The sequence below is a fragment of the Methanoculleus nereidis genome, from assembly GCF_032944295.1.
GTDB lineage: Archaea > Halobacteriota > Methanomicrobia > Methanomicrobiales > Methanoculleaceae > Methanoculleus > Methanoculleus nereidis.
This window is the reverse complement of the sequence record NZ_JABFFQ010000001.1, coordinates 111558-164810: the sequence shown is the minus strand read 5'-3', so window position 1 is coordinate 164810 and position 53253 is coordinate 111558. Positions and strand designations below refer to the sequence as shown.

The following is a 53253-nucleotide window of genomic DNA, read 5'->3' as shown; positions in this document are numbered from 1 at the left end:
CTTCCGGGCGTAGCGCGCCAGCATCCTGAAAAGCCCGGTTCCGGCCTCGACCCTTCGGGAGAGGGCGAGGATGACGACGGAGCCCTCTGCCCCTTCCGGGGATGGGAGCGACCACTCGATGGCACGGATGGTGGCGAAGTAGACGCTCCCGGAGACCAAGAGGACGGTGATGCTGTCGTCCGGCAGCCGTCCGGGCGCCGGTTCTTCCCGGAACATCCCCTCCTCGACCGGAACGAGGCGGACCACGGTCGCCTCCCGGGTGGAGGTGACCAGGTAGATGGCAAGCGAGAGGATGACGCCGATGTAGATGCTGTACTGGAGCGGGAGAACCTGGGTTGAGATGAAGGTGGCGAGCATCGCCCAGCGCCCGGGGCGGGAGTATCTCCAGATGCAGGCGATCGTGTGGGGCTGGTTCATGAGTTCGGCCCCGATGAGGATCAGGATCGCGGCGAGGGCCGGGAGCGGGATCTGTTCCGCGAGCGGTCCCGCGATGACGATGACCGCTCCGACGAGGGCGCCCGAGATGAGGTTTGCCGCCCGGGTCTCTGCCCCCGCGGCGACGTTGAGCGCTGTTGCCGAGAGGGAGCCGGCCGACGGGGCGCACTGGAGGAAACTCGTGAGGATGTTCGTGATCCCCTGCCCGGAGAAGTCCCGGTTCACGTCGGCGATGCTGCCGTCCGGCTCCGGGGTCGTCTCGGTGACCCCGACGGCCATCACGATCCCGATGATGGCGAGGGCGAGCGCCGGGACGAGGAGACCGGGCACGAGGGCGATGTCGGGGATGACGGGTGCCGGGAGGCCGGCGGGGATGGCGGCGATGTCGCCGACGAGCGCGACTTCCGGGAACGCGATCCTGACGAGGAAGGCCGCGATGATGACCGGGAGGAGGAGCGAGACGGAGTTGAGGCGCGGCACCCGCTGGAAGACGAGGGCGAGAGCGAGGGTGAGGAGGCCGACGAAGAGCGCCTGCGGCTGGATCTCTCCCGCGGCGAGGAGGAGGTCGGGGATGGCGAGGATCTGGATGGCTTCCCGCGGGAGCTGGTAGCCGGTAAGGTTGCCGAGCTGGCCGAGGACGATGAGGAGTGCCGCACCGGTGACGAACCCGGTGAGGACGGCGTTCGAGACGAACCGGGTCAGGCTGCCTGCTTTGACGAGCCCGAACCCGAGCTGGAAGATTCCGACGAGGAGCGTCAGGACAAAGAGGGTGGCCGGGACGTCGGTTTGCGGCACCGGCGCGAGGACGGAGTAGATCGAGACCGCGAGGACGTTTGAGAGCATCACCTTGAGGTAGGTGGAGCCGGTGAGGAGCGCCCCGATCGCTGTCGAGAATGCGGCGGTGTAGAGACCATAGATGGGGTTGATCCCGGCGACGAGGGCGAACCCCATCCCCTGCGGGATGCCGACGAGCGCGGTGGTCGTCCCGGCGACGAGGTCGGCCGGGAGGCTCCTCCAGTTCGGCTCACCGGCGGGCATGCTCGGTGAGGGTGCGGGGTGCGGGATATAGGTTGCCCTGCCGGGATACTATCCGGGATCTCCGGATAGTTATGGAGGGACGGGTGAACGTCCCCGGGCTCGTGGTCTAGCTGGTTGTGACGCCGCCTTACCAAGGCGGGGATAGGCGAGCCGGACTGCTGGACCAGGAGCCCGGCAAGATCGGCCCGGAACGGCTATTTGGCCAAGAACGTGGCTATTCTGGTATGCGAGCGCAATGGTCTAGCTGGTTATGACGTCGCCGTGGATAGGCGGAGTCGGCCGAACCAACCGTCAGACCGCCGCGGTGCCAAACTGCGGAGGTGCATTTTCGGCACCGGAATGCCAGCGCTCTTGCAGGTCTATCGATCGTGCGGTCCGGGTGACTGCTGTCAACCTGCTACCGTCCTTCAGGAGATCGTCGATCTATCAACTCGTTCCTTTTATTTGACGGTCGGTTGTGCATATCGAAGTTAGCATTTGGAAGTCTTCTCTTCCTCGCTGAGAACAGTTTTCAATCAATTTATTGATACGTAAGAGCAATTGAGAGTCTGGAAGCCCATATGAAAGTTTACCTGGACGTTTGCTGTCTGTGTCGGCCGTTTGATGACCAACGGTCCCATCGCATCCGGATGGAGGCCGAGGCCGTGATTGCGATCCTCAACGGGTGTACGACAGGATGGGAGTTGGTGGAAAGTGAGGTGATAGAATACGAAATCAGCGAGATTCCCGATGAGGAGAAGATGAGGTCCGTTGAGAGTCTTCTGCAGGTTGCACAGGAGCGGGTTCTGATCGATGAGAAGATTGTGGACCGTGCCAGAGCATTCAATTTGATGGGAATCGGTGCATTCGATGCCCTGCACCTCGCGTCTGCCGAGAGTGCCGGAGCTCTACTGCTCACGACCGACGACTCGCTCATCAAAGTTATTAAGAAGCACGCGGATAAGATCCCTATCAAGGTATACAATCCTGTGCAGTGGCTCATGGAGGTGACGGCCGATGGAAGTGAAGACGCTTAATGAGATCAGGGTTCGGGGGTTCGAGGCACTGGTGAGGAGCCTCGGGCCTGCCGATGCGATACGGTTCATCCGGAGTTACTCCCACGGAAGCGGGGACTATACCAAAGAACGTAAGATCTGGCTCGAACAGGATCTCGATACGGTTGTTGCAGGAATTCTGGAGCGCCGGAAGAAGGATAGCCGGGCATGACTGCCGGCAACGGTTCCGCTGTTCCAGACAGACAACTTATTCTCCCTCCGGGCCGGTCAGTATCTCATGGGGCCGCCCCGGAGCCCGACAGCCGGTGGGAACCCGGCCATCACCGTAAAGGGGAACCGGCTCTCCTACGATGCTGGATAAATATGCCCCTGATTCTTGCGCAGTATGTGGAAGAAGCCGAGGAGGATGAGGCCCTCTCGCTCAATGAGGCGCGGCAGTACTATACTATGCGCAGATGAGCGAAGAGTAGTGTTATCCTCCGCCGCTATAAGAGGAGCGAAGGCACTATCTGTACCGGAGACCGATCTCTACTCAGGAGATCGGTAACATGAACGAGAGAGAACCCGGCGAGGGGCGCGGCCGCCGCCAGCGGGGCCGGCCCCGAGTTCGCCGGATGATCGGGGACCAGGGGGCGTTCCGGTGTTTCGGCCCGCTCTGTGGGGGACCCGACGAGTTCGTCGTCGTCCTCCCCGAGGAGGTGGAGGCCCTGCGGCTCGTCGACCTCCAGGGACTTGAGCAGGAGGAGGCCGCCGTCGCCCTCGGTGTCTCCCGAAAGACCCTCTGGCGCGACCTCCACGAGGCGCGGGCAAAGGTTGCCGACGCCCTGGTGCACGGGAAGACGATCCGGATCGTCGGGTGCGATCGCCGGCGGGGGGAGGGGTGTCCGGAGGGCGAGGGCGCTTCCTTCGATCCGTCGCCGAGATGAGGGCATACGCCCTGTACCTTTTTTGGGACGGTTCAAAACTCAATATGCCCGTGGATGACTAGTTCATTCCTATATCACGCAGCCGGTTGGTCTCTTCGTCAAACGACTGGTGGATGGTGGAGTACTGCACCCGCCCGGCTTTGATGCACTCCCTGACGGCACGCTCCCGTTTGCTCAGGTTGGCGGCTTTACCCGTCTTTATCTCGACAAAGACCACGTTCTGCACCTCGTCGGCGTCGGACAACCCGTCGAAGACGATGAGATCGACCGGCGTCCCTAAAAACCGCGCATCTTTCGGATTGTAGGGGAAGTCCGGGAAATACGGGATGAGGCACTCCGTGACCTTCCCCCGGGTCACCGACTGGCTGCGCTTGATGGCATCGGTGCGAATATTTCCCTCTTCGTCCTGCCTCCACGCATCAAAGAGGATCCTTGCTTTCTCATCCGAAAGGCGCTTGAGTTCCTGCTCTTTCCAGTTTTCAAGGTCTTCCCGTTCCCCCCGGCGCCAGGATTCGAATATCTCGCGTGCTTTTCGCTCGACCTGACCCTGGATCCTGGAGTACTTGTAAAATAGAACCAAAACAGCAAGAAACAGCAAAAGGATGACGGCCCATTCGATCATAGTCCCAGGAAACTCTCACGTCCCGATAAATAGGCCTTTCTAACGGGTTTTCGTCCGATGCATTGGATAAGCCCTCATTCGCGGAACTGCTTCGCAGAACCGCTTTGCGGAACCGGCTCTTCACGTAAGCGTTTTCTCACGGAGTACCTGTAAAACATGGGCCCGGAGGGATTCGAACCCACGACCGCCCGGTTATGAGCCGGGCGCTCTGACCGGACTAAGCTACGGGCCCGAGAATTGTGGTGCAGCCGGCCGGATTCGGAAACGGCGCATTCAGTTCAGATCTCCGGGGCATTCCCGGAATCTCACTGCATATAAATATTGTTCTTTGATCATAAAAACATTGTGCGCGTTCTGCAGGGCGCCCGCATACCCGACAGGCGCAACGTCCAGAAATCCGCCGTCCAAACACGTGGACAAACATCCGACGCCTGGAGTATGCGGGACTGCCTGCAAAATGCTCCGGGAAACTCCTTACTGCATCTTCTGGTGCTGCTCTTTCCACCGCATCCAGTTGTTGTAGGCGTCCATATCCTTCTGCTTGAGTACCTCCTGGACACTGTTGTCGATCTCGGTGGTCGTCATCCCGCTGTGCGTGCTCCCCTGGATCTGCTGGGTGATCTCGTCCGCCAGTTGCTGGTTTGCTCCGGCGTTCTGCACTGACCTCCTGATCTTGTCAGGGTTGAACTGCTCCTCCTGGTTGTTGGTCTTCCGGACCATGGTCTGCTGCCAGGGCCGTGACTCCATCTGCTGTCCTGCCATTTTCATCACCACATCAATTACCCGTTCTTTCTTTCCGCTTGAGGCCCGGGTGCCTGTTGCACCCCGGATTACGGTTTCCGGGGGCTTTACCCGGCCCCGATTCGGTTGCAAGCTGCAGCCTGCCGGGCAACAGTGGGACATCGGATACTTATAAGTTGCGGCCGCCGGCCATTTTCGTCTTCCCGTCGAAGCAATGGATTAACGGCCTCTTCCTGTGCGGCTAAGCGTCGAACGGCTCTTTTTCGTGGGGCATGCCGGCGGCGCCGGTGCAGAGGAGGGGGCGTCAGGTGGTGGGTGGGGGCGGCGCTATCCAGACCCGTGGCCGCCCGGGAAGAAACGTCCCGATTCATGGAATCTCAATTTCAGCTTCCGCTTCGTATACGAACTCCCGCACCCACTTGGGGAGATCCTCAAAGCGCTCTGCCTTGTGAAATTCATCTTGGATCTCGAACCGCTTTTCCAGACTGAGATTTGACCGGGCCCGGGTTGAGATACCGAGAGCCCGCCCCAATCTCCGGGACATGTTGGCATTCGCCTGGGTTGGTTTTCTGGTTTTGGGTGTCATATCTCGTCAATCCTCCGTTATCTTAGAGTTTCATGCCCTTATCCTGGATTACTAGCGCTTTCCGGTTCAGGACGATCATATATTTCTGTGTATCTACCTGAACCGTATCATATCCTTTCATTACGGGAACAGCAGCCCGGTTGGAATGCTTTCCACAACCTTCGCGTGAATAGGCAATTTGCACCGTTCCCTGCATTATCCGGCCCTTACGCACCCTCGGCTTCCCGGATGACCGAGAGCACCTCCCGCTTCTTCTCATCCAGGAGGCTCCTCGTATCCGCTTCGATGTTCAGCCGCACCACCGGCTCGGTGTGGGAGCGGCGGATGTTGAACCACCAGTCGGGATAGGTCGCCGTCAGCCCGTCGAGCCGGTCAAGTTCCGCGTCCCGGTAGCGCGCCGCAAGCACCGCGAGCACCGCCGCCGGTTCGCTCACCGCCAGGTTGATCTCCCCGGTCGAGGGGTAGCGGTCGAGGGGCTCAACAAGTTCGGAGAGCGTCCGGCCGCTCGCGGCGAGGATGTTTGCAACCATGACCAGCGTGAGAAGCCCGTTATCGGTAAACCCCATGTCCCGGTAGTAGTAGTGCCCGGAGAGTTCCCCGGCGAAGAGGGCGTCCTCCTCGCGCATCGCGGCCTTGATGAAGGCGTGGCCGACCCTCGAGCGGACGCCCCGGCCCCCGGCCCGCCCGATCGCCTCGCGGACCGCCCGGCTCGACCGGAGATCGTAGAGGATCGTTGCCCCCGGGTTCTCTTCGAGCAGGAACTCCGCGACGAGGCCGGTCACCAGGTCTTCCCGGACGCGCTCGCCCCGCTCGTCGACGAGCCCGCACCGGTCGCCGTCGCCGTCGAACGCCACCCCCATATCCGCGCCCTCGGCCACGACCCGTTCCTGCAGTTCCCGGGTGGTCTCCGGGTCGAGCGGGTTTGCGTGGTGGTGGGGGAACCGGCCGTCGGGCTCGAGGTACATCGGCACAAGCCGCCACGCAGGGACCCGGTCGAAGAGCCGGGGGACTTCCGGCCCGGCCATCCCGTTCCCGGCGTCCACGACGACCGTGAGGGGTTTGGGCGCCCGGACGAACCCGGCCACCGCCCCGATGTAGGCGTCCAGCATCCCGGTCTCGCGGCACGACCCCCCGGCGCGGGCGACCTCCTCCTCCCCAACCCGGTTCTCCAGGAGCGGCAGGTCGCGGTCGCCGGAGAGGGGGATGGCGTTCTCGCGGGCGAGTTTGAACCCGTTCATCTCCCCGGGAAGGTGGGAGGCCGTCACCATCGCCCCGCCGTCGAACTTCCCGGCGGTGACGGCGTAGTTGAGGAGGGGCGTGCTCGCCATCCCGATATCGGCGACCTCCGCCCCGGCTTCGACCGCTCCCGTGATGAACGCCCGGGAGAGCGGTACCGATGAAAGCCGCATGTCTCGCCCGACGACGATCCGCTCCGCCGCAAGAAGGGCTACAAATGCGTTCCCGATTCTCTTCGCCGTCGCCTCATCGAGCTCGTCCGGGTAGCGCCCCCGGATGTCGTAGGCCCGAAAGATCCCGGTCATTCACGCCTCCCCTCGGAGCGGCGAGATAGCCCGCAGCCGCTCGATGATCCCCGGGAGCACTTCAAGGACGTAGTCGACGTCTTCTTCGGTGTTCGCGTACCCGAGGGTGAGCCGGAGCGAGCCGTGGGCGTGCTCCGGCGCCAGACCGCACGAGGTCAGGACGTGCGAGGGCTCAAGCGACGCCGAGGTGCAGGCGCTCCCCGTCGAGGCGGCAATCCCGAGGGCGTCGAGCATGAGAAGGATCGACTCCCCCTCGACGTAGCGGAATGCGACGTTCACGTTGTTTGCCAGCCGTTCGGTCGGGTGGCCGTTTACGCGGGTGTCCGGGATCGCATCCAGGATCCCCCGGATCAACCGGTCCCGCATCGCGGCAAGCCGGGGGGCGTTCCGGGGCATCCCGGCGACTGCGAGTTCGATCGCCCGCCCGAGCCCCACGATCCCGGGAACGTTCTCGGTTCCGGCTCGCTTCCCCCGCTCCTGCGCCCCGCCGTCCATGAACGTCCCGATCCGTGTTCTTTTCCTGACATAGAGCGCTCCCGTTCCCTTCGGGCCGCCGAACTTGTGGGCGGAGAGGGCGAGGAGGTCGGCACCCATCTCGTCCACGTCCACCGGGAAGGCCCCGATCGCCTGGACGGCGTCGGTATGGAACGGGATTTTGTGGTCGTGCGCGACTTCCGCGATCGCTCTGATTGGCTGAATCGTCCCGATCTCGTTGTTCGCGGCCATCACCGAGACGAGGATGGTCGCATCGGTGATCGCCTCCTCGACCGCCACCGGGTCGACCCGCCCAAACTCGTCGACCGGGAGATAGGTGACCCGGTAGCCCTGCTTCTCGAGGCTCTCGCAGGTATGGAGGACGGCGTGGTGCTCGATTGAAGAGGTGACGATATGATCGCCCTTTCCCCGGAGGGCCACCCCCTTGATCGCCCAGTTGTCGGCCTCCGTCCCGCCCGAGGTGAAGAAGACCTCTTCGGGGCTTGCCCCGATCGCCGCCGCCACGCGTCCCCGTGCCTCCTCGACCGCCTCCTTCGCCTCGTGGGCGAGGGCATAGAGCGAAGAGGGGTTCCCGAACCGCTCCGAGAAGTAGGGGAGCATCGCCCGGGCGACCTCCGGCCGCACCGGCGTCGTCGCCGCATGGTCCATGTAGACCGACCGCCTCCGCTCCATTCCGGTCACTTCGCCATCGTCGGCTGGAACCCGCGCATCGTCTCGGCCATCTCCCTCAGGCGCCGGTCCACCAGGTAGTTCACCGTCCCCTCCTCGTAGGTCCCGTCCTCGCGCCGGGTGCCTGCCGGAACACCCGTGAGAACCTCGATCCCCTCGTCGATCGTCCGCACCGGGTAGATCCGGAACTTCCCGGCCTTCGCGGCCTCGACGATCTCCTCTTTCAGCATCAGGTTCTGGACGTTGCTCGCCGGGATAAGCGCCCCCTGGCTCCCGTCGAGCCCTTTGGCCTTGCAGACCTCGAAGAACCCCTCCAGTTTCTCGTTCACCCCGCCGATCGCCTGGACCTCACCCTTCTGGTTCACCGAGCCCGTGACGGCGAGGTACTGCTTCAGCGGAAGCCCCGAGAGCGCTGAGAGGAGGGCGTAGAGCTCGGTGCTCGACGCGGAGTCGCCCTCGATCCCTTCGTAACTCTGCTCGAAGACGAGCCGGGCGGAGAGGGAGAGGGGCTTATCGCGTGCATAGTTGTTGTTGAGGTAACCGTTGATGATCAGGACGCCTTTCGTGTGGATCGGCCCGCCGAGTGCAGCCTCCCGCTCGATGTCCATGATCCCCTCGCGGCCGACCCCGATGCTCGCGGTCACCTTCGAGGGCCGGCCGAAGGCGAAGTCACCGAGCCCGATGACCGAGAGACCGTTTACCTGGCCGACCTTATCGCCCTCGGTATCGATGAGGAAGATCCCCCGCCGGATCGCCTCCTCGATCTTTTTCTGGATCAGGTTCGAGCGGTAGACCTTCTCCTCGATCGCTTTCGTGACGTGTCTTCTCTCGATCTGCTCGGCCCCGTCCTCTGCGGCGTAGAAGTTCGCCTCCCGGATAAGGTCGGCGACCGACGCGAACCGGGTCGAGAGTTTCTCCTTATCCGCAGCGAGTCTCGATCCGTACTCGATCACCCGGGCGATCGCCTCCCGCTCGAGGTGCCGGAGGTTCTCCTCCCGGACGAGGTTGCAGATGAAGTCGGCGTATTTTCCGGCGTTCTCGTCGTCTCGATCCATCACGATGTCGAAGTCGGCCTTGACCTTGAAGAGCTCCTTGAAGTCAGTGTCCATCCGGTAGAGGAGCTGGTAGATCATGGGCGTCCCGATGAGGGCCACCTTGATGTCGAGGGGGATGGGTTCGGGCTTGATCGTCTTTGCCGTGATGAACCCCATCCGTTCTCCCGGCTCCTCGATGACGGCCTCCCCGGTCTTCAGTGCTGTCTTGAGCCCGTCCCAGGAGAGCGGGGCGCGCAGGAGGTCTTCGACGTCGAGGACGAGGTAGCCGCCGTTGGCCCGGTGCAGCGAGCCCGGCCGGATCATCGTGAAGTCGGTCGTGAAGATGCCGAACTGCACCTCTTTCTCGATCTTTCCGAGGAGGTTCTGGTAGGTGGGGTTCTGCTCGAAGACCACCGGCGCGCCTTCTATAGCGGCGTTGTCGACGACGACGTTCACCTCGTACTTTCGAAACGGGATCTCACGCATGAAAGCCTGGAACTGGGGCGGGACGCCCTGCTGCTCGGGAACACCGAGGAATAGCTGAGTGTTCTCGAGGATGTCGTTCTGGACGGCGTCGATATACTCGGGGACTTCCGGGACGCCGGTGTACTTCTCCTTGAGTTCGGCGACGAGGTTGCCTATCGCGTAGAGGGCGATGTCGCGGTTTAAGTCTTTGACCGCCTCGGCCCCCTGCCGCTCGATGTCCTGCACCTGCCGGAGCGTGCTCCGGAGTTCGGCGTTCAAGGCGTCCCGCCGCCGCTGGACCTCCGCCCGCACGTCGTCGGGGAGGGTGATGAACTCCTCCTCGGGGACCGGCCTCCCATTAATGACCGGGATGGTCAGGAGGCCGATGGGGCTCATCTGGATGACGAACCCCGCCTCCTGGGCTTTCTGGTTGATCCGGGCGATGAGGGCCGTCCTGGTCCCCTGGAGCGATTGAAGCGTTTCGTCCCGCCGTTTGGCGTACTCTTCGCTCTGGAATGCCCGGGGAAGCGCCTGCCGCGTCTCCTCGATGAACCGTTTCATCTCCTCCCGAAACGCCGTCCCTCTCCCGGCAGGGAGGGCGATGGCGTTGGGCTCGTACTGGTCCTCGAAGTTATGGACGTAAACCCAGTCGCTCGCCCGGGGCTTGGCTTTCGCGAGTTCATCGAGGAAACTCCGGACGGCTCTCATCCGCCCGGTTCCCTGGGCTCCCGCGGCGTAGACGTTGAACCCGGCTTCGTGGATCTCAAGGCCGAACCGCAGCGCCCGGAGCGCCCGTTCCTGGCCGATGATCTCCTCAAGCGGCCGCATCTCCTCAGTGCTGGCGCACTCCACCTTTCCCGGTTCGTAGACGTTCCGGTACTCTCCGATATCTAAAGGCTGAACCATCAGTCTCACCAAGTCCTGATCGCAGGTACACCGCAGGATGTCGCGTGCCTTAAAAAATGTTCCCGGACTTTTGCTTCTGCCCCCCTGATGGTACGATAGGTGGTTTTACTTTCCTTCGTGCTGAAGTGTAGTACGTTTATGTGCGGCCGGTACGGCGTATAGAGCCGCAAAGCTTGGTGATTTCATGAGAATAGCAATTGCACAGGACGGAAACCGGGTATCCGAACACTTCGGGCACTGCCAGGCATACGCAATATTCGATGTTGAGGAGTCGATCATCTACCGGAGGGACGATCTCCCGAGCCCCGGCCACGAACCCGGGCGACTCCCGGTCTTCCTCGCGGAGCATGGGGTCGACCTGATCATCGCGGGTGGAATGGGGCCGCGGGCCGTTGACCTCTTCCACGAGAATGGTATCAATGTGCTCCTCGGTATCAGTGGAAACGTTGATTATGTCGCACAGGACTATATTGCCGGTCGTCTTTCTCCGGGGAAGAGTTCCTGCCACCACGAAGACGGCGGCGAGTGCGATGGAGCGCACTGAGCATGGTAGCGGTGGTTGACCCGGAGGCATGCACCGGGTGCGAGACATGTGTGGATGCCTGCCCGGCGGCTGCAATCGCCATGGAGGACGGCAGGGCGAAGGTCGACCCCGAGCTCTGTGTGGATTGTGGGACCTGCGTGGACGAGTGCCCGGCTGGGGCCATCTCACTCGAATAATGCGGTAGCACCATCCATAGTATTATGCTCATATGAGCGAAAAAAATCCCTAGAGGAGTGTATCAGAATGATAGTTGGCATCACAGCACGTGCAGCAGGCACGGATGCCCCGGTCGAGCAGCGGTTCGGCCGGGCACCTTACTTCGTCTTCGTCGATACGGAGACGGGGAAAGCGGAATCGATTGAGAACCCCCTCGTCGACGCTGCCGGCGGGGTCGGCCCCCGGGCGGTCCAGATGTTTTCGGAGCACGGCGCGACGGTGGTCATCACCGGTCAGGTCGGCGGGAACGCTGCCCGGGCGCTTGGAATGGGCGGGATCAAGGCCTACGCCTACCGCGGAAGCGGCAGCGTGGCCGAAGCCCTCGCGGAGTATACCGCCGGGAACCTGCAGCCGCTCCCCCTTTGAAGTGGAACCCAGCATGAAAATTGCGATTGCAAGCGGGAAAGGCGGCACCGGGAAGAGCACCGTGGCGGCGAACCTTGCCTGCACGCTCGCCCTCTCCCGCGAGGTGGCGCTCGTCGACTGCGATGTCGAGGAACCGAACCTCCACCTCTTCTTCCCGGACTCTGCCGTGGACGTGCCGGTGACGACCCCGGTCCCGGAGATCGATCCGGCTCTCTGCAATTTCTGCGGTGAGTGCGGGAAGTTCTGCCGATTCGGGGCGCTCTCGGTCCTCAAAGACCGTGTTATCCTCTTCCCGGAGCTCTGCCACTCGTGCGGGGGCTGCTCCCTGGTCTGTCCGCAGGGAGCGATCGAGGAAGTCCCGCGCACCGTCGGCCGGGTCGCGTGCTCCTGCCCTCTCCCGTCCCTCACCTTGGTGAGCGGGGTCTTGAACGAGGGGGAGGTGATGGCTCCGGCGGTCATCCGTGCGGCGAAGATGCTCGCGGAGGGGCATCCCCTCATCCTCTACGATGCCTCTCCCGGGATCGCCTGCCCGGTGATCGAGACCCTGGAGGGGGTCGATGCCTGCATCCTGGTGACGGAGTCGACGCCGTTCGGGCTGCACGATCTCCGCCTTGCGGCCGAGGTGGTGGAGGGGATTGGTATTCCTGCCGGTGTCGTGATCAACCGCAGCGACGGCCAGGACGAGGAGACCCTTGAGTTCTGCCGGGAGCGTGGGCTTCCCGTCCTCATGACCATCCCGTTCTCGCGGGAGATCGCCGCCGTCCAGAACCGTGGGGGGCTTATCTGCCGCGACCTTCCCGGGTGGGAGGAGCGGTTCGCTGATCTCTTTGAAGCGGTCGTGAAGATTGTGGGGGTGAGCCCGTGATCCGGCTTGCGGTCGTGAGCGGCAAGGGCGGCACCGGAAAGACGATGGTGGCGGCGGCGCTTGCGGATATCAGTACTGTGCCACAGGTTCTCGCCGACTGCGACGTGGACGCCGCGAACCTGGAGCTCCTCTTCGATACCCGGCGGCTCACGACGGAGGAGTTCCGGGGGCTCGAGGCGGCCCGGATCGACCTGGAACAGTGCCGCGACTGCGGCATCTGCGCGGACCACTGCCGGTTCGGGGCGATCGTGCGCCGTAACGACGCCTGGGAAGTGGATCCCCTGCACTGCGAGGGTTGCGCTGTCTGCACCTACGTCTGCCCCACGGGGGCGGCCCGGATGGAACCCCGCGTCTGCGGCGAGATCTACACCTCGGCGACCGACCGGGGCAACCTCGCCCATGCCCGGCTCTTCCCGGGCTCGGGGAACTCGGGACTGCTCGTCACCGAGGTGAGAAAGCGGGCGACGAGCCTTGCGGACGGCGCCGATCTGCTGCTCGCCGACGGGCCGCCGGGGATTGGCTGCCCGCTTATTGCGACGATCAGCGGCGTGGATGCGGTTCTCATCGTCACGGAGCCGGGGGTCTCGGCGCTCCACGATCTTGAGCGGCTGGTGACGGTCTGCCGCCGGTTTGACGTCCAGATCTTCGTCGCGATCAACCGGTTTGACCTCGCTGAGGATATCTGCAAGAGGGTCGAGGACTACTGCGAGAAGGAAGGCATCGTGGTGGCAGGTAAGATCCCGTTCGACCCGTCAGTGATCGATGCCGTTCGGAACGGCCGCCCCGTGACCCGGAGCGAGTCCCCGGCGACAGATGCTCTCCGGGCGCTCCGGAAGAGCCTTTTTGCCGAACTCGGGTTCCGGTGAGCCCGCTCTCCCGGGGTTGTCATGGTACCCCGGGACGCTCCGCTCCTGGGGAATTGGGTGTTGCCGGTGACCCGGCAAGAGTGTCTCGTGACTCTCCGGTCTCAACCGGAGACTCACTTTAACTATTCTCGAAAAAGAAGAATGTATTGGTTTAGAACCGGGGTTTTCTGTGCTTCGGGAGGCATTCCTGGCAATACACGGGTCTGCCTTCGGTCGGCTTGAAGGGGACTTCGCACTCCTTCCCACAGTCTGAACAAACGGTCTTCGTCATTTCACGGGGGCCGCCGAAGTTCCTGGGACCGCCGAAATTTCTGTTTCCTCTATTATAATCCATTGGATTGCTCATGCAGATAGAACACTGCTTGTAGAGTTATGATTGGATAGTATATAGTGTAGCTCATCGCCCTCTGAGGGGTGATCAGGATCTTACCCCGGCGACCTGCCGGCCTGCCCGCATGAGATGCAATCCGGGCCCGGAGAGGGTGCAGCAGCATAGTTGCCGGATTGCTCCCCCTTCATACGGGAAGTCCCGGGCTGTGTGGGTGTCGGAACGGGCATGCGCGGTTAGTCTCCGGAAGATTTCTCGCCAGCTGTTGCCGCAAGGAGAGTCTGGAGTTCGGGAATTTGCCGCTTAATGGTAAACCAGACCTGCAATCAGCAGAGCCCCGTCGCGCCTGGACATACACCGCCTCCGCGTCGACAGCCTGCATGAGCCGCGGCCGCCGGGCAACCCCCCAAGAGGGCGAGATCTACGGGGAGACCGAGGATCCTCTCCAGGTCGTCTTTGAGGTCCACGACATCCCAGCCGAGCGGCTCATCGAGCTCGACGGGGATGTCGAGGTCGCTTTCCGTGCCCTGTTCATTCCGAACATACGAGCCGAAGACCCCGATCTCGCGGACGTGATACCGCTCTCGAAGGTAGGGCTTCGCTCTCGAGAGTGCATCGATGATCGACCGCACGGGTCCAGTGGGGGGATATCTTCAGGCCTCTGCGGCACCTCTCCGCCCCTCCTTGAGAGGTATAGGTGAAGGGACTGTTGAACGTTTCTCCGGCCGGTGCCCCCAAGGTTTATGCAGTTGCAGGCGACTCTCTCGTCTGGTGAATGATGATGAATGGTTCGCGGCTGAGGTACAGGGTCGAAGTTTTCGGTGACAACGGCATCGAGCGCTACGGCCCGTTCAACGAGCAGAAGGCGCGGGAGTTCTTCGAGGTCGAGGAGAGCCTCGGCGGGACCGCCCGGATCGCACGGCTAGAAGAGGGGATCCGGGAGACGTGGAAGGTCATCGCCGAATGCGGGGACTGGGACGGCGACGGGCGAGAGTCGTATGGCGTGCAGAGCACAAAGGCGCCGCAGTGAGCGGAAGGCCGCTCACTCCCGCGGCCTCATTCCGGCGGCTGCAAAGACGGTCTCTCTCCCTACGCGTTCCATCATCTCCCCGAACCGCTCGCCCGGCAGTGCGTTCTCCCGGAAGCAGCCGATCAGCCGTCCGACGATCGTGACCGCCTCTTCTTCGGCGACCAGTCTATCAGCCCCGGTGCCGACCCGGAGCACCCTGCCCGACCTCCCGCCGAGGAAGAGGTGCAGTCCCTCCGAAGCGACGCCGATCGCCCCTGTGGGACAGACGGGTATGCAGTCGCCGCACCCGATGCAGATCTCCTCCGAGAAGGTGACCCTGCCGTCGGCGACCCGGACCGCTCCCTCCCGGCAGACCTTTTCGCACGCCCCGCAACCTTCGCATTCGTCGGCAAACACGGGGAATCGCCTCCCCATGATCCCGATATCGTTGAGCTGGACTTTTGCGCAGTTGTTGGGGCATCCCGCAATCGAGATCTTCAGTTTCCGGGGGAGGTCGCACGCCCCGTAACGCTCTTCGATCGCGCGGGCGAGCCCCTGGGTGTCGTAACACCCGTGCCGGCAGACGGTACCCTTGCAGGCGACGACCGACCGGAGGGTCGCCCCGGTGCTCCCGGGCTCTATCCCTGCCGCCCGGAGCCTTACTGCAACCTCCCCCGCGTCCTGCCGGTCGATACCGGGGATCTCCACGTTGAGCCGGGTCGTCAGCCCGACCTTACCGTCACCGAACTCCTCTGCGATCCGGGATATCGCCGCCATCTGCGGCGCGCTCATCACGCCGGCGAGGACCTTTCCCCGGACGGCGACTTTTCCCTTTTCCCGGAGGCGGATGACCCCCGGATTTTTGCTCTTCTTTCCGTCGGTCATGTGGTTCCTGCCTTAGGGTATGGGAAGAATTGGTGTTAAACCACCGGCAGGGATCACAACCCGCATATACCCTCCCCCTGATAACTGGGTGTGGACCTCTTCCTGCAGGCATCCTATCTCCTGCTCTGGGCCGGGCTCCTGAAAGGACTCCAGCTGGCTCTCTGGCCCCGCCTCCGCCCCGCGCTCGGGGACTACGCCTACCCCGTGGCATACCCGGCCTCCCTCCTCCTCTTCGCCTTTGCGACCTGGTACTGCGGCCTCCTCCGCATCCCGGTCGCCCTCGCCCTCCTCATCTTCGTCGCCCTCGGAGCGTGGGGCCTCCGGCGGGGCGACTACCGGCTCGCGGAACTCCGCCGCCTCCTCGCCTGGGACGCGGTCTTCCTGGTCGGGTTTTTATTCGCGCTCTCAGTCCGGTTCGTAAACCCGCCTATCAACTACTTCAGCGAGCAGTACATGAACCATGCCTTCCTCGCAAGCATCATGAGGAACCCCGTCGTCCCACCGCTCGACCCCTGGTTTGCGGGCGGCCACCTCACCGTCTACTACTACCTCGGCCACTGGCTGATGGGCTGCCTCGGGGTCGTCACCGGCGTTCCCTCGGAGGTGGTCTTCAACCTCATCCCGGCCACGGTCTACGGGACGGCGTTCGTGATGCTCTACGCCACAGGAAGCCTGCTCCTCAAACGCTGGAAGTGGATCGTCCTCCCGGTCCTCTTTCTCATCCCGCCGTCGGTCCCCTGGTTCCTCGCCACCGGCTGGGACCTCTACGGGGCGTTCCAGAAGACCAACTGGATCATCCCCGGGGCCAGGTTTGAGTTCCCGCTCTTCTCCCTCTTCCTCGGGAACGCCCACGCGTTCGAGATGGCCGCGTTCAACCAGTTCCTGCTCATCTTCCTCCTCGGGTTTGCGTGGTTGCGGTGGGGCGGGCTTGATGCCCGGGGACGGCGGGGGCTTGCCCTCCTCATCGCGGTGAGCATCGGGTCGATGCCGCCCTTGAGTTCCTGGGACGCCCTCGTCTACGGCCCGGCCGTCGCCGTCTTCCTCCTCCTTCTCTGGGCCAGGGAGCGGGAGAACGTTTCCCGGGCGGCCATAGTAGTGGTCCCTGCGGTCGCCTTCCTCATCTATCTCCCCTACTACCTCCTCCTCGAGCCCGCGGGCGTGGGCGGGATCGGATGGGGGTTCCCTCCCACTGACCCCCTCCTCTTCATCGCGATCTGGGGTGGGTTCCTTGCCCTTCTCTATGTCGCAATCGCCCGGGATATCTGGCGATCCCCGGTCTACCTTGCCGTTGCCCTCCCGTTCATCGCCACCGGCTATGTCGCCCTCGGGATTGTTGCGGTGCCGCTCGCCTACCTCCTCCGGAGGGACCACTCATTCCCGGACCTCCTCTGCATCGCCGGGCTCCTGGTGCTCGCGTTCTGCGACCTCTTCTACCTCCAGGAGATGCTCGGGGGCGACTACAGTCGGTTCAACACCATCTTCAAGTTCTACTTCGACGCCTGGATCCTCCTCGGCACGGGCTCCCTCCTCCTCGCCGGGAAGTGGCTTGCAGGACGGCGGCCGGTCCTCCCGGCGGCGGCACGAAAGGGTGCTGCCGTTGCCGCAGCCGTCGCCCTCATCACCGCCCCGTTCGCTCTCGACGTCGATATCGGCCGGGGCCTCCTTGGGATCGACTACCCACCGGCGGGCTACACCACCCTGGACGGGCTTGCCTACCTCGAGGCCACGCGGCCCGGGGAGGCCGCGGCGATTGACTACCTCCGGACGCTTCCGGGCGGCCACTGCATCGTGGAGGGGGAGAACGGGGACTACGGCTACTACTCCCGTGTCTCGTCCTTCACCGGCATCCCGACGATTCTCGGGCAGATCGGCCACGAACTGACCTGGCGGGGAAACGGCGCCTGGTACACCGGGCGCCCGGCGGATATCCGGGCGATCTACGAGGGTCCCGGGAACACCACCGCCCTCATGGAGAAGTACAACGCGACCCTTCTCTACGTCGGCGAGCCCGAGCACGAGCGCTACGACGTCCGGCTGCCGGACAGCGGGCTTCGTCTGGTCTATGACGAAGGCGGGGTCCGGATCTACGCGCTGACCGGGTAACCTTTATGGCTCTCGCTCACGGGGTGTGGCTCATGATGCGAGCAGCCGCAGTCATGGCATCCGTCCTTATCTTCGTCCTGGCGGGCTTTGCCGGGGCGCAGGAGTTGCCGGACACCGGGAACCTGACCAACACCGGGTCGGCGTACGCGGCGGAGTACCGGAACGGCACCTCGACCACCCCGCTTGCCGGGGAGAACGAGACGCTCAACGTGAGCCTCGAGCCCGTGGCCGAAGGTTTCGTCGCACCGCTGATGCTCACGGACGCCGGCGACGGCACGGGCAGGCTCTTTGTCGTCGACCAGGTCGGGACGGTCTCGATCATCGACAGGAACGGCACCCTCCTTGAGGAGCCGTTCCTGGACGTCCGGGATCGCATGGTCACCCTCAACCCGTCGTTCGATGAGCGCGGGCTCCTCTCGATAGCCTTCCACCCCGCCTTCCGGGAGAACGGGCGGGTCTTTGCGTTCTATAGCGCCCCCTTGAGGCAGGAGGGGCCCGAGGGTTGGGACTGCACGAACCGCCTGTCCGAGTTCCGGGTCGACCCTGCGGACCCGGACCAGGCGGATATGGCCTCCGAACGGGTCCTCCTGGAGATCGACAAACCGCAGTCCACCCATAACGGCGGAAGCATAGCGTTCGGCCCCCGTGACGGCTACCTCTACGTGCCGCTCGGCGACGGGGGAGGGGCGGGCGACAGCGGGACCGGCCACACCCCGGAGACCGGGAACGCCCAGGATCTCACAAACATCTACGGTAGCGTGCTCCGGATCGACGTGGACGATATCTCTGCCGGGAGTGTCCCGGAGCCACCGGAGAACGCCACCTGGGCGACAGGGGCGGGATCCCTCTACGGCGTCCCGGCGGATAACCCGTTCCTCGCGAACGAAAGCACCCCGCCCGAGATCTACGCCTACGGCTTCCGGAACCCGGCATTCATCTCGTTCGACGCTGAAGGCAACCTTTATGTTGCTGATGCCGGGCAGGATCTCTTTGAAGAGGTCTCGCTCGTCACAGGCGGCGGCAACTACGGTTGGCGCCTCAGGGAGGGAACCCACTGCTTCGACCTCCTGAATTTCCGCACACCCCCCGGGACCTGCGAGGCCGTCGGCCGCCCCGGGAAGTCCCTGATAGGTCCCATCGTCGAGGGCGGCCGTGACCTGGGCCCGGTCATCATTGGCGGCCGGGTTTACAACGGCATGGCGATCCCGGACCTTGCGGGACACTACGTCTTCGGCTACTGGAACGGCAACTTCGTCGCCGCGACGCCCCCGCCGGGGTGGAATGCATCGGCGTTCCCCGGCTCCGCGGAGAACCTCACGCCCGAAGACATCGCGATGTGGCGGGTGCAGAGGCTCAACGTGACACCCGCGGAAAGCATGGATGCCTTCCTCCTCGGGTTCGGCGAAGATGAAGATTCGGAGCTCTACGCGCTCATGACCGGTGTCGCCGGACCGGATCCGTCCACCGCGACCGGCAGGGTCTGGAAGATCGTCCCGGCGAACGCCACCGCGCCGCTGCGGACGTAGAGTGGCCTTGTACCCCCCGGTACCGGCCGGGGCAACCTTTATGCCTCCGGGCTACCCGGTGGGGTTCATGGCACGAATAACCGTAATCATGGTGCCCGTTACGGGGGTGCGGGCGTGACCCCGGAGGTGGCCCGCGCCGCGGAGAGGGTGACGGTCGCGATCGCGGCCGAGAACTTCGCCTTCAGCACGGAGATGATAACGGTCCCGGCGGGTGCGGAAGTGACGGTGAACTTCGACAACCGGGACGACGGGGTCCCGCACAACGTCGCGGTCTACACCGACTCCTCGGCGGCCACGGCGATCTTCGTCGGCGAGATCGTCACCGGCCCGGGCCAGGTGACCTATACCTTCACGGCACCCGAAACCCCCGGGACCCGCTTCTTCCGATGCGACGTCCACCCCTCGATGAACGGCGACTTCGTCGTGGAGTAGGGAAGGGAGCGGCCGGGCCAGCCCCCGGACCGCCGCCGCAGAACGCGGGGTTCTCTTCGGCGTCGTGGATGCGAAAGGGGATCTAAAGAACCGTACCCGCGATGATCGCCGCGGCATAGACGAGCAGCGATCCGTGCATGAGCGGGAGCGCCCGCATCGCCGCGTCCGCGCTCTTCCCCTGGAGGATGAGGTAGTTCGCGGCACCGAGGAGGACGAGCCCCGCACCGAACCCGGCGATGGTTACCGGCCCGAGGGTGAGGCCGAAGACGAGCGCCATACCCGCGTGGACGGCCGAGAAGCCGAAGACCCAGACGGCCGCACCCTTCATGCCGTAGAGGACCGGGACCGTCGCCATGCCCCGGGCGCGGTCGTTCACGATATCGGCGATATCGTTTGCCCCGAGGTGCGCGAGCGTCCAGGGGTAGAAGAAGAGGAAGAAGAGGAGAGCGGTCACGTCCGGGTTCCCGTACACCAGGTAGCCGGCGACGGGGAAGAGGGCGAAGTCCGTCCGCCCGACCATCTGGGCGACGGGAACGGCCTGGTTCCGCTTCTTTGTCTGGTAGAAGTACTCGGCCAGGTACGAGTAGCCCATGATCCCGAGGACGTAGAGGTTGTGCGGCGAAGGAAGGGTTGCGGCGAGCGCGGCCGCGAGGCCGGCGAGGGCGAGGAAGAGGGCGTTGGCCGCCCGGGGGGAGAGTTTTCCCGCCGGTATCGGCCGTTCGCCGAACGGTCGCCAGTAGCGGGTGAGCGAGCCGTTGACGTCCCTCCTGTCGTACTCCCAGTCGACGTAATCGTTCAGGACGAACCCGGCTTCAAACCCCAGGAGGCCGATCAGCGCTGCCCGGCCGACGAGTTCCCACGAGAACCCGCCGTAGTTCTCAAACGCGAGCGCCAGTCCCGAGCAGAAGAGCAGGGGCCAGACGAAGAAGAAGTGGGCGCGGGTCAGGTCTGCGAGCGCCGCGAGGGTCTTTCTCATGATGTATGTCATGAGTTCTATGCCCTGGTTCAAAAAACGTTGCAGGCCCGGCGACAGGGTTAAGCCTGCAGCCGGTTCATCTCACGACCATGACGACCTATCGTTGCTCGATATGCGGGCATATCTACGACGAAAAGACCGGCGACGTGGACGCTCCGCCGGGAACCGCGTTTGAAGACCTTCCCGGGGACTGGCGCTGCCCGGTCTGCCTCGCGGAGAAGAGCAGGTTTGCTCCGTTTGCCTCCCCTCTCGCGCGACTCGGGCTCTGAACCGTCCCGGATCCGGGGCAGAAGCGCAACCGGAAAGAACCGCATAAAAAGGCCGAGAGCGTAGAGTACCCTGCTATAGCCCCGGGAATCGGGGCAAGCAGCAGGAGTTCTCAACGATGGATACCTTACTGCCAGGCGCTGCTCTGGCAATTTATGCTCTGGTGAACGCCGTCTCGTTCATCGCCTATTACCGCGACAAAACGTTCGCAAAGAAGAATGCACGGAGAACGCCGGAGAAGACGCTCCTCGTTATCGCTCTCTTCGGGCCGTTCGGGGCGTTTGCCGCGATGCGTGCCTTCCGGCACAAGACCCAGAAGACAGCGTTCAAGCTCGTCCCTCTCTTTCTCTGCCTGCACCTCGTGCTTGCCGCCGCGTTCGTCACTGGCTTTGTGTGACCCCTCATCAATAGATGAGGGTTTACATGAGGACAAAGTTATAATCAATCCATTGTCCTACCCTATCGTATGGCGTACGAGTACGGCCCGCTCTCCCGCCCGCTTGGGGAGACCCTCGCGGCGCTGCAGGAAGGGCTCATGCAGGAGTACCGCCTGGAGTTCCTCCCCGCTCACCGGCGATCGGCCCGGCGATCGCGGAGGCTCCGGCGGATACGGGGGTGGTGCAGGGCGACCGGTCATCTGGCGGAGCAGGTTGCCCTGGTGGCGCGGCGGACCCTCCCCCGCATCGAGCAGGAGGCCGGGCATATCTTCCGGAGCCCGGATGGGCTCGCCCGAATCTTGACAGTCCCCTCTACAAAACGCCTCTTTCTGGACATACTCGCCGGGTTTCCGGAAGAAGCCCTCCCGATCCGTGCAAACGACCTCGCGCTGCTCGGGAGGTTCGCCGACGACTCCCACGCCCTTGCGCTCATCGGCGACGTCACCCTCCGGCTGAAGGTCCTCCCCGGCGAAGGCGTTGGTGCGGCGGGCTTTGCCGCTCTCTGCGACCGGTGGGGTCTTCACGAGAGCCGGATCGGTTCCGGGTTCCGCCGTTCTCCGGACGAGCAGGAGAAGGAAACCCTTGCCCGGGCGGTTCTCGGCCTCATCTACGTCGAGGGGGGCGTCGATGCGTTGCGTGCCGTGGTGCCGCTCCTCACGTACGGCCGGACGGGATAGGGGTCGGAAAAAGGCTATATACTCGCTTCCCCTATCCCGCGGCGGGAGACTCTTCCATGGACACCCGTGCCCTCCGCGAGTTCATCCGGCTCGGCCGGTTCCACTTCCTCCTCTCGGGCTTTCTCCCGTTCACCGCCGGGGCACTCCTCGCGTTCCTCCTCGGGGCACGGTTCACCCCGGCACAGTTCCTCATCGGCTACGCGGCCATGGCGGCGGCGCACCTCTCCGTCAACTACAGCAACGATTACTTCGATGCCGACGCCGACCGGTTCGTCGAGACGACGCCGATATCCGGAGGGAGCGGCGTCCTCGCCGCCAACCCGGGCCTGAAACCCACCGCATTTTGGGCGGCCGTCGCCCTGATGGCGATCTCGGTCCTTATCGGGTATCTCTTCGTGACCGTCTACAACTACCCGGTCGTCTTCCTCGTTTTCGGCATTGCCGGCAACCTGCTGGGCTGGTTCTACACGGCGCCCCCGCTCGCCTTCGCCTACCATAACCTCGGCGAGGTCACGAACATGATCACCTTCGGTCTCCTGATGCCGGGCGCTGGCTACTTTGTCGCGGCAGGAACGCTCGATGCCGCCTTCTTTGCCTTCGCTATCCCGCTCTGCCTTTACGGGCTTGTCTTCATCATGAGCGTCGAGACCCCGGATATGGAAGGCGACATCGCCGGGGGGAAGCGGACGCTCATCGTCCGGAAAGGACGCATCTTCGGCTTCTGGCTCATCGGCCTCGCGGCGACCCTTGCGGCCGCGTCGCTCCTCCTCTTCGCCCTCACCGGCTTCTTCGCCCCCGTGAATTTCTGGCCGGTGGCGCTCATATCCCTCATCCCGCTTGGGTTCGCTCTCCGGGGTTTTAAGCACCGTTCCCCCGAACGGGCGTCCACCCTCCCGTACGCCACCGCCAACATCATGGGTTACTTCGCCTTCCAGACGCTCGTCGTCCTTTACTTCGCCGTCGCGGCCGTTACGGCCTGACCGGGCCGCACCTCAAGCGTCCGTTCGAAGGGGATCTCGAAGGTTGCAATACCGTAATCGACGATTCCGGTGCCGCTCACCCGGAGCGTGATCGCTCCGTCCCGAAGAGCGCGGAGGAACGCCTGCACGAGCCGCAGGTTGTCGACCGTCACCGGAATGGTGACGGTGGTCTCATCCTCTGGCCGGATTGCAATCCCGCCCTGTTCGCCGTGCGCGAGGAAGACCCATTGCCCGCCATCGAGGAAGTAGGCATCGAACGAGACCCGGGCCAGGGTGGCGCCGACGGGGTTGGGGTTATCGACGACCAGCCGAAGCGAGAGATCGATGCTTTCCCGGGTAACGTTCTCGACCGTGACCCCGGCGAGGGTGATGGTCGGCTCCTGGAGCGCGGGAACCGCACAGCCGGCACTGAAGAGCAGGACGGCAATAAGGAGGGTGACGGCGGGGCGCCCCATGCAGGCCCGGTATACCTGCCGGGATATAGGTCTGCCGCAGGTCCCCTCCTCCTACCCGCCGTCCTGGTAGGAAAGTACCGGCTCGACGGGGACGTAGTCCCTGACGACGACATTGTCAGCATAGAAGTGGTGTGCATCGCCGGAGTACCACGCAGAAGACCCGATCAGCGCGAAATCGTCAAAGACCACATCGCGCGGGACAGGCGTACCGTCGGCGAACCGCAGGGTTGTCTGCCCGAGATATTCGCCGTCCATCCATGCATGTCCTGTGCTGTTCGGCGTGTCGAGGACGACCCTGATGCGGTACCAGGTATCGGTCTCCGCCCGGGCGTTGGCGGAGAAGTTGTGGTGGGCACCGTCGTAGTACTGCACGGAACCGTTCCGGAGGTGGAGGGCATACAGGTGGTCGGTCCCGTTCCAGGCCTGGATGTAGCCCGAACCGCACCACCGCCCAAACTCACTGACCTGGAAGTCGCCTTCGATGATCATCGGGCCTGCCGAGATGTTTGCAAGGCAGATCCGGTTATTGGCGAGGTGCCGCAGATCCGGCTCGGAGACGTTGATATCCCCGGCGTATGCGCCGTCACGGACGACATCGGACTCAATCCCGGCATTCGAACCGGAGAACGACCACCGCGAGAGGTCGCCTCTCTCATAATCCTCAAAGAAGAGGAAGACGGCGTCGGGGTCACCGGCGTCCCGGGCCTCCGGGTTGCCGTAGAGCATGGTGATCGCCGTCGCGTTCGCCGGGAGGGCAAGCCAGACGCGGGCATGGGAGCCGGCGCTTGCGTTCTCGATCCAGTAGGGGATGGGGGTCCCGTTCGCGTTCATAAAGCGGATGTCGGCGAAGTCCGGCCGCATCCCCGGGAGATGGGTGGCGTTGAAAGGGACCGCAAGGCCGTCTATCCCGGAAGGGTTGTCGACCGATACCGCCTGGCGGTGAGCGAACACCCCGGCCTCCGCGGCGGTATCGCCGGAGCCGGCCGACCAATACCGCGGGGTCACGTCCGCGGGCGTATCCGTAACGAGGATGGCGGCGTGCGGGATCTCTGCAACCCCCCCGGTACCGGCGGCGAGGAGCAGTGCGACGATCCCTCCAGCAAAAACGATCCGGATGACATCCATGGTAATCCTGCCCCCGTGGGAACCTGCCCCTATATCCATGTAGCGGCCCGCCGCACCCCAACGCTGATGCTCCCCGGGTGATCACACTATACCGGTTAATGCAGTGACCGACGCCATCACAATCGCGATCATCGGGGGAGGCCCCGCCGGACTCTTCTGTGCCCTGCAAACGGCAGGTGCTGGACGGAACGTCATCATCTTCGAGAAGAAACCCGCGCCGGGGCGAAAACTCCTCATCGCCGGGTCCGGGCAGTGCAACATCACTCACGATGGAGAGATCGCCGATTTTCTCTCGCACTACGGGGACCACGGGGCTTTTCTCCGGCCCGCGCTCATGAACTTCACGAACCGGGACCTCGTATCCTTCTTTACCGGGCGGGGACTCGCCATGAAGGCCGAGCCCGGAGGGAAGGTCTTTCCGGAGACCCGGAAGTCCGCCGACGTCCTCGCCGTCCTCCTCGCGGAGTGCGCCACCCGCGGGGTGGAGATCCGGTCTAGCGACCCTGTCCTGGCCGTCGAGCGCGATGGTGACGGGTTCCTGGTCACGACGAAGATGGGCGCCGTCCGGGCCGCGGCCCTCGTCCTCGCCACCGGGGGAGCCTCCTACCCCGCCACCGGCTCGACCGGTGACGGCTACGCCTTCGCCCGGGCCCTCGGCCAGCCGACGACGGAGGTTGCCCCGGCGCTCACTCCGGTCTACGTCGAGGACTACCCGTTCCCCGACCTTGCCGGGATCTCCTTTCAGAACCTCGCCGTCACCGTCTACCGGGACGGGAAGCGGGTCGGCAGGCACGCCGGCGATCTGTTGCTGACGCACACCGGGCTCTCGGGCCCGGGCATCCTCGACGCCTCCCGGTCCATCCGCCCGGGTGACGTGCTCCGGATCACGTTCCTCCCGGATGTGACGATGGAAGCGGTGCGCATGCAGGTCGCCGAGGTGATCGCGGCGGTTGGGGCCCGGCAGGTGAAGACCGCCCTCTGCAGCCTCAACCTCCCGGAACGGTTCGTCCGGCGGCTGCTCGACCTTTCCGGGGTCCCGCCGAATGAAACCTGCGCCCGCCTCCCGAAGAAATCTCGGACAGCGCTCGCCGCATCCATCGCGGAGTTCCCGTTCCGGGTTTCTCGACTCGGCGGGTTCAACGAAGCGATGGTAACCCGGGGCGGTGTTGCCCTCGAAGGGATCAACAAAAAGACGATGGCGTCAAAGACCGCCAAAGGCCTCTATTGCATCGGCGAGGTGCTCGATATCGACGGCGATACCGGGGGCTACAACCTTCAGGCTGCATTCTCCACCGCAGCCCTCGCCGCCCGGCAAATCGCCGGCCTTCACGCGCCCCGGTGACCCTGCCGGCCCCGGGAGCCTTTTTTGCACCGTCCCCTCTTCTCGATTACCGGATATCTCCACCCTGGTGCGCTCCCGGGTGATTTTCCCTGACATCCCCCCGAAAAATCTTATATCAGCGATGTTCGTGAGTGCCATCAAAATAGAAGATCTAATATACTAACGCCATCATTAAAATATAATGAGACAATAACGTGGTTTGGAGCATTATTAACGCGATTCTTCTCTTCTCTGCCCTCATCCCCCAGGGGTATCTGATCTACGACGACGCAGGGGCCGATCCCGGGATCAGTGCCCCCCGTGCAGCCACGGTAGACGAGATAGCCCTCCTTTCCGCATCACCCCCGGTCCCGGAGTCTTCCCCCGACGCACTCATCGACCAGGTGGACCGGACAACGTTTGCCTGCGTCGATGGCTCCCCTCGCCTCTTCCCGGTTGGCCTCGACGCGACCCTTGCCGGTGGAGTGGGCGACTGCACCGATCTCGCGCTCCTCAGGACGGAAGTGCTTCGCCGGAACGGGATCCCCGCCCGGCCGGTCCACGGCATCATGGTCTGGGATGCGCAGACGTTCCGGACCAATGCCCTCCACGTGGAGATCTTCGGGAAGGGCATCGCCGTCCACGACTGGGTTGAACTCGGCGACGGCAGGACAATGGGCGCTTACGAAGAGAATCCCGGGATCCGGTGCATCAAGACCGGAAACGGCGTCTGTTTCCAGCCTCTCTTTGAGACACTCGGCTATCTCTGAACGGCGCCCGGACCCCGCGTAGGAATGTTCAATACCAGCCGCGTCAAACGAGCGGTATGAGCTTACTCACGGGACTCCTTGCTCTGATCCTGGTAGTCATCATCGCATTCGTCCTCTACAAGGTCGTGAAAAGCGTGACCGGCCTCATCATCAACGCCGTCGTGGGCGTGATCCTGCTCTGGCTCATCAACCTCCTCAACCTGATGAGCCTGTTCGGCCGGCCCGATATCCCGATCAACATCATCACTGTCCTGATCTGCGCGATCGGTGGGGTCTTCGGTGTCCTCATCACAGTGGTGCTCCACCTCCTCGGGATACCACTGACGCTCTGAGAACTACACGGCCGGAGCAGCAGCCTCCACGATCGTCCGGGCAAGCTCATCGACCACCGGACCGAACCGCCCGGCATCGACCTCACGCTCCAGTGTCACAGCCGACGAGATGAACCGCATCCTTCTTTCTTCGAGGCCCTTTTTCACGATAGCGACGGCGTTTTCCCCCCCGGAACCGCCCATTTCCACGAGCACCGAGAAGGGTTTTCCCGCGGCGTTCGTGACCCCGGCGAGGTATTCGTTCACGTAGGGTGGGACCTTCCGTGCCCAGACCGGGGTTGCGACGACCAGGAAGTCGACGTCGGAGAGATCCGTCTGCATCGGGCGAATTGGCGCCCGCATCCCGAACCTCGCCATCATGGCCTTCCTGAGCATCCCCACCTCCGAGACCGGCTCGATCACTGCAAGCCTCCCGCCAACCTTCTCTGCGAGCGCCGTCGCCACCTTCTCCGTATGCCCCTGCCAGGAGTAGTACGCGATAAGGATCATCACCATCACACCGGATGGGTGGTACTACCCTCCTCCCATATAGAGACCGCAGGAACCATCATATCCTTCGCGCCCAAAACCTCAGGACATGCAGGAGTACGGCCCCGGCATCGTCGGCGAGGTCCGGTTCGCCCGCCAGGACGGCGGCTACTACGTACAGCTCTACGACCGGGAGGGGAACCCCGTCGGAAAGACCGGGCTCTGGAGGACCGAGTCGAACGCAAAAGAGGCGGCCCGGCGGCTTGCGGAGAAGATGGGCGGGGAGTAGAACTCCTCACCGGGTCTCCGGGTGCGCCTCCGCGTAGCGGACGAGGCCGGCGATGCACCGGTTGTGCGGCGTCTCAATGCCGTGGCGCTCCCCGAGGCACGCGATATACCCGTTGAGAAGATCGATCTCCGTCCGGCGGCCCTGCCGGAGGTCGTAGTACATGGAAGGGTAGACTTCGGCGAAGTCGGGCACCTGCACCGAGAAGAGGTAGTCGAGGTAGTCGTCGGCGGTTGCCCAGGGGAGCCGTATCCCTTCGGCGCCGGCGACGGCGAAGGTCTCGCGGATAAGGCCGGCGACGGTCTCCCGGATCCCGGCGTCGGCGGCGACCCTGACCGGCGAGCGGAGGAGGGCGCAGATCGGGTTCACGGCGATGTTGAGGAGCGCCTTCCCCCACTTTTCTGAGCGGATATCGTTGTTGGCCTCGACCGGGATGCCCGCGGACTGGATGATACCGATCAGGCGATTGAGGGCGTCTCCACCACCCCCTGACCAGATCCCGAGCCGCATCGGGGCGCTCTCGCTTAAGACCCGGACGTGCCCGGGCCCGAGGACTGAGAAGTTCGTCGTCACGGTCCCGCCGATGACAGTCCCGGTGTAGCGGGCGATGACCTCCTCGTTCCCGATGCCGTTCTGGAGGCTTGCCACCGGCCGGCCCCGGATCAGCGCGGCGTACTCCTCGCAGATTGCCCGGGTATCGGTGCCTTTCGCAGTGATGATGAAGAAGTCGACCGCGGGTGGGGCCTCCTCCGATCCTGCGACGCAGCCGATGCCCTCGACAGTGCCGTTCCCCCAGACCCCGTCCATCACGACCCCCCGCTCCCGGATCGCGCCGGCATGCACCGGGCGGCAGGCGGCGTAGACCGTCGCGACGCTCTCCAGCTTTCCGGCGAGCGAGAGGCCGACCGCCCCTGCGCCGAGGATCAGGATGACCGGGCGTTTTAATGACTCCATTTTTCCCGTAGTTGCTGTTGGATCCGGAAGGTGATAACGGTGCGGTATCGCGGTGTACGCTGCAGGCCGCGGTTCCGGGGTCCCCCAGGAAATCGGATGGCGAATGCTTTTCGTCCCGGGTGCCGAGCTACCGTACCTGATGAAGCATGTCACGAAGGTCGACGGCAGACGGCAGCCGTTCGACCCCGGGAAGGTGCAGCGGACGCTCCGGAACATGGGCGTCGGCGCGGAGGATGCAGAGCGGATCGCCCACGAGATCGAGGAGTCGGTGCCGGACGGGGTGAAGACCAAAACGGTCCTCCGGATGATCCGCACCCGTGCCCGGACCGTCCGCCCCGCCGCCGCGCACCGGACCAACCTCCGTAGAGCGCTCGGCCTTCTGCGCTCGAAACCGGACTTCGAGGAGTTCGTGCGGATCCTCCTCCGGGAGCACGGCTACCGGGTGGAGACCGGGTGCGTCCTCGCCGGACTGTGTGGGGAGCACGAGGTGGACGCCATCGCGCAGAAGGACGGCACCACCATCTTCGTGGAGGTGAAGCACCACGCGAGCCACCACCGGGTGACCGGCCTCGACGAAGGCCGGATCGCACGGGCGATCGTCGAGGACCTTCAGGAGGGGTTCCGGTCCGGGCGCTGCACCGTCTCGATCGACAGCGCCCTGATCGTCTGCAACACCAAACTCTCGGAGCACGCGAAGCGCTACGCGACCTGCCGGGGGATCGGGCATATCGGGTGGGACTACCCGGAGGAGCAGAACCTCCGGGCGATGATCGAGAAGACGCAGTCTTACCCGATCACGATCGTTACCGGGGTGGGCCGGTCGGTCTCAGCCCGGCTGGCCGCCGCCGGGGTCGTCACGGCAAAACAGGTCGCCTACGGCGACGCTGCGGCCATCGCCCACGACGCGGGTATCCCCCTTAAGGAGGTGCTGCTGATCGCCGACCGGGCGCGTGCTATCCTGGAACCGTGAGTGCTCTTCAGGCAGACCCACCGATAGTCTGGAGCTGTTCTTCGGTTGGGTTAATCAGGACAATTTCGGGCCGGCAGTTGAACCGGAGATCTACTCCTGCGAAACTCGCGCTGCAGACCCCGCGAGATATGTAGGTTGGTGTCCTCCCGTCCGAGTCGAACATGCCTGCAAGCTCGATAACGCCGAAGTCGTTTAACTGTTTGACGACCGGGAAGAGGAACTGGCCGCCGTGGGTATGGCCGGCGAGGATGAGATCGGCGTCCCAGTCTGCCCGGCACGAGGGTTCGTGGATGAGGTAGACGGTGAATGCGTCCGTTGCTGGAACCTCAGGCGGATTCGCCATCCCTGCCCACCCGTCGTCGATCCCGACGATGACAATCTCTTCATCCCCGATGGGGATGCGGACGAATTCGTTTCTGAGGACGTGTACCCCATTCTCCTCCAGCGCTGCGGTGAGATCGTCGGCGAACGCAGTGTCGGCGGAACCGTCGTTTAAGGCGGAGGTGTCGTAGGCGCCGGCGGCGACCACGGTCGACGTCGAGGTGGCAAGCGTCCTCTCGATGCCCGTCGGGCCGTCGATCCCCACCCGGTAGTCATGGTTCCCGAGCACGGCGTAGGCTGGTGCGTTGAGCGAGCTCCATACCTCCTGAGAGGCGAAGTCCTCTTCCTTGCCCGTGACGAAGTCGCCGCCGATCAGGACGAGCGAGGGGTTCAGGCGGTTGACCTCGCGAATCACCTCCTGGACGTGGTCGATGTTGGATGCCCTGACATGGGGGTCGGTGATATAGATGATGCCTTCGGGTGCCCCGTCGATCGAGAGAACGGTCACCTCGACCGCCCGCGCTTCCCAGGCCATGTAGCCAGTCATGGTAGGGAGCATGATAAGCATGAATAACGCCATATGCCACGTACTTGGGGTCTTCAGGATCACTGCATTTTATTCAATCTTCAAAATATAAATACGATCCGCTGGATCGGTTCGAGGTGAGTTAGCGGCTGCGGGCCAGATCAACCGGATCGGCAACAACATCGGCCGGCTCCGTGCCGGAGGACGGGTCAGCAAAGAACCGGACAAATCGATGTCTATCTGCCCTCGCGAGGGCGATGGCGGCGAAGGCAGCGACGATGGCCGCCCCGATGAGGTCCACGATGAGGTCTATCATGGTGTCGGCGTTCCCGTGCTGGAGGCCCAGATCGAAGATCTGGTCGACCACAAATTCGTAAATCTCCCATACCGCCCCTGCCGCGAGCGTAGAGAGCAGGATGAATACGACGATCGCTCCCCTCGTCAGCCGGATCTCCCCCTGGTGCTCGGCGAGGACTGCGAGGAAGAAGGCGATGACCGCGACGGTGCTCGAGGAGATGAGGTGGGTCAGCTTGTCGTAGTAAGGTGCGAAGAGGATGTAGTATTCCCCGACGTGGCCCATGAGGTGGAGGTACAACGAGATGGTGACGAGGAGGTTGACCCCCCAGGGCAGGCAGAAGCGCAGGTTCCGCGTCATGAGAGACGGCGTCATCGTCAGGAGGAAGGCGACACCCGCCGAGAGGGCGAGGAAGTACTCGCCTGCCGTGAGGCTGAAGGCTGCGGCGAGGAGGATGAGCCCCTGGATGAAGTAGGCGACGTAGATCCCGCGGGACGGGCCCGGGCATGTCATGGTACGCTGGGTAGATTGTCCCGGCAACATACATAATCATCCCGGTGCCGGTCTCCGGTAGGTCGGGTGATCATCAGGAGCATCATCCGGGCGGCGTCACAATTCACCGGGACCGGGCCGCCGCCTGTAGCGGTCGCCATCAAGCCTCCGGGAGAATATTTGATAAGCTAGCAGTTGTATAAATTGGACACACAAAAGACCAAATACTCTGGAGCATGGGGTTGATGAACTGACAGATCCTGCGAAGCGCAAACCCGCGTCCAAAGAAGGAGAAGCGGGAGAGGAGATTATCCGCGTGCGCCTGCCGAACAAGAAGAACCGGGAGATGTTCGCAAGCGCCGAACTGATGCTGGGCGCAAATCATATCAAGATCCGCTGCTTCGACGGGGTGACGCGAACCGGGCGGATCAAGGGTAAGATCAAGAAGAAGGTCTGGATTCGGGAAGGAGACGTTCTGGTCGTTGTCCCCTGGAGTTTCCAGGATGAGAAGTGCGATATCGTCTACCGCTACACGAGACCCCAGGTGGAGTGGCTCCGGAAGAACCGGTATCTCTGATATCCCCCTTTATACCACACCTTCCTGCCCTGCACGGGCAAAGGCAGCAGAATTGAGTTGCCGTGTTCAAAAAAGTTAGATATCGTGAATCTTGATCTCGTACTCTTTTATGACAAGTTTATTGACGGGGTTGTCGGTGATCTTCCACTTGTATTCGTTGGGGATTGCGGTTTTATCCATCCCGAGCGAGCTGCCGGTCAGGTAGTTCTCCCACGCCGTCGAGTAGTAGTCACCCGACGGATCGGTTTCGTACTTCACTGTTATCGCGGTTGGGTTTAGCAACGGCGGATGCGTGGTCGCATTCTCCAGGCTCATCCTCACCGTCGTCATACCGGACTTCGCCATCAGCGTCTCGGTGGTGATGTTCATGATGTAGACGACGAACGTACCCGTGGAGTCGTCGTAGAACCACCGCGGCTCGGCAAGCATCGCCGAACCCGCTGACCCTTCCTGGCGTGTCATCACCGCGCCGTTCTCAAGGGAGATCACCTCGTTGCCCCGGTCGGAGCGGTAGATCAGGGCGCCAAGTGAGTAGTCCCAGAAATCGGTGCTGTTTGAGATGTTGATCGAACTCCCGTAGCTGGTGGAGTTGACCACCTCGAGCGTCCCCCCGCTCACCTGGAGCGACGTCTCCTTGTAGGGCACGTTCTTGAAGCAGAGGCTCTTCATGTCATTCTGGATGACGATCATCGCCCGCTCCATGTTCTTCACGTCGGTGTTGCTCTGCTCCTTCAGGAGCACCGGATAGCCGTAGAGCGTAACCAGGCCGATGCCGCTGATGACGATCCCGAGGATCAGGATGAACCCGATCGCCTCGGAGACCGCCCGTTCATTCATCTTCACGGTTCTCTCTCCTAAAACCCTTTTGAATCATACTGGATAATGTTCCATCCCGCGCCGGTGGTGTTGCCGGAAACACCCTTCGTCGCCCCGATACCGGCAATGGCGATCCGGCTCTGGATGCTGCCGCCCTGCACCAGGATCGCCTGGCTCGCTCCCGTCATCCCCACGTCGACAAAGTAGCCCTTCCCGGCTACATCGTCGGGGATATCGAATTTCGTCTCTATTGTCCCGTTGCCGGGGGCGATCACGTAGAGGTCCACAATCCGGGTGCTCACCCCGTTCCCGATGTCCACGAAGGCATGATAGCGGAGTTTGTCCGCCGGCCCCTCCATGAAGACGGCGTTAACGGTGAACATCATGACGATCATCAGCACGAGCAGCACGCCGCTGATGATGACGTACTCCATGAGCCTCGTGACGCCCTCCTCGTCCACCGGTTCAGTAATACACGATCTCATCGTACTCCGTCACCCCGTTGTTGTAGTGGATGGTCACCGGGTGCAGGTCGCGCCCGGAGACGTCCTGTGGCGTATCGTTCCCGAAATGCACCACGGCGTTCTTTCGCTCGAGTGATATTCTGACGATATCTTCCGCGTTCTGGTTACGCGTCAGAACGTCGAGGTTCCCGCACCTGTCATAATGGTCGAATATCGCCGATCGCAGGTCCCTAATATCGTTTTTCGGGAACTCGAGCACCCCCTCCGCGGTCGTCTGCCCGACGAGCGCCGACTGGTTGATGATCAGCGCGAGGAAGAACAGCCCCAGGGCGGTCAGAAGGCCCATCAGCACGATCCATTGCCCATCTTCATTCATGCACGCCATAACAACACCTCCACGAGGACGGCCCGGGAGCGTGAGGTACCCATAACCGATACTCCGGAAGGATTCCCCTCTAATTGCACCCACCTGGTCACTCGAACGGCGGATTCTCTCCCCGTCCATGACTCCTCGTGTCCAACAAATTGGTATTCCCCAACGCTGTCCCCATTGCGATAGGTGACGCTTGCACTCATATGCAGGTCATCGGTATCGTCCGCCATCATATTGCAGTAGTTGAGGAATGTGGTCCCGAAGTCATCGGACTTGTTGTTGGCGATAAACCACTCCAGTTCACTCTCACCATCCTCTTTCGAGTTGGGCGTATCCATCATCGCGAGCACGTCGCTCCCGAGCTGCTCGAGTTGCATATCCGGGATGTGGGTATCCCCCGGGGTGTAGATGCTCGTCGTGCTGATGACGATGTACGCGGTGAGCAGCATGATGACCCCGGCCGCGACCCCCTCCATCGTGTAGAGTTGCCCCGAATCGTTCACCATATCGCCACCTCCAGGACACCGGGCTTCAGAGGAGAGAGGGGGACGTTATCGTAGTCGTACAGGTAGGTGCCGTTTAGCGTGGTCCGCTGAGGATCAGGGCTGTCATCGAAGACAAACCGGATATCCAGGATGCTGTTCTGGTCCAGGGTGAAGAGCGAGGTGGCCGCTGGTTTCAGCACCAGCGAGATGGTATTGGCGACCTCTTTCTCCGGTTTGAGGTTGCAGGATTCCTCGTCAAGGAGGAGGATGTAGAGATCTGAGTCCTCTGTATCATATGAGAACGGGATGCGGGTAAACTGCGGTATCGGTCTCGTCGGATCCATCTTCCAGAATGTCACGCTCTGGAGCGTTGCTTCGTCATTCGCGGGAAGATACGCGCCAAAATCCGTGATCGTCACGTTCACCGGCTCAGTTCTCGGGTCGATCCGGTAGGCCGGACCTCGCTCCGGGTCCAGCAGTTCATTGAAGTTGAGCTGGACGGTGAACGTCCGGAGGATTGAAGAGTTGAGTGTGGTATCATTGTACCTGCTGTCAGAACCAATCACCGCCACCGCCGGCTCTTTGATCTTCACCACCCGGCGGATGTAGCCGTAGCCGGGAGGGAGGGGGTTACCGGTCTGCTTGAGCTCGTAACTCGCATCCGGGTGCGAAATATTGAGCGAGAAGTTGTAAGAATAGGGAATGTCGCCGAAGATTGCTTTATTACGGTAGTCACTCTGGTCGAAGAACCCCTCCTCAAAGAACTTCTTAACCTTCGTCGAGAGGAGGATATTCGGGGTCTCCTTCGAGACCGCAAGCCCTATGCGCTCGATCTCGCCCTTGTGAGCCAGATCGTTCATCTCCCAGGGGGGGTAGACCGGCCAGCCGGGATCCTCCACCAGGATCACCCCCGTTCGATAGGCGACCGCGTCATAGTCGATGCCGCTGCTCTCGAGGCCCGCAAGGAGCCCCGGCACCATGCTCACCACCATGATCAGGGCGAGCATGAAGATCGTGAACCCCGCGAGGAAGTCAAGCGACATCGCCGCGTCGTCGGTAGCCTGCCTTATACAATCACCTCCCCGGTATCCGCCCGGAACACGAAGGTCTCCATTCCGGCATCCGAACGGACGGTGACGGTATAGACCCCTTCGGCGAGCGAGATGTCAACCGTATCCGCATTGAGGCTCGTCATCACCGGCCGGAGCACCCCCTCCTGGTCGCGAAGGAGTTCCTCCGGGGAGAGGACGCCGGTGATATTCACCTCCTCCGTCGACAGCGGAGCGCGAAGCGTGATCTCTTTCCAGCCCAGAGTACCGAACGTGAGCCATCGTACCTCATCGCCGTCCTCAAGACCGAGGGCCCAGGAGGTAGCCCGGCCGTCGAGGCTCACACCGGTCCCGAGCACCTGGTGCACCGATGTGCCGGTGACGTTCAGGCCGCCTTCGGCCCCAAGCAGGTCCAGTTCCGCGAGAGCTCCGGCGAGGGTGCAGGCCTCCGGCGACTCCGGCAGGTCGACGGGGGTGATGCCACCGCCCGACGGATGCGAGGACGCACCGAGACACCCACACGTCGTGCAGATAATACAGATTGCGGCAAACAGGGCCAGGACGCCCCCGGGAACTCTCATGTAAAGCAGTCATTATACACGAAGCCATATAAATAACCATCTCTCCTGCATCTTCAAAGATCTGCCGTTACAAGAGGATAATGGAAACGTGCCAATTACATGCGGCAAAAATATTTCTTGCGGCGTGCCGGCTCGCCCGCCGAAGCTGGCCGGCCCTTATATGCTCCGGGATCAGGGCCGCAGGTCCCGGCCCGTCATCGTAACATATATCCGCCAGTTCGTAACAATATCTCACGCAAGGTAAACATATGTGTAGCACCACACCCTCCGGGAGATCCAAAGAAGCACATGAGCGGTTCGCCGAAGCGGCCGTCTTCCACGGCCACATCTGTCCCGGCCTCGCGACGGGCTACCGGGCCGCAGAGATCGCCCTTTCAAGGCTTTGTTCCGGCCGCTCAGAGGACGAGGAACTTGTCACGATCACCGAGACCGACGCCTGCGGTGTCGACGCCATTCAGGTTCTGACGGGCTGTACTGCTGGAAAAGGGAACCTCTTCTTCAAGGACTACGGCAAGCATGCGTTCACGTTCATCAACCGCCGGACCGGGGCCGCGGTCCGTGTGGCGGCAAACCCGTCGTTCGATGTCAACTCGCTTGACCCCGACCTTGCGCCGCTCCGGGCACGGGTGATGCGGCGGGTGGCAACCGAAGAGGAGCAGGCTGAGTTCCACGAGCGGGTCCACCGGGTCGTCGACGCTATCCTGGAGGCGCCTGCAGAAGTCCTCTTCACGATCCAGGATGTCGAGGTCGAGATCCCGGAGCGGGCACGGATCTTTTCGTCGGTGCCGTGCGCAAAATGCGGTGAGATGACCGCCGAGTCCCGGGTCAGGGTCGAGGACGGGAAGTTCCTCTGCTATGCCTGCTCGGGGGAATACTCCCGGCGCTGGTGAGGGCCCCTCTCACCGCACGATTTTCGTTATCGGTATCTCGAGGATGTCTTCGGCACCCGCGGCCTTGAGCGGTGGAATAAGGGCGTTGACGAGCCCTTTCTGGACCACTGTCTGGATGCTGAAGTAATCGATGCCGTGCAGCCTGCTGACGGTGGGCTTCTTCATCGCGGGGAGGACCTCGATGACGCGGTCGAGCGCGGTCGAGGGCACGTTCATTGTCAGGAGCACCTGGTGGCGGGCCTCGATCACCCCGAGGAGAAGAGTCGTGATCTCATCGATCTCCCGGCGCTTCTCCGGGTCCTGGAGAGATTCGTGGTTTGCAAGGAGCGCCGTGTGCGACTCCATGATCTGCCCGACGATCTTTAACCCGTTCTTCTTGAGTGTGCTCCCGGTCTCGGTGAGGTCGACGACGACATCCATGAGGTCGGGAACCTTCGCCTCCGAGGCTCCGTAGGAAGGGAAGAGCCTGACCGGGATCCCGAGGTCCGCAAAGAACCGCTCCGTGATCCGGGGATATTCGGTTGTCACCCGGCTGCCCGGACGGATGGCAACGGCATTCTCGATCGGCTCGTCGTGGTGGACAGCAACCACGATCTTCACGTTACCGTCGCCGGTCTTGCTGTATGAGAGGTTTGCAACCTCCACAACGTCGGCGCCGCTCTCCTGCACCCAGTCGAGCCCCGATATCCCGAGATCAAAGTAGCCCATCTGAACGTAGAGCGGGATCTCCTGCGGCCGGAGGATCTTCACCTTCCCGATCCGGGGATCATTGATCCGGGGGTTGTAATCGCGGTCGGTCCGCCTGACCTCGAGGTCCGCCTCCTTGAAGAGCTGGAGCGTCTGCGCCTCAAGGCTTCCCTTGGGGAGAGCAATCGTGATCATAAGAGGTGATCGGGCAGAAAAAGAGTTAAAGGTGATGCTATGGATTTTTCAGTCGATCGTGTGGACGACGAGCCCCGAGAGGAGTTTCGGCTCGAACCAGGTGGACTTTGGGGGCATGACCCCGTCCATATTGGCGATTGCGAGCACTGTCTCGACACTCACCGGCTGCATCGCTACCGCGAGGGCGTATTTGCCGGCGTCCACGAGCTGCTCGAGCCCGCTGAGGGGTTGTGCCCCGCCCATGTAATGGAGCCGGGGATCGCCCCGGGGGTCGGAGATCCCGAACATCCCTTCGAGGACGTCTTTCTGGAGAACCGAGACGTCGAGCGACCCGATCAGGTCGTCGGGGTCCGCGACCGGCCGGGAGACCTCGTACCAGGTTCCTTCCAGGTAGAAGTGCATGACGTGCACCGGCGCATCCCGGGCCGCGAGCGGCTGGATCTGGTAACCGGCAGCGTCGACCTTCCCGTAGGGGCGGACGGTCCAGCCCGCCGTTAAGAGCGCATCGATGAGCCGCGGGAGGGTGTAGTCGCCGAGGTCGGTGACAAGCCTGCTGTAACCGTGGATGCGGACGCGGTCGTGGGCGAAGAGGACCGTCATGAACTTCCCGGCCTCTTCGGTGAACCTGCCCTCGCTGCGCCGCCGCTCCGCCACGTTCACCGCCGATTTGGCTCGGTGGTGTCCGTCCGCGATGTAGGTCTCCGGCACCGCCGCAAAAAGCCCCTCGAGGCGGGCGAGGGTGGCCTCGTCGGCGACCCGGTAGACCTGGTGGAGCACTCCCTGGGCGGTCGTGGTGCTCCCGTCGGGCTGCACGCCGTCGATGAGGGAGCGGATGTGGGAGAAGATCTCGCCCGGGTCGCGGTAGAGCAGGAAGACAAGCCCGGTGTTCGCGCCGACGACGTCGATGTGCCGGGTCCGGTCTTCCTCCTTGTCGTAACGGGTGAGTTCGTGCCGCCGGATCGTCCGATCCTCGTAGTCTTCTGTCCCCACGCAGCAGACCAGCCCGATGAACTCCTCACCGTCCTGGACCGCCCGGTAGACGTACATCCCGGGCTCGGGGTCACGCTCCATCAGGCCGTCTGCGAGCATCCCGTCGAAGACCTCCCGCGACCGCTGGTAGACCCGGTCGTCGTTCGGGGGGACGTCGGGGAGTTCGGCATCCGGCCTGCTGACCCGCAGGAAACTCATGGTGTTCTTCTCGATGCACTCCCGGGCCTCTTCCGCCGTCACCACATCGTAGGGCACGGAGGGAATTTTTTCGGAGTACCGCCGCCCCGGACGGACTGCCGCAAAACGATAGATCTGAACCATAATTACCGCCACTCGTATGTGCCTACTATTTTGTCTCCTGACACTATATTAGGTAAGGCACTCCATGAGGGAGAGGCCAGTATGATGCCGCTTCAACTTACCATTCGCCGGGCACAGCCCGCAGACATTCCGGAGATCGTTGCCGTCGAAAGGGTGGCGTTTGCTGACCCCTGGGATGAGAGGACGCTCCAGGAATCGCTCGCCTACTACCCGGAGACCTTCTTCGTGGCGAAGAACAACGGTGACGTGGCCGGCTTCGTTGCAGGGGGCGTTGAGGACACCGGGGAAGAGGTTTACGGGCATATTATGAACCTCGCGGTCGCCCCCGGGTACCGGCGCCGGGGGATCGGGCGGAACCTCATCCGCCGCCTGGAGCGGGAGTATGCCATCCTCGGCGCGAGCGCCGTCCAGCTCGAGGTCCGGGTGACGAACACCGGGGCGCAGGAGTTCTACCACCGCCTCGGCTACCGTGAGGTCTTCCAGGTCACCGCGTACTACGCGAACGAGGAAGATGCCCTGGTTATGATGAAGTGGTTCAGGTTCTAGTGCGCGACTGCCGGAACGGCAGTCGCGGGAGAAAACGCGAAGCGTTTTCGACTCGCGATGGGCCGAAGGGTGCGACTGCCGGAACGGCGTGACGGACAATTTCCGGAGTTTTAGAAGCCGTTTGGCTTCGAGCCGGAGCGGGAGCACCACAGGCGTGAATCGCGACGGATCGTAGACCCGGAGCAGCTCACCACCGCTCCAGGCGCCCCCTATTCCCCGACCCGGGACAGGATCTGGTTTTTCAGGTCCGGGAGATCGCGTTTGACCACGTTCCAGACTGCATCGCGGTCGATCCCGAAATAGTGGTGGATAAGGACGTTCCTCATCCCGATGATATCCGACCATGGGATATCCGGGTTTTCGGCCCTGAACTCTGAAGAGATCCCTCGTACGGCTTCTCCGATAATCTGAAGGTGGTGGATCACCCATACTTGTGCCATCTCGTCATTGGAGAAGTACTCGCGGCCCTGAGCTGCCACTCGCTCAATCCGTTGATAACTTCGATAATATCCAGCAGCCGTTCGCGATCGTCTCTCATAGGGGCCGCGCTTCCTGTAAGACCCGTGAACGGATACGCTCCCGAAGTCCCGCTTCGGTCACAACATCAACCGAACGACCAAGCAGGAGCGAGAGATCCATCGCAAGACCGCCCACGTCAAGGAGACTCCGGTCGGGATCGAGATCGATCAGGAGGTCGATATCACTGTCTTCCCTGGCTTCGTTTCGTGCCACGGATCCGAACACCCGCACGTTTCTGGCTCCCCTCCGGTGCGCGAGAGATAGGATCTCATCCCGCTTCTGGATGAGAAGGGTATAGATATCGGCTCCTGGGTTCATGCCAGTAGAAGTTTCATTGATGTCGCGCCTTAAATGTTATCGTGGGCTTTGTTCCCGGCACCACGGCAGCGGCAAGGGGTGCCGGGCTGGCCCTCCCAGTTTTACCCCCGGCCGTGCTCCTGGTGAGCCCGGGCAAGGTGCTGGGCCGCGAGGGCGCCGAGGAGGGAGAGTTCGCCGGCGAGGACCCCGGCGGCGACGATCTCCGCAAACGCCTTTGCGTGGGTTCCCGGCGGGTCCCCGCCCCCGGCGACGCCAAGCATCGCGAGGCACTCGTGCTGGGTGTCGATCCCCGTGCCGCCGCCGACCGTCCCGACGGGAAGCGACGGGAGAGTGACCGAGACGTAGACCCCGCCGTCCACCCGGTCGACGGTGGTGATCGCGGTGCTCCCCTCAACGACGTGGGCGGGGTCCTGCCCGCAGGCGATGAACATCGCGGCGACGACGTTTGCCGCGTGGGCGTTGAACCCGAACGAGGCCGCCCGCGCCGAGCCCACCAGGTTCTTCCTGTAGTTGACCTCCGTGAGCGTCTCCGCGTCTGTCTTCAAGAGGTCGGCGATCATCGCGTCGGTCAGGTGCACCCCCGCGGCCACGGTCTTCCCCCGGCCCCGGACCAGGTTGATCGCCGCCGGTTTCTTGTCTGTGCACATATTCCCGGACGTGGCGACGAGCCGGGCGCCGGTCTCCCGCTCGATGAGCTCGCCCACCTTCTGGCTCGCGATCGTCACCATGTTCATCCCCATGGCGTCCTTGGTGTCGAACTCGAGCCGGACGAAGACGCTTGTACCGGCAACGTAAGTGGCGGCGTCGAGAAACTCACCGTGTTTCGTGGTGCTCTGCGCAGCCTCCCGGATCTCGGCGGCGTGCCCCTCCACCCAGGCGGCCACATCACGGGCGTGCGGGACGTCACGGGCGGCAAAGACCGGCGCCCGGGTCATCCCGTCCCGCATGATCCGCACGTCCGCACCCCCAGCCCGGGTGATGAGGGAGCACCCGCGGTTCACCGAGGCGACGAGCGCCCCCTCGGTCGTCGCCAGCGGGAGGTAGTACGACCCGCAGGCATACTCGCCGCTCACCCGGAGCGGCCCTGCGACACCGAGCGGCACCTGGACGGTGCCGATCATGTTCTCGATGTTGCGCTTCACGACCCGGTCGATCCCGATAGTGAACGACCCGACCTTCGGGAGGGCGGTGCCGGTCTCTCTCTCGACGAATGCCCGGCGCACCCGGACGGCCTCCTCGGGGGGGAGCTCCTTCTCGAGGGCGTAGAGTTTGAGAGATCCGTCTTTCAGTCTCCCGATATACTCATCCATGAATAAGTATGAGAACGCATACCTAAAGATGGCTGGTGGTCATTGTGGGAGAAGAACAGTGGTGCCTTGCGGTGCCGAGACGAGAGGCTGAAGAGACGCGGCGCCGGCTGCTCGAGGAGAGGCTCCTCGACCGTCGGTTCCGCCCGCGCCCGGAGGGGGGCGCCATCCTCTTCCCGGTGACAGAGGAGGTCCCGGGCGCTGTGCGGTGCGAGTTCGAGGCGGTGCCGGAACGCCTCGACCTCCCCCGCCACGAGCTCGTCGGCGGGATTGCCATCATGCAGGAGAACAACCCGGAAGGCGCGGAGCGGCTGCTCGCCTCCCGCCGGTCCCTCGAGACCGTGCTCTTCCCCGAGACCGCCGTCGAGGGGGAGTACCGCACCCGCCGGTTCGCCGTCCTCGCCGGGATCCCCTCGACCCGCACCCGGGTGATGGAATACGGCCACTCCTTCGACGTCGACCTCTCCCTTGCCTACTTCTCCGCCCGCCTCTCGACCGAGCGGCAGCGGGTTCTCGGGGCGATGGAGGAGGGGGAGCGGGTGCTCGATATGTTTGCCGGCGTCGGGCCGTTCGCGATCACCCTCGCCCGCCGGGCCGCCCTTGTCGTTGCCGCGGACCTCAACCCCGCCGCGGCCCACCTCCTGATCGAGAACATCGCGCTCAACCGCATCGGAAACGTCATCCCGATGCTCGCGGACGCTGCCCACCTCCCCCGGCTCGGCTTTCCCCCTTTTGACCGCGTCGTCATGAACCTCCCCCTCGCCGCGCCGGAGTTCCTCCCGGCGGCGGCCGCTCTCTGCCGGGACGGCGGGACGATCCACCTCTACGCGCTTGAGGAGCAGGAGGGGGAGTACCTCCCCCTGATCCGTGCGGTCACGAAAGGCGAGGTCGCCGAGCGGCAGGTCAGGACCTACTCACCGGGGAAGTGGCACGCGGTGTATGATATCACTGTGGAGAAAGGGGTCTGAGGAGTGCAGCCCTCGCATCTCCAGTTATTGAACACCTTGCCTTTTGTCGGCCGGGTATTTCCATCCCCGGCTGACAAAAAAAGAGTATAGAGCGTGGTTCAATCCCGCGTTTTGCGCGGGAGATCTCCTGTCAGTCCGAAATGGTTGGAATTACTCCACCGGCACGAACTTCGTGCCGTAGTGGATGGTGCCGCTCTCGCCGTCCGCCGCCACCCGGCGGAAGACGCTTTTGACCCGCATCCCGATCGCAACATCCTCGATGGGACAGGCGATCTGGGTGGTGAGCCGCGGCCCCTCGTCGAGCTCCACGACCGCGAGGGCGTAGGGGGTGGTATGCTCGAACTGGTCACTTGCCGACCGAATGACCGTGTAAGTAACGACCGTTCCCTCGCCGGTGAACTTATGGTCGACTATGTTGCCGCTCCGCCGGCAGTCGGGACAGAGCGACCGGGGCGGGAAGAAGTGCCGCCCGCAGGTCGTGCATTGCGTCCCGACGAGGTTGTAGCGCTGCGGAATTTTTCTCCAGAACCGTGATACTGACATTTTCAGGCCCCCAGGATGTGCACGACGACCGTCGCGCCGGTGCCGCCGACGTTATGCGCCATACCGATCTCAGCGTCCACCTGCCGACCGGCGGCCTCGCCGCGGAGCTGACTGACGATCTCGTAGATCTGCTTGATCCCGGTCGCACCGACCGGGTGGCCGCAGGCCTTCAGGCCGCCGCTCGTGTTCACCGGGATCTCCCCGTCGAGGGCGGTTGCCCCGTCCGCGGTGAGTCTTCCCGCTTCGCCCTTCTTGCAGAACCCGAGGTCCTCGATCGCGCAGATCTCTGCGATCGTGAAGCAGTCGTGGACCTCCAGCATGTCGATGTCCTTGTGGGTGAGGCGCGCCTGGGCGAACGCCCGTTTGCCTGCGGCGACCGAGGCGTCCAGGGTGGAGATGTCCCGCCGGTCGTGGAGTGCGATGGTGTCGCTCGCCTGGGCGCTTGCAAGCACCCGTACCGGCGAATCGGTGAACTCGCGGGCACGCTCGAGCGGCACCACCACGACTGCCGCCGCACCGTCGGTGATCGGCGAGCAGTCGAAGAGCCGCAGGGGGTCAGCCACGAGCGAAGAGTTCAGGACAGTGTCGACCGTGATTCGGTTCCTGAACTGGGCGATCGGGTTCTTCGCGCCGTTCTCGTGGTTCTTCACCGCGACCTGTGCAAGCTGCTCCCGGGTGAGGGGGTAGCGGTGCATGTAGTCATTTGCGATCATCGCATACAGCCCGGGGAAGGTCGCCCCGGCGAACCCTTCCCACTCGCGGTCCGCGGCGCTCGCGAGCATGTCCACGCTCGCCCCGGTCCCGACGTCGGTCATCTTCTCGACGCCCGCCGCGACGACGATATCCTCCATGCCGCTCGCGACCGCGATGACCGCCTGCCGGAAGGCAAGCCCGCCGGATGCGCAGGCCGCCTCCACACGGGTCGAGGGAGTGTTGTTCGTCGCAAGACCGGCGTAATCCGCGATCAGGGCACCGATGTGTTCCTGCTCGACGAACCGCCCGGCGCTCATGTTCCCGACGTAGAGAGCGTCGATCCTCTCGCCGGTGACACCGGCATCCTCGAGCGCCAGCGCCCCGGCCTTGACGAAGAGGTCGCGGAACGAGGTTCCCCAGTGCTCCCCGAACTCCGTGCATCCGACTCCGATTACTGCTACGTCTCTCATTTCTGCATCACGATCTTTCCTTTGTGTTTGGCATACAGTGCATAGTCGAGGTAGGTCGGATTTGCGAGGAGTTTCTCCACGCTCGGCGCCGCCGACCGGTTGAACTCACCGGACTCGATGGCATCGGTCACCGTGATGTCGAAGGCGTCGCTCCCCGCTCCCGACCCGAACGAGGTGACGAAGATCCGGTCACCCGGCTTCGCCGCATCGAGCGTAGCCGCAAGCCCGATCATCGATGCCCCCGAGTAGGTGTTGCCGAGCTTCGGGACGACGAGGCCGGGTTCAATCTGCTCAGCCGTGAACCCGAGCATCTTCGCCACCCGCTGCGGGAACTTGGCGTTGGGCTGGTGGAAGACGGCGTAATCGTAGTCCTTCGGGCTTGTTCCCACCGCATCGAGCATCAGCCGCGCCGCACCCTGGACATGCTTGAAGTAGCCGGGATCACCGGTGAACCGACCGCCGTGGCGGGGGTAGTTCTGCCCTTCGCGCCGCCAGAAGTCGGGCGTGTCGGTGGTGTAGGAGCAGGTGTGGTTGATCTCGGCGATGACGTTCTCGTCGCCGATGACGAACGCAGCCCCGCCGGCCGCTGCCGTGTACTCGAGCGCATCGCCTGGAGCGCCCTGCGCCACGTCCGCACCGATGGCGATCCCGAACGGGATCATCCCGCTCTTGACCATGCCCATGCAGGTCTGGATGCCTGCCGTTCCCGCCTTGCACGCGAACTCGTAGTCTGCGGCGGTCATGTTCGGGGTCGCCCCGATCGCCTCGCCGACCGTGCAGGCCGTGGGCTTGACCGCGTAGGGGTGCGATTCGCTTCCCACGTAGATGGCGCCGATAGCGTCAGGCTCAACGGTTCTCCGCAGGAGGGCGGCGCGTGCCGCCTCGACGGCGATCGTTGCGGTATCCTCATCGAGATCGGGGACGGACTTCTCAAAGACCCCGAGTCCCCGGGTAATGTCGTCTGCGTTGGCGCCCCAGACTCGCGCGATCTCCGGGACTCTTATCCGGTATCGCGGGATGTAGACGCCATATGAATAAATGCCTACCATGACTTTCCTCGTAGTGAACTGATGATCGTCTCGACATCCATCTGTGTGCAGAGCACGCTGATCCGATCACGCTCCGCAAGTCCCGGGATCAGTGGGTGAACCTGCTCCGGGCTGATGCCCTGCAGAACCACACAACGGGGCTTGAACGGCGTGACCCGGATAGCTACCATGGGGGATTTCCCGGTTGAGACTTCGGTGAAGATGAGGGCACGTTCCGTGCTCCAGCCGTAAATACGGTTGAACTCGCTCGAAGAGAGCTGGAGGATCGCATTGAGGCTGTTTATCACCGTATACCCGTAGATAGCCTGGTCCATCGGACCGCAGATGGTCGTGGCATCGATGACTCCGGCAAAGTCGGAGAGGCCCACGGGGGATGCATACTCGTGGATGTCGTAGATGACGTCTTCGTCGAACTCACTGTACAGAATTTTTGCAAATTTGTTGATGAATTGGCCGCCGTTGTCCTCGTCGATCGAGAGGATCGTATCAACGATCTTGCCGACGATGGCGGTACCTGGACTCTTTCGCCGTCCACTTTCGTAATCGCTGATAACTGAGGGAGAGACCTCAAGACGCTCGGCGAGCAGCCCCTGGGGGATGTTGAAACTCTGCCGCCACTTCTTGAGGGCCTGTCCCGGTGAGTCCGAGAGTGTGATCTCTCCTGCCATTTTCTCGGCAAGCTGATGCCGCACTCCGGATTTCATGCAGGTACTGTTAACACTCGGACTTAAAAAATTAGCGTATGGCACTTCGACATTTCACGAAGATCTCCTCTGCAGGATCGTTGCGCAACCCGTATATAGTATGCATCTCAATTCTGATACAATGGTTGAAGCGGAAGACCTGCAGTCCTTGAAGACGATCGCCCTGCTTGGCGGGTGCCGGGGGCCGATCTGGCTCTCATCGCAGTCGCTCGGAAATGTTCTGGGCATCAGCCCCCAGACCGCCTCACGGCGGCTGATCGCGCTCGAGCGGCAGCAGTTCGTCGTACGGTCGATGAAGTCCGACGGCCAGTACGTCGCCATCACCCGGGAGGGCGAGCAGGCGCTAAAGCGGGAGTATGCAGATTATGTCCGGATATTCAACCCTGAACGTAGGCAGTATACCCTGGCCGGGACTGTTATCAGCGGGCTCGGGGAAGGACGCTACTACATGAGCATTCCCCACTACAAGGAGCAGTTCGGCGCGTCTCTTGGTTTTGAACCCTTCCCCGGAACCCTGAACATCAGGCTCGATGCGACGAGCATCCAGATCCGCAAGCAGCTCGACCATGCCGGGTGGATCGATATTCCGGGATTTACTGCTGATGAGCGGACGTTCGGAGGCGCAAGAGTGCTCCCATGCCGGATAAGGGGCTATAGGTGCGGGATAGTCGTTCCATCCCGCACCCACTACCCGGAGGACATCGTCGAGGTCATCGCCGGATGCGAACTCCGCAAAGCCCTGAACCTGAACGATAACGATACGATTGAGGTGGAGATTACCCATGATTGATGCAGCCATACAGGCCCTCGCGAGGGGCGAATTCGTCCTGTTATACGACTTTGACAACCGCGAACGCGAGACGGATTTTGCAATCCGGTCAGACGCGGTCACGCCCGCCCACATCCGGCAGATGCGCAAAGACGGCGGCGGGCTGATCTGCACGGCAGTGCACCCGGAAGCCGCAAAGAGGCTCGGTCTGCCGTTTGCACACGATGTCCTGCGTGCCTGCAGCCTTGTCGAGAAGGATGGCGAAGTGCCCTACGACCCGAAGAATCACTCGTCGTTCTCCCTCTGGGTGAACCACCGCGAGACCTATACCGGGGTTACGGACCGGGACCGGGCCCTGACGGTCACCGCCATCGCAGATGAGGTGAGAAAGTCGCTTAACGGCGGTGGGTACGACTTTGCAGCGCACTTCCGGACGCCCGGCCATATGGCACTCCTCCGGGCTGCCGACCGGCTGCTTGACGACCGGCGAGGGCAGACCGAGCTCTCGATCGCGCTTGCTGCCATGGCCGATATCACCCCGGCCGTCACGATTTGCGAGATGCTGGACGACGAGACGGGGCTTGCCCTCCAAAAAGAGGACGCGATGGAGTATGCGAAGAAGCACGGGCTCGTCTTCATTGAGGGAAAAGACGTTTTGAACCGGTGGCAGTCGCAGAGACTGAAAGAATAATACATATCTTTTTTACGGCCACAGGCCCGCAGGATCGCCTCCTGATATACTTCAGGAAGGCTTTTTTATACATCGTCGGCGGAGAACAGAAATGTGCGTGGGATCCCCCGGCATGCCGCGAAACGACGCTGCTCGTGTGTTTTCAAAAACAATATATATGATTGTACGGCATCATAGACGGATGAAAAAAGATGCTGTGGCATACTTGAATACAAGAAAGAAGGGGGATTTCGCAGCACAGAAGAGTGAAGTCGAGAGTTATTGTAAATACCGGTTTCAAATTGTCGAAATCTTTCATGATCATCGGGCGAATGCAACTCCCCCGGAGAAGCGGAAGGGCTTTACGGAGTTGCTGGACTACTGTGCCGCCAATAACTGCCCTGATATTATCATCTACGATTTCGCCGGTCTTGCCAGCGATCTGGACGCCGGGCTCGCCACCCTCAAAGCCTTAAACGACAAATACACGATCTACTGCGTGAACAATGACTTTTTCGGGTTTCGGGACGACCCGGATCAGAGGAGAGAGGCGGTCGGCAACTTCGTCGCGTACATGGACCAGTACCGGGAGAGCGCCCGGAAAGCCGCCCCGGTCATCTCGAAGAAGACAAAGAAAGAGGACGGGCGGCCCATCGGGAGGCCGAGGGCGCTGAACGAGGGCCAGGTCGAGGCTCTCCTCACGGTGCGGCAGGCCGGGACGAGCATCAGCCAGATCTGCAGGATGTTTGATGTCAGCAGGAGCACGGTCAGCAAGATCCTCGCGGACTACCCTGAACTGAAAGGGGAGTGGAAAGGGGCCCGGCAGGAGCCGGAGGAGTGATCCCTTCTGGAAATTCTTTTGTCCCGGCTACTCCTGATCGTTGTATCTCTCCGATACCCGTGACTCGATCCAGGTGACAACGAAGCCGTACTACAAACATGGAGATACCATCTTTACCGGTCAATTATGTGGTATCATCGCGCAGGATGAATATTCACCGCCGGATCGCACGCAGTCAACTATCGGGATGAATTCAAAAGAGCCATATCGACGTAGATCGAACTTCCTGTCTGGATGGAGTCTCTTCACACAGCGCTTGAGCGATACTATGGATATTCGACTTTTTTACCATATCAGGAAGAGATTATCAACAATATCCTTGAGAAGAGGGATGTTCTTGCCGTCATTGCGACCGGTGGGGGTAAATCCCTCTGCTACCAGATCCCTCCTCTCGTAACCGGAGGGCTGACGGTCGTGATCTCACCCCTGATCTCTCTTATGAAGGATCAGGTCGACTCGCTGGTGACACAAGGCGTTCCTGCAGTGACCCTGAACAGTTCACTCCCCTATGATGCCGTGGTCAGAACCCTTGCGGACCTTGAAGCGGGGCGGCTTCGCCTGCTCTACGTGTCGCCGGAGAAGGTAGTGCAGACACGGTTCCTGACTACCCTGCGCAAGTTGAACGTGACGCTCTTTGCCGTCGACGAAGCTCACTGTATCTCTGAGTGGGGCCATGATTTCAGGCCGGAATATCGCCAGTTGCGTATCTTGAAGGAGATGTTTCCGGATGTCCCTATGATTGCCCTGACGGCAACTGCCGTTCCGGAGGTTCAGCAGGATATCCAGAGGCAGCTCAACCTTATAAATCCGGCAATATATATCGGAAGTTTCAATCGAAAAAATCTGCAGTATACTGTTACCGACAAAAAGGGTGCATATCCTCAACTCCTTGACTACCTGAGGAGCAACCCGAGCAGGTCGGGAATCATCTACTTCTCAAGCAAGAAGCGCACGGAAGAGGTCGCACAGAAGTTACAGGAAGATGGTATCCGTGTTCAGCCCTACCATGCGGATCTGCCGGGTAATTTCCGCAATAGGGTGCAGGAACTGTTTATTAGAGATGAGATCGACGTGGTCTGCGCAACCAATGCTTTTGGGATGGGTATCGACAAGCCTGACGTGCGGTTTGTCATCCACTACGATATGCCGAGGAATCTGGAAGCGTATGCACAGGAAACCGGACGTGCAGGCCGAGATGGTGAAGAGAGCGACTGCATCCTGTTCTATAGTCGTGGTGACCGGCAAAGATGTCTGCGTTTTATTGAGGGAGATTGTTTGAACCACCCGGAGCCAGGGTATCACTCGCTCGCTGTGCGGAAACTCAACGATATGATTGCGTTCTGTGAGACCACCCGGTGTCGCAGGCAACATCTGCTCAGATATTTCGGTGAGACCTTCACCGAGGTGCCATGCCGGGCCTGCGATGTCTGCATGTTGCCGGATGAGTTCATCGACGGTCGGGAGATTGCTGCGAAGATCGTGAACTGCATCTCACAACTGCCGGGAAAATTTGGCATAACGCACATTGCAGGTGTTCTCGCCGGTTCACGGAGCAAGAACGTACTGGCGAGAGGGCATCAAGATCTGTCTGTATTCAACTCAGGGAGTGAGTACTCGAACGAGCAGTGGCGCTCGTTCATGCGTCAACTCATAGCGAACGGCTATCTGGATCAGAGTTCCGATCAGTACCCGGTTGTCACTCTGAACGAGCGCAGTCGGGCCATCCTGTCTGGCGATGAGGGTGTCCGGCTCAGTAGACCGAATGGTTTGCAAGCCCGCAACAGAGGGAAGACGGACCGGAGCGAGAGACCCTTTGATACCGCCCTCTTTGAAGACCTACGGAGTGTTCGGAAGGGCCTTGCAGAGGATCTGGAGATCCCTCCCTATATGGTGTTCCACGATAGAACCCTCAAGGAGATCGCCCGTCGATATCCAGAGACCCTTGAGGGATTTGCGACCATCCCTGGTGTGGGCGATGCAAAATTGCAGCAGTTCGGTGAGGCTATCACCTCTGCAGTCCGAAGTTATCGGAGCCGGCAGCATCCGGACGATGGGTCCGGTATGAGCCTGAACCCTGATGATGGAGATTCAACGGCATTGTCTGGTGATGATCACGAGCTGGCGGCGCCGGGAGGGGCTCTGTCGCCAAAGCACACGGCTGCCGCGGATCAGACTCCTGCCTCGTCTGACGAGACCCCCGACGATGCCCTCCTCGAAGAGGCCTACACGTTGCAGGGGTATATCCGGGATTTGCGTGAAGAGCTTCGTCTTGCTGAAAAACTGCACAAGGAATTGCTCGCGAGAGCACGCGAGTCGGGTGTCCAGGAGAATGAGACGTATGCTATAGCAACGCAGGTCAGCAGGAGGCGCCGGGTTGTCGCCGAGCGATTCTACGAGCGGTATCCTGAGGTTTTTGTCAAGATCGCGAAGGTCACCATCAGTGCTGCCGAGGCTGCTATTGGGGCGGAGGCGCTCGATGAGTTCGTTCAATACGATGAGTCGGAGAGGGTCCGGGTTATCTGTAAAGCAGTATAGGGGTCTGGGTTCCCTTATCTCTGATGGTTGGAAGAGGTGTATTGCTTTTCAAGGTGGGTGTATCCGTGCCCATGAGCGCATTATTTTTGATTCGCAAGATTAACTGAGAGCAAATCTGCATGCAAGCAGATCCGGCAGTTCATTGTGAATTCGTGCAAAAAAAGTTCTTGTGGGGACAGAATCCCGGTCTACAGCTGCACCTGGGAAAGAGCGTCGTAGACGATCTTTTTGTAGACATCGGGCTGGGTCCCGTACTCTTCCTGGGCCTTCCGGGAGTCGTCGGTGGTGCCGAACGCATCCAGCCGGTCCAGGGTCTCGCGGGCGGTATCCAGCACCCAGAGGTCGCGGGTCTCGCGGTCCACGACCGCGATCGACTCCACGCGAACCGAGACCAGGCAGTTCCCGTCCTGGGTCGTGTAGAGGTTCGGCTTGCCGACGACGGCGACGAACGCCGGCGGTTCTATCCGGGCGAGCTGCTGCATCGCCTCGGGCTGATAGGAACCCGCCATGATGAAGAAGGTGCCCGTCGGGTCGACCACCCTTCCGCGGTAGAAGATGTTCTGGTCGCCCTGCCGCTGCTTCTCCGTGAGGGTTCCGACGATGAAGATCCGGTTGCTCCGGATCCCGCTCGGGAGGATGACGTAGGTCGGGCTCTTCTCGTCCTCGCCGTCCTTGAACTGGTAGCGGGTCTCGCGGAGCTCGGATGCAAAGACCCTTCGTGCCGGTTCACGCTCGAACGCGCTCTGGGGCTTCATGCCGGCTCACCCCCGGCGCGGTTCAGCAACGCAGCCAGTTCCGTGGGCTCAAATGTGATCGGGGTGCAGGAGTTGACGAGCAGCCTGCCGCCGAACTCGTTCCCGCTGCAGGTGTAGTAGCGTCCGAGCACCGTGTTCCTGATACGATAGAATATCTCATCCATGCCAAGCGGGTTCGTCTCGGCGATCCCAACTGCCTCATCAAGGGTGATCCCGGCGAGGGGTTCGACGATCTCGCGCTGCATCAGGACGTTCCTGGCACGTATGCCGTCGTCAAGGACCGCTTTTATGCGGAGGTCATAGCGGAACTCGGGCTGGATCTCGTGCACCGGGCAGTAGTTCTGCCGGGAGAGTGTCCGGTTGCAGCCTTCGACCGGGCAGCGCTTGATCAGGCCCGAGCCCGGAGCGACGTGGACGAGAGCTCCCCGGATCTCGGTCTCGGTTCGCCCGACCTCAATATCACCCTCGTCGGTGATGTACATCGCGGTGTTCAGGGCGAGGGAGAGCCTGCCGTTGTACTCGTCGACGGTGGCGTAGAAGATGTTGTAGACGGCATCAAGTTCCAGCCGATCTTTACCCCGCGTCTCCTCTGGAGCCGCCGGGCCGGTTCCGGAGGAGCCGGCTCCGTCTTCCTTCCAGATAACGAACTTGATGGTGCCGGTCTCGTCGCCGAGGAGCCCCGTCTGGAGCATCCGGTCGTGGGAGGCTTCCCATTCCTGGATGAACTTGGCCCGCACGCTTCCGACACCGGGCTTCAGCTCGGCGATAGGCGTGATCGAGGGAAGGAGCGGGGTATCATTCTCCATCCGGGAGATGGTGGTGCCCGAGTGGATCTTCAGGTTCGGTGCGCCTTTGTACTCGTCGACGACCGCGGACTCGATGCGGTACCAGTGGCCGTATTCCATCGCAGGGGGGTTTCCCCGGGCCCAGGCAACAAAACGGATGGCGCCGCTCGAGTCGGCGATGATCCCTGTCTGCGCGATCGAGGGCGAGACGGGCGGGGTCAGAGCAACGATCTTTCCCTCGATCGTCACCCACTCGCCGGGAACGATCTCGTGTATCGTGCGGAGCTCGGTGGAGGTGTTCCCGACACCGGTGACGTTATACTCGCGGGCGAGATCGGCCGTCACCGTGCGTTCGGCCTCGTCGATGTTGACGCCGAACTCCTCGGCGAGACGGCGGAGGCGTGATTCGATCTTCTGCCGATCGGGCTGTGCGCCTTTTGCTTCAAGTTTCCGGGAGATTCTCTCTGTTACCTCTGATAGGTTCATACTTACATCTCCAGTCTGTACTTCACCTCATCAGGGTATTAAGACTCGGCCCGCGATGTGAAAGTGATCACGGGTTCCCCTGTGAACGCCTTCCGGTGGGCCCGGCCTGCAAAAAACGCGGCATCTGGGGCCTGTATCGGCCATCCTGCTGCGTATATGCCCCGCCGACAGGAAGATGTTTCCTCGCCGGGGGATTCTATCGGTCCGGCCGGGTTGCCTGCACCCGCAGAAGCTGGCGGACACGTCGTTTTAGGGCCGGCGGCCGAATCAGTGCATCCCTGCACCCGATCCTTAAATGTATATATAGGGGCAAGGACAACATCAGCTGCATGGCATTGACTGCGGACAGTACAATCGCGGAACTCCTTCGGGAGAAGCCCGAATCGGCACAGGTACTCTTCCGGTTCGGTATGGGTTGCCTTGGCTGCGCCATCGCAAACAACGAGACGATCCGGGAAGCCGCCCAGGTGCACGGCATCCCCCTCGAAGAGATGCTCTCTGCTCTCGGCGTTGCCGAGGCTTAAGACACGATTATAATTGGTCCCGGAGGCGTTTGAGCTCGGTGAGAGCGGTCTCCGGATTTCTTTTCATATAATCTGCAATCTCCGGGACGTGCAGGAGC

65 protein-coding genes and 1 tRNA gene (2 of these 66 running past the window's edge) are annotated in these 53253 nt (G+C 62.4%); 30 read left to right on the top strand and 36 right to left on the bottom strand.

The features are described from left to right. Window positions 1-1473, bottom strand: partial view of a SulP family inorganic anion transporter gene (locus HL657_RS00905; protein ID WP_317294979.1) — the 5' portion only. 174 nt of this gene lie to the left of the window's left edge; the window shows 1473 of its 1647 coding nt (coding positions 1-1473); its start codon is at window positions 1471-1473; its stop codon lies beyond the left edge, outside the window. A 629-nt stretch (window positions 1474-2102) separates the two neighbouring features. Here HL657_RS00905 and HL657_RS00900 point away from each other — a divergent pair. The 3 genes from HL657_RS00900 to HL657_RS00890 all read left to right on the top strand — a co-directional run bounded on the left by HL657_RS00900 (window position 2103) and on the right by HL657_RS00890 (window position 3394). Beyond that, window positions 2103-2489 carry a PIN domain-containing protein gene (locus HL657_RS00900; protein ID WP_317294978.1) on the top strand — a complete coding sequence of 129 codons (387 nt, stop codon included), beginning with the start codon at window positions 2103-2105 and terminating at the stop codon, window positions 2487-2489. Then, a complete protein-coding gene (locus tag HL657_RS00895) occupies window positions 2470-2679 on the top strand; it encodes a hypothetical protein (protein WP_201786423.1) in 210 nt (69 codons plus the stop codon). The genes HL657_RS00900 and HL657_RS00895 overlap by 20 nt, the downstream gene beginning before the upstream one ends. 337 nt (window positions 2680-3016) lie before the next feature. After that, window positions 3017-3394: a DUF134 domain-containing protein gene (locus tag HL657_RS00890; protein ID WP_317294977.1), complete on the top strand. Its 378-nt coding sequence runs from the start codon at window positions 3017-3019 to the stop codon at window positions 3392-3394. Window positions 3395-3452: 58 nt separating this feature from the next. On the opposite strand, the gene HL657_RS00885 is transcribed toward HL657_RS00890, so the two are convergent. From HL657_RS00885 to HL657_RS00855, 7 genes are all read right to left on the bottom strand, one after another. Continuing rightward, the gene (locus HL657_RS00885) at window positions 3453-4016 is read right to left on the bottom strand and encodes a Holliday junction resolvase-like protein (RefSeq protein WP_317294976.1); all 564 of its coding nucleotides are present in this window, start codon (window positions 4014-4016) and stop codon (window positions 3453-3455) included. A gap of 157 nt (window positions 4017-4173) precedes the next feature. Next, window positions 4174-4248: transfer RNA gene (locus tag HL657_RS00880), tRNA-Ile, on the bottom strand. A gap of 242 nt (window positions 4249-4490) precedes the next feature. Next, a complete protein-coding gene (locus tag HL657_RS00875) occupies window positions 4491-4778 on the bottom strand; it encodes an ATP cone domain-containing protein (protein ID WP_317294975.1) in 288 nt (95 codons plus the stop codon). 346 nt (window positions 4779-5124) lie between these two features. Further along, window positions 5125-5343, bottom strand: coding sequence for a hypothetical protein (locus HL657_RS00870; RefSeq protein ID WP_317294974.1), 219 nt, complete (start codon window positions 5341-5343; stop codon window positions 5125-5127). Window positions 5344-5549: 206 nt separating this feature from the next. After that, complete coding sequence (locus HL657_RS00865) at window positions 5550-6884, bottom strand: phosphomannomutase/phosphoglucomutase (protein ID WP_317294973.1); 1335 nt, start codon at window positions 6882-6884, stop codon at window positions 5550-5552. Then, window positions 6885-8051 carry a cysteine desulfurase NifS gene (nifS, locus tag HL657_RS00860; RefSeq protein ID WP_317294972.1) on the bottom strand — a complete coding sequence of 389 codons (1167 nt, stop codon included), beginning with the start codon at window positions 8049-8051 and terminating at the stop codon, window positions 6885-6887. Between the two features lie 5 nt (window positions 8052-8056). After that, window positions 8057-10453: a Lon protease family protein gene (locus HL657_RS00855; protein ID WP_317294971.1), complete on the bottom strand. Its 2397-nt coding sequence runs from the start codon at window positions 10451-10453 to the stop codon at window positions 8057-8059. Window positions 10454-10637: 184 nt separating this feature from the next. Between HL657_RS00855 and HL657_RS00850 the strand changes: the two genes are divergently transcribed. The 5 genes from HL657_RS00850 (at window position 10638) to HL657_RS00830 (ending at window position 13310) form a co-directional block, all read left to right on the top strand. Continuing rightward, the gene (locus HL657_RS00850) at window positions 10638-10997 is read left to right on the top strand and encodes a NifB/NifX family molybdenum-iron cluster-binding protein (RefSeq protein WP_317294970.1); all 360 of its coding nucleotides are present in this window, start codon (window positions 10638-10640) and stop codon (window positions 10995-10997) included. Window positions 10998-10999: 2 nt separating this feature from the next. Continuing rightward, on the top strand, window positions 11000-11173 hold the full coding sequence (locus HL657_RS00845; protein WP_317294969.1) for a 4Fe-4S binding protein: 174 nt from the start codon (window positions 11000-11002) through the stop codon (window positions 11171-11173). Window positions 11174-11240: 67 nt separating this feature from the next. Beyond that, on the top strand, window positions 11241-11579 hold the full coding sequence (locus tag HL657_RS00840) for a NifB/NifX family molybdenum-iron cluster-binding protein (RefSeq protein ID WP_317294968.1): 339 nt from the start codon (window positions 11241-11243) through the stop codon (window positions 11577-11579). 13 nt (window positions 11580-11592) lie between these two features. Then, window positions 11593-12444, top strand: a complete 852-nt coding sequence (locus HL657_RS00835) for an ATP-binding protein (RefSeq protein WP_317294967.1) — start codon at window positions 11593-11595, stop codon at window positions 12442-12444. After that, complete coding sequence (locus HL657_RS00830; RefSeq protein WP_317294966.1) at window positions 12441-13310, top strand: ATP-binding protein; 870 nt, start codon at window positions 12441-12443, stop codon at window positions 13308-13310. The genes HL657_RS00835 and HL657_RS00830 overlap by 4 nt, the downstream gene beginning before the upstream one ends. 151 nt (window positions 13311-13461) lie before the next feature. Here the strand turns inward: HL657_RS00830 and HL657_RS00825 are convergent, their stop codons facing one another. Together HL657_RS00825 and HL657_RS00820 are read right to left on the bottom strand one after the other, a co-directional pair. Next, window positions 13462-13656 carry a CxxC-x17-CxxC domain-containing protein gene (locus HL657_RS00825; RefSeq protein WP_317294965.1) on the bottom strand — a complete coding sequence of 65 codons (195 nt, stop codon included), beginning with the start codon at window positions 13654-13656 and terminating at the stop codon, window positions 13462-13464. Window positions 13657-13964: 308 nt separating this feature from the next. Continuing rightward, window positions 13965-14270, bottom strand: a complete 306-nt coding sequence (locus tag HL657_RS00820; protein ID WP_317294964.1) for a nucleotidyltransferase family protein — start codon at window positions 14268-14270, stop codon at window positions 13965-13967. Between the two features lie 143 nt (window positions 14271-14413). Between HL657_RS00820 and HL657_RS00815 the strand changes: the two genes are divergently transcribed. Further along, window positions 14414-14668 (top strand): hypothetical protein, encoded by a 255-nt coding sequence (locus HL657_RS00815; RefSeq protein WP_317294963.1) that lies wholly within the window; start codon window positions 14414-14416, stop codon window positions 14666-14668. A 12-nt stretch (window positions 14669-14680) separates the two neighbouring features. Here the strand turns inward: HL657_RS00815 and HL657_RS00810 are convergent, their stop codons facing one another. Continuing rightward, window positions 14681-15532, bottom strand: coding sequence for a 4Fe-4S binding protein (locus HL657_RS00810; RefSeq protein WP_317294962.1), 852 nt, complete (start codon window positions 15530-15532; stop codon window positions 14681-14683). A 90-nt stretch (window positions 15533-15622) separates the two neighbouring features. Between HL657_RS00810 and HL657_RS00805 the strand changes: the two genes are divergently transcribed. The 3 genes from HL657_RS00805 to HL657_RS00795 all read left to right on the top strand — a co-directional run bounded on the left by HL657_RS00805 (window position 15623) and on the right by HL657_RS00795 (window position 19593). Then, entirely contained in the window at window positions 15623-17635 is a 2013-nt protein-coding gene (locus tag HL657_RS00805; RefSeq protein WP_317294961.1) for a DUF2298 domain-containing protein, read from the top strand. Window positions 17636-17667: 32 nt separating this feature from the next. Beyond that, on the top strand, window positions 17668-19161 hold the full coding sequence (locus HL657_RS00800; protein WP_317294960.1) for a PQQ-dependent sugar dehydrogenase: 1494 nt from the start codon (window positions 17668-17670) through the stop codon (window positions 19159-19161). Between the two features lie 114 nt (window positions 19162-19275). Beyond that, on the top strand, window positions 19276-19593 hold the full coding sequence (locus HL657_RS00795) for a cupredoxin domain-containing protein (RefSeq protein ID WP_317294959.1): 318 nt from the start codon (window positions 19276-19278) through the stop codon (window positions 19591-19593). An 82-nt stretch (window positions 19594-19675) separates the two neighbouring features. Here the strand turns inward: HL657_RS00795 and HL657_RS00790 are convergent, their stop codons facing one another. Next, complete coding sequence (locus tag HL657_RS00790; protein ID WP_317294958.1) at window positions 19676-20581, bottom strand: UbiA family prenyltransferase; 906 nt, start codon at window positions 20579-20581, stop codon at window positions 19676-19678. Between the two features lie 77 nt (window positions 20582-20658). Between HL657_RS00790 and HL657_RS00785 the strand changes: the two genes are divergently transcribed. The 4 genes from HL657_RS00785 to HL657_RS00770 all read left to right on the top strand — a co-directional run bounded on the left by HL657_RS00785 (window position 20659) and on the right by HL657_RS00770 (window position 22930). Further along, on the top strand, window positions 20659-20838 hold the full coding sequence (locus HL657_RS00785) for a rubredoxin (RefSeq protein WP_317294957.1): 180 nt from the start codon (window positions 20659-20661) through the stop codon (window positions 20836-20838). Window positions 20839-20954: 116 nt separating this feature from the next. Further along, window positions 20955-21233: a DUF1294 domain-containing protein gene (locus HL657_RS00780; protein ID WP_317294956.1), complete on the top strand. Its 279-nt coding sequence runs from the start codon at window positions 20955-20957 to the stop codon at window positions 21231-21233. Between the two features lie 69 nt (window positions 21234-21302). Continuing rightward, complete coding sequence (locus tag HL657_RS00775) at window positions 21303-21950, top strand: hypothetical protein (RefSeq protein WP_317294955.1); 648 nt, start codon at window positions 21303-21305, stop codon at window positions 21948-21950. Between the two features lie 56 nt (window positions 21951-22006). After that, on the top strand, window positions 22007-22930 hold the full coding sequence (locus tag HL657_RS00770; protein ID WP_317294954.1) for a prenyltransferase: 924 nt from the start codon (window positions 22007-22009) through the stop codon (window positions 22928-22930). Here the strand turns inward: HL657_RS00770 and HL657_RS00765 are convergent. Continuing rightward, complete coding sequence (locus HL657_RS00765; protein ID WP_317294953.1) at window positions 22900-23385, bottom strand: LEA type 2 family protein; 486 nt, start codon at window positions 23383-23385, stop codon at window positions 22900-22902. The two genes, HL657_RS00770 and HL657_RS00765, sit on opposite strands and share 31 nt — an antisense overlap. Window positions 23386-23436: 51 nt before the next feature. Continuing rightward, entirely contained in the window at window positions 23437-24510 is a 1074-nt protein-coding gene (locus tag HL657_RS00760) for a DUF2341 domain-containing protein (protein WP_317294952.1), read from the bottom strand. A 103-nt stretch (window positions 24511-24613) separates the two neighbouring features. On the opposite strand from HL657_RS00760, the gene HL657_RS00755 reads away from it, so the two are divergent. From HL657_RS00755 to HL657_RS00745, 3 genes are all read left to right on the top strand, one after another. Continuing rightward, window positions 24614-25852: a BaiN/RdsA family NAD(P)/FAD-dependent oxidoreductase gene (locus tag HL657_RS00755; protein ID WP_317294951.1), complete on the top strand. Its 1239-nt coding sequence runs from the start codon at window positions 24614-24616 to the stop codon at window positions 25850-25852. 194 nt (window positions 25853-26046) lie between these two features. Then, window positions 26047-26601: a transglutaminase-like domain-containing protein gene (locus HL657_RS00750; protein ID WP_317294950.1), complete on the top strand. Its 555-nt coding sequence runs from the start codon at window positions 26047-26049 to the stop codon at window positions 26599-26601. Between the two features lie 56 nt (window positions 26602-26657). After that, window positions 26658-26933, top strand: coding sequence for a pro-sigmaK processing inhibitor BofA family protein (locus tag HL657_RS00745; RefSeq protein WP_317294949.1), 276 nt, complete (start codon window positions 26658-26660; stop codon window positions 26931-26933). A 3-nt stretch (window positions 26934-26936) separates the two neighbouring features. Here HL657_RS00745 and HL657_RS00740 read toward each other — a convergent pair whose 3' ends face one another. Continuing rightward, a complete protein-coding gene (locus HL657_RS00740) occupies window positions 26937-27422 on the bottom strand; it encodes a flavodoxin family protein (protein ID WP_317294948.1) in 486 nt (161 codons plus the stop codon). Between the two features lie 88 nt (window positions 27423-27510). Between HL657_RS00740 and HL657_RS00735 the strand changes: the two genes are divergently transcribed. Beyond that, window positions 27511-27690, top strand: coding sequence for a hypothetical protein (locus HL657_RS00735; RefSeq protein ID WP_317294947.1), 180 nt, complete (start codon window positions 27511-27513; stop codon window positions 27688-27690). Window positions 27691-27696: 6 nt separating this feature from the next. Here HL657_RS00735 and HL657_RS00730 read toward each other — a convergent pair whose 3' ends face one another. Next, complete coding sequence (locus tag HL657_RS00730; protein WP_317294946.1) at window positions 27697-28641, bottom strand: ketopantoate reductase family protein; 945 nt, start codon at window positions 28639-28641, stop codon at window positions 27697-27699. A 139-nt stretch (window positions 28642-28780) separates the two neighbouring features. Here HL657_RS00730 and HL657_RS00725 point away from each other — a divergent pair, with 139 nt between their 5' ends. After that, window positions 28781-29611: a restriction endonuclease gene (locus HL657_RS00725; RefSeq protein WP_317294945.1), complete on the top strand. Its 831-nt coding sequence runs from the start codon at window positions 28781-28783 to the stop codon at window positions 29609-29611. A gap of 7 nt (window positions 29612-29618) precedes the next feature. On the opposite strand, the gene HL657_RS00720 is transcribed toward HL657_RS00725, so the two are convergent. Further along, a complete protein-coding gene (locus tag HL657_RS00720) occupies window positions 29619-30542 on the bottom strand; it encodes a metallophosphoesterase (protein ID WP_317294944.1) in 924 nt (307 codons plus the stop codon). 58 nt (window positions 30543-30600) lie between these two features. Next, entirely contained in the window at window positions 30601-31266 is a 666-nt protein-coding gene (locus HL657_RS00715) for a hypothetical protein (protein WP_317294943.1), read from the bottom strand. A 229-nt stretch (window positions 31267-31495) separates the two neighbouring features. On the opposite strand from HL657_RS00715, the gene eif1A reads away from it, so the two are divergent. Next, complete coding sequence (gene eif1A / locus HL657_RS00710) at window positions 31496-31822, top strand: translation initiation factor eIF-1A (RefSeq protein ID WP_317295603.1); 327 nt, start codon at window positions 31496-31498, stop codon at window positions 31820-31822. Between the two features lie 75 nt (window positions 31823-31897). Here eif1A and HL657_RS00705 read toward each other — a convergent pair whose 3' ends face one another. From HL657_RS00705 to HL657_RS00680, 6 genes are read right to left on the bottom strand one after another with little or no spacing between them, the layout of a single operon-like run. Then, window positions 31898-32659: a DUF7289 family protein gene (locus HL657_RS00705; RefSeq protein ID WP_317295602.1), complete on the bottom strand. Its 762-nt coding sequence runs from the start codon at window positions 32657-32659 to the stop codon at window positions 31898-31900. Window positions 32660-32676: 17 nt separating this feature from the next. Next, a complete protein-coding gene (locus tag HL657_RS00700) occupies window positions 32677-33123 on the bottom strand; it encodes a hypothetical protein (RefSeq protein ID WP_317294942.1) in 447 nt (148 codons plus the stop codon). Further along, window positions 33104-33478: a hypothetical protein gene (locus HL657_RS00695; protein ID WP_317294941.1), complete on the bottom strand. Its 375-nt coding sequence runs from the start codon at window positions 33476-33478 to the stop codon at window positions 33104-33106. The genes HL657_RS00700 and HL657_RS00695 overlap by 20 nt, the downstream gene beginning before the upstream one ends. Continuing rightward, on the bottom strand, window positions 33475-33981 hold the full coding sequence (locus HL657_RS00690; protein ID WP_317294940.1) for a DUF7288 family protein: 507 nt from the start codon (window positions 33979-33981) through the stop codon (window positions 33475-33477). Before HL657_RS00690 ends, HL657_RS00695 begins: the two co-directional genes overlap by 4 nt. Further along, on the bottom strand, window positions 33975-35003 hold the full coding sequence (locus tag HL657_RS00685) for a hypothetical protein (RefSeq protein ID WP_317294939.1): 1029 nt from the start codon (window positions 35001-35003) through the stop codon (window positions 33975-33977). The genes HL657_RS00690 and HL657_RS00685 overlap by 7 nt, the downstream gene beginning before the upstream one ends. A 23-nt stretch (window positions 35004-35026) precedes the next feature. Beyond that, entirely contained in the window at window positions 35027-35590 is a 564-nt protein-coding gene (locus tag HL657_RS00680; protein ID WP_317294938.1) for a hypothetical protein, read from the bottom strand. Window positions 35591-35838: 248 nt separating this feature from the next. Between HL657_RS00680 and HL657_RS00675 the strand changes: the two genes are divergently transcribed. Next, window positions 35839-36480, top strand: coding sequence for an FmdE family protein (locus HL657_RS00675; protein WP_317294937.1), 642 nt, complete (start codon window positions 35839-35841; stop codon window positions 36478-36480). Between the two features lie 9 nt (window positions 36481-36489). Here the strand turns inward: HL657_RS00675 and hisG are convergent, their stop codons facing one another. Both hisG and HL657_RS00665 read right to left on the bottom strand, forming a co-directional pair. Further along, complete coding sequence (gene hisG, locus HL657_RS00670; RefSeq protein WP_317294936.1) at window positions 36490-37362, bottom strand: ATP phosphoribosyltransferase; 873 nt, start codon at window positions 37360-37362, stop codon at window positions 36490-36492. Window positions 37363-37410: 48 nt separating this feature from the next. Continuing rightward, a complete protein-coding gene (locus tag HL657_RS00665) occupies window positions 37411-38673 on the bottom strand; it encodes a DUF1015 domain-containing protein (RefSeq protein WP_317294935.1) in 1263 nt (420 codons plus the stop codon). Window positions 38674-38754: 81 nt separating this feature from the next. On the opposite strand from HL657_RS00665, the gene rimI reads away from it, so the two are divergent. Then, a complete protein-coding gene (gene rimI, locus HL657_RS00660) occupies window positions 38755-39219 on the top strand; it encodes a ribosomal protein S18-alanine N-acetyltransferase (protein WP_317294934.1) in 465 nt (154 codons plus the stop codon). Between the two features lie 209 nt (window positions 39220-39428). Here the strand turns inward: rimI and HL657_RS00655 are convergent, their stop codons facing one another. From HL657_RS00655 to hmgA, 3 genes are all read right to left on the bottom strand, one after another. Beyond that, window positions 39429-39698 carry a HepT-like ribonuclease domain-containing protein gene (locus HL657_RS00655; protein ID WP_317294933.1) on the bottom strand — a complete coding sequence of 90 codons (270 nt, stop codon included), beginning with the start codon at window positions 39696-39698 and terminating at the stop codon, window positions 39429-39431. A gap of 55 nt (window positions 39699-39753) precedes the next feature. Further along, window positions 39754-40056, bottom strand: a complete 303-nt coding sequence (locus HL657_RS00650; RefSeq protein ID WP_048064021.1) for a nucleotidyltransferase family protein — start codon at window positions 40054-40056, stop codon at window positions 39754-39756. A 101-nt stretch (window positions 40057-40157) separates the two neighbouring features. After that, window positions 40158-41366, bottom strand: coding sequence for a hydroxymethylglutaryl-CoA reductase (NADPH) (hmgA, locus tag HL657_RS00645; RefSeq protein WP_317294932.1), 1209 nt, complete (start codon window positions 41364-41366; stop codon window positions 40158-40160). 44 nt (window positions 41367-41410) lie between these two features. On the opposite strand from hmgA, the gene HL657_RS00640 reads away from it, so the two are divergent. Further along, complete coding sequence (locus HL657_RS00640) at window positions 41411-42331, top strand: class I SAM-dependent methyltransferase (protein WP_317295601.1); 921 nt, start codon at window positions 41411-41413, stop codon at window positions 42329-42331. 150 nt (window positions 42332-42481) lie between these two features. On the opposite strand, the gene HL657_RS00635 is transcribed toward HL657_RS00640, so the two are convergent. From HL657_RS00635 to HL657_RS00620, 4 genes are read right to left on the bottom strand one after another with little or no spacing between them, the layout of a single operon-like run. Then, window positions 42482-42874, bottom strand: a complete 393-nt coding sequence (locus HL657_RS00635) for a Zn-ribbon domain-containing OB-fold protein (protein WP_317294931.1) — start codon at window positions 42872-42874, stop codon at window positions 42482-42484. 2 nt (window positions 42875-42876) lie between these two features. Further along, entirely contained in the window at window positions 42877-44037 is a 1161-nt protein-coding gene (locus tag HL657_RS00630) for a thiolase domain-containing protein (RefSeq protein WP_317294930.1), read from the bottom strand. After that, window positions 44034-45086, bottom strand: coding sequence for a hydroxymethylglutaryl-CoA synthase (locus tag HL657_RS00625; protein ID WP_317294929.1), 1053 nt, complete (start codon window positions 45084-45086; stop codon window positions 44034-44036). Before HL657_RS00625 ends, HL657_RS00630 begins: the two co-directional genes overlap by 4 nt. Then, window positions 45080-45790, bottom strand: a complete 711-nt coding sequence (locus tag HL657_RS00620) for a helix-turn-helix domain-containing protein (RefSeq protein WP_317294928.1) — start codon at window positions 45788-45790, stop codon at window positions 45080-45082. The genes HL657_RS00625 and HL657_RS00620 overlap by 7 nt, the downstream gene beginning before the upstream one ends. 121 nt (window positions 45791-45911) lie before the next feature. On the opposite strand from HL657_RS00620, the gene HL657_RS00615 reads away from it, so the two are divergent. From HL657_RS00615 to recQ, 4 genes are all read left to right on the top strand, one after another. Then, complete coding sequence (locus HL657_RS00615) at window positions 45912-46580, top strand: DUF120 domain-containing protein (RefSeq protein WP_317294927.1); 669 nt, start codon at window positions 45912-45914, stop codon at window positions 46578-46580. Further along, window positions 46573-47250 carry a 3,4-dihydroxy-2-butanone-4-phosphate synthase gene (gene ribB / locus HL657_RS00610; RefSeq protein ID WP_317294926.1) on the top strand — a complete coding sequence of 226 codons (678 nt, stop codon included), beginning with the start codon at window positions 46573-46575 and terminating at the stop codon, window positions 47248-47250. The genes HL657_RS00615 and ribB overlap by 8 nt, the downstream gene beginning before the upstream one ends. A 181-nt stretch (window positions 47251-47431) precedes the next feature. Further along, window positions 47432-48070: a recombinase family protein gene (locus tag HL657_RS00605; protein WP_317294925.1), complete on the top strand. Its 639-nt coding sequence runs from the start codon at window positions 47432-47434 to the stop codon at window positions 48068-48070. A 234-nt stretch (window positions 48071-48304) separates the two neighbouring features. Next, window positions 48305-50605: a DNA helicase RecQ gene (gene recQ, locus HL657_RS00600; RefSeq protein ID WP_317294924.1), complete on the top strand. Its 2301-nt coding sequence runs from the start codon at window positions 48305-48307 to the stop codon at window positions 50603-50605. 188 nt (window positions 50606-50793) lie between these two features. On the opposite strand, the gene HL657_RS00595 is transcribed toward recQ, so the two are convergent. Beyond that, window positions 50794-51360 carry an RPA family protein gene (locus tag HL657_RS00595; RefSeq protein WP_317294923.1) on the bottom strand — a complete coding sequence of 189 codons (567 nt, stop codon included), beginning with the start codon at window positions 51358-51360 and terminating at the stop codon, window positions 50794-50796. Next, window positions 51357-52631: a nucleotide-binding protein gene (locus HL657_RS00590; RefSeq protein ID WP_317294922.1), complete on the bottom strand. Its 1275-nt coding sequence runs from the start codon at window positions 52629-52631 to the stop codon at window positions 51357-51359. The genes HL657_RS00595 and HL657_RS00590 overlap by 4 nt, the downstream gene beginning before the upstream one ends. Window positions 52632-52960: 329 nt before the next feature. Between HL657_RS00590 and HL657_RS00585 the strand changes: the two genes are divergently transcribed. Next, window positions 52961-53155, top strand: a complete 195-nt coding sequence (locus tag HL657_RS00585) for a DUF1858 domain-containing protein (RefSeq protein ID WP_317294921.1) — start codon at window positions 52961-52963, stop codon at window positions 53153-53155. Between the two features lie 7 nt (window positions 53156-53162). Here the strand turns inward: HL657_RS00585 and HL657_RS00580 are convergent, their stop codons facing one another. Then, a protein-coding gene (locus HL657_RS00580; RefSeq protein ID WP_317294920.1) for an adenosylcobinamide amidohydrolase crosses the window boundary here: on the bottom strand, window positions 53163-53253 show its 3' portion. It continues 794 nt past the right edge of the window; 91 of the gene's 885 nt are visible here — the last part of the coding sequence; its start codon lies off the right edge, out of view — the gene reads right to left on this strand; its stop codon occupies window positions 53163-53165.

Bases quoted from the DNA above. Each gene is read 5' to 3' on its own strand.
- HL657_RS00900 (WP_317294978.1), top strand. From the start codon at position 2,103: ATGGAGGCCGAGGCCGTGATTGCGATCCTCAACGGGTGTACGACAGGA.
- HL657_RS00895 (WP_201786423.1), top strand. From the start codon at position 2,470: ATGGAAGTGAAGACGCTTAATGAGATCAGGGTTCGGGGGTTCGAGGCA.
- HL657_RS00890 (WP_317294977.1), top strand. From the start codon at position 3,017: ATGAACGAGAGAGAACCCGGCGAGGGGCGCGGCCGCCGCCAGCGGGGC.
- HL657_RS00885 (WP_317294976.1), bottom strand. From the start codon at position 4,016: ATGATCGAATGGGCCGTCATCCTTTTGCTGTTTCTTGCTGTTTTGGTT.
- HL657_RS00875 (WP_317294975.1), bottom strand. From the start codon at position 4,778: ATGGCAGGACAGCAGATGGAGTCACGGCCCTGGCAGCAGACCATGGTC.
- HL657_RS00870 (WP_317294974.1), bottom strand. From the start codon at position 5,343: ATGACACCCAAAACCAGAAAACCAACCCAGGCGAATGCCAACATGTCC.
- HL657_RS00865 (WP_317294973.1), bottom strand. From the start codon at position 6,884: ATGACCGGGATCTTTCGGGCCTACGACATCCGGGGGCGCTACCCGGAC.
- nifS (WP_317294972.1), bottom strand. From the start codon at position 8,051: ATGGAGCGGAGGCGGTCGGTCTACATGGACCATGCGGCGACGACGCCG.
- HL657_RS00855 (WP_317294971.1), bottom strand. From the start codon at position 10,453: ATGGTTCAGCCTTTAGATATCGGAGAGTACCGGAACGTCTACGAACCG.
- HL657_RS00850 (WP_317294970.1), top strand. From the start codon at position 10,638: ATGAGAATAGCAATTGCACAGGACGGAAACCGGGTATCCGAACACTTC.
- HL657_RS00845 (WP_317294969.1), top strand. From the start codon at position 11,000: ATGGTAGCGGTGGTTGACCCGGAGGCATGCACCGGGTGCGAGACATGT.
- HL657_RS00840 (WP_317294968.1), top strand. From the start codon at position 11,241: ATGATAGTTGGCATCACAGCACGTGCAGCAGGCACGGATGCCCCGGTC.
- HL657_RS00835 (WP_317294967.1), top strand. From the start codon at position 11,593: ATGAAAATTGCGATTGCAAGCGGGAAAGGCGGCACCGGGAAGAGCACC.
- HL657_RS00825 (WP_317294965.1), bottom strand. From the start codon at position 13,656: ATGAGCAATCCAATGGATTATAATAGAGGAAACAGAAATTTCGGCGGT.
- HL657_RS00815 (WP_317294963.1), top strand. From the start codon at position 14,414: ATGATGATGAATGGTTCGCGGCTGAGGTACAGGGTCGAAGTTTTCGGT.
- HL657_RS00810 (WP_317294962.1), bottom strand. From the start codon at position 15,532: ATGACCGACGGAAAGAAGAGCAAAAATCCGGGGGTCATCCGCCTCCGG.
- HL657_RS00800 (WP_317294960.1), top strand. From the start codon at position 17,668: ATGATGCGAGCAGCCGCAGTCATGGCATCCGTCCTTATCTTCGTCCTG.
- HL657_RS00790 (WP_317294958.1), bottom strand. From the start codon at position 20,581: ATGACATACATCATGAGAAAGACCCTCGCGGCGCTCGCAGACCTGACC.
- HL657_RS00785 (WP_317294957.1), top strand. From the start codon at position 20,659: ATGACGACCTATCGTTGCTCGATATGCGGGCATATCTACGACGAAAAG.
- HL657_RS00780 (WP_317294956.1), top strand. From the start codon at position 20,955: ATGGATACCTTACTGCCAGGCGCTGCTCTGGCAATTTATGCTCTGGTG.
- HL657_RS00775 (WP_317294955.1), top strand. From the start codon at position 21,303: ATGGCGTACGAGTACGGCCCGCTCTCCCGCCCGCTTGGGGAGACCCTC.
- HL657_RS00770 (WP_317294954.1), top strand. From the start codon at position 22,007: ATGGACACCCGTGCCCTCCGCGAGTTCATCCGGCTCGGCCGGTTCCAC.
- HL657_RS00765 (WP_317294953.1), bottom strand. From the start codon at position 23,385: ATGGGGCGCCCCGCCGTCACCCTCCTTATTGCCGTCCTGCTCTTCAGT.
- HL657_RS00760 (WP_317294952.1), bottom strand. From the start codon at position 24,510: ATGGATGTCATCCGGATCGTTTTTGCTGGAGGGATCGTCGCACTGCTC.
- HL657_RS00745 (WP_317294949.1), top strand. From the start codon at position 26,658: ATGAGCTTACTCACGGGACTCCTTGCTCTGATCCTGGTAGTCATCATC.
- HL657_RS00740 (WP_317294948.1), bottom strand. From the start codon at position 27,422: ATGATCCTTATCGCGTACTACTCCTGGCAGGGGCATACGGAGAAGGTG.
- HL657_RS00735 (WP_317294947.1), top strand. From the start codon at position 27,511: ATGCAGGAGTACGGCCCCGGCATCGTCGGCGAGGTCCGGTTCGCCCGC.
- HL657_RS00730 (WP_317294946.1), bottom strand. From the start codon at position 28,641: ATGGAGTCATTAAAACGCCCGGTCATCCTGATCCTCGGCGCAGGGGCG.
- HL657_RS00725 (WP_317294945.1), top strand. From the start codon at position 28,781: ATGAAGCATGTCACGAAGGTCGACGGCAGACGGCAGCCGTTCGACCCC.
- HL657_RS00715 (WP_317294943.1), bottom strand. From the start codon at position 31,266: ATGACATGCCCGGGCCCGTCCCGCGGGATCTACGTCGCCTACTTCATC.
- HL657_RS00705 (WP_317295602.1), bottom strand. From the start codon at position 32,659: ATGAATGAACGGGCGGTCTCCGAGGCGATCGGGTTCATCCTGATCCTC.
- HL657_RS00700 (WP_317294942.1), bottom strand. From the start codon at position 33,123: ATGAGATCGTGTATTACTGAACCGGTGGACGAGGAGGGCGTCACGAGG.
- HL657_RS00695 (WP_317294941.1), bottom strand. From the start codon at position 33,478: ATGAATGAAGATGGGCAATGGATCGTGCTGATGGGCCTTCTGACCGCC.
- HL657_RS00690 (WP_317294940.1), bottom strand. From the start codon at position 33,981: ATGGTGAACGATTCGGGGCAACTCTACACGATGGAGGGGGTCGCGGCC.
- HL657_RS00685 (WP_317294939.1), bottom strand. From the start codon at position 35,003: ATGTCGCTTGACTTCCTCGCGGGGTTCACGATCTTCATGCTCGCCCTG.
- HL657_RS00680 (WP_317294938.1), bottom strand. From the start codon at position 35,590: ATGAGAGTTCCCGGGGGCGTCCTGGCCCTGTTTGCCGCAATCTGTATT.
- HL657_RS00675 (WP_317294937.1), top strand. From the start codon at position 35,839: ATGTGTAGCACCACACCCTCCGGGAGATCCAAAGAAGCACATGAGCGG.
- hisG (WP_317294936.1), bottom strand. From the start codon at position 37,362: ATGATCACGATTGCTCTCCCCAAGGGAAGCCTTGAGGCGCAGACGCTC.
- HL657_RS00665 (WP_317294935.1), bottom strand. From the start codon at position 38,673: ATGGTTCAGATCTATCGTTTTGCGGCAGTCCGTCCGGGGCGGCGGTAC.
- rimI (WP_317294934.1), top strand. From the start codon at position 38,755: ATGATGCCGCTTCAACTTACCATTCGCCGGGCACAGCCCGCAGACATT.
- HL657_RS00650 (WP_048064021.1), bottom strand. From the start codon at position 40,056: ATGAACCCAGGAGCCGATATCTATACCCTTCTCATCCAGAAGCGGGAT.
- hmgA (WP_317294932.1), bottom strand. From the start codon at position 41,366: ATGGATGAGTATATCGGGAGACTGAAAGACGGATCTCTCAAACTCTAC.
- HL657_RS00635 (WP_317294931.1), bottom strand. From the start codon at position 42,874: ATGTCAGTATCACGGTTCTGGAGAAAAATTCCGCAGCGCTACAACCTC.
- HL657_RS00630 (WP_317294930.1), bottom strand. From the start codon at position 44,037: ATGAGAGACGTAGCAGTAATCGGAGTCGGATGCACGGAGTTCGGGGAG.
- HL657_RS00625 (WP_317294929.1), bottom strand. From the start codon at position 45,086: ATGGTAGGCATTTATTCATATGGCGTCTACATCCCGCGATACCGGATA.
- HL657_RS00620 (WP_317294928.1), bottom strand. From the start codon at position 45,790: ATGAAATCCGGAGTGCGGCATCAGCTTGCCGAGAAAATGGCAGGAGAG.
- HL657_RS00615 (WP_317294927.1), top strand. From the start codon at position 45,912: ATGGTTGAAGCGGAAGACCTGCAGTCCTTGAAGACGATCGCCCTGCTT.
- ribB (WP_317294926.1), top strand. From the start codon at position 46,573: ATGATTGATGCAGCCATACAGGCCCTCGCGAGGGGCGAATTCGTCCTG.
- HL657_RS00605 (WP_317294925.1), top strand. From the start codon at position 47,432: ATGAAAAAAGATGCTGTGGCATACTTGAATACAAGAAAGAAGGGGGAT.
- recQ (WP_317294924.1), top strand. From the start codon at position 48,305: ATGGAGTCTCTTCACACAGCGCTTGAGCGATACTATGGATATTCGACT.
- HL657_RS00595 (WP_317294923.1), bottom strand. From the start codon at position 51,360: ATGAAGCCCCAGAGCGCGTTCGAGCGTGAACCGGCACGAAGGGTCTTT.
- HL657_RS00590 (WP_317294922.1), bottom strand. From the start codon at position 52,631: ATGAACCTATCAGAGGTAACAGAGAGAATCTCCCGGAAACTTGAAGCA.
- HL657_RS00585 (WP_317294921.1), top strand. From the start codon at position 52,961: ATGGCATTGACTGCGGACAGTACAATCGCGGAACTCCTTCGGGAGAAG.